We start from the raw sequence: 43,990 nt of genomic DNA, 5'->3' as shown, positions 1-43,990 counted from the left end.
CCCTCAAAGCAATTCTCAGGAAGTCGCAAAGCGTTTAGGCATCACTACAGCCACACTTTATTCCTATGTGAATGGTGATGGTTCTGTGAAGGCTTTAGGGCAACGTTTGCTTGACCAAGGCTCATCTAAGAGAGCCCCCTAGAACCCCTATTCTTTCGTTAAAATGTCCGAAAAAGGTTGCTCCTCAAAACAGCTTCTATACAAGACTTTCAGACGATATTTTTTCTATAACCGTAGGTTTTTGTCGAGATGCGCCCTCTAGTCCAAGTTAGCAAAAACAACCGTAAAGAACAGGATGATGGCAATTAAACCATTAAACAAAACTGAGTTGTCCGGCACAGGGCCAAAGAGATTTGGGTTGAAAGTCAGCAAAATCGTGATGATCGTGCCCACCCACACCACAAACATGACGGGGTTTTTGATCATCACCCGTGGATCAAGTTTGTAAAACGCTTCTTTAAATGCCCGCTGGTAAAGACCTGACATATCGACTTTTGGGGTGTGTCGTCGCCCCTCGCGGGGTCCACCGGGTTGATGGCGGGGTTGTATGGAACTGGTCATGGCTAGTAATGGGTTAAGAAACTAAAGATTAACGGTGTTCAGCGAAGCAATTACTCATCAAGGGTTAGAGCCCAGCCGTAACTTCAGCGGCGGCTTTGGCGATCGCAAACCCTTCCGCAATCGGTCCCAATGCCAGCACCGGCAAGAAAGTTAATGCTCCAAGAATGAGGATGGTGCCTGCGGTCACGCCCGTGAATAAAAAGCTGTCAGTGTAAAGAGTGCCGGCTGTTTCTGGGACTGATTGTTTCTGGGCCATGCTGTCGGCCAGATAAATCAGGGCAATGATGGGCACATAACGACCAACGATTAACGAAAAGCTCGTGCTCAGATTCCACCAGAGAGTGTTATCTCCCAAGCCTTCAAAGCCGGAACCATTATTCGCAGCAGCAGAAGCATACTCATAAATCACTTGGGAAACGCCATGAAAGCCAGGGTTACTGATGCCTGCCAAAGCTTCAGGAAGAGCCAGGGTAACCGCGCCGGGAATCAAAATGGTGATCGGGTGAGCCAGTAAGATGATGCTAGAAAGGACAATTTCCCGTTTCTCGATTTTGCGGCTGAGAAATTCTGGGGTGCGTCCAACCATTAACCCGGTCAGGAAAACAGTCAAAATCAAGAACACGAATAGGTAGGCGGTGCCTGTACCCTGTCCCCCCCAAATAATTTGCAGAAACATATCCGAGAGGGTGGCAAACCCACCAGGGGGCATCAAAGAGTCATGCATCCCGTTGACCGCCCCACACATAGTTCCGGTCGTAGACACTGCCCAGAGTGCAGTAAGTGCCCAGCCAAAGCGTACTTCTTTACCTTCTAAGTTGGGAACTTGTTCACCCAGAATGTTGTTCACCAGCGGATTACCGACATACTCACCGTAAACAGTGATGCCCACCATAAGAACATAAAAGATAAAGACCATGCCAAAAATCAGCCAGCCCTGACGGGGTTTACGCGCCATAATGCCGTAGGTCAAAATCAGTCCTGCTGGAATGATCAGCATGATAATGTTAGTAAATAGATTTACGAAGTTATTGGGATTTTCGTAGGGGTGGGCCGAGTTGATCCCAAAAAAGCCGCCGCCATTTTCACCTAATTCTTTAATGATTTCAAAGTGGGCGACGGGGCCCCGGGCAATGTATTGAGTTGCACCTTCTAAGGTTTGGGCAACGGCTGGCCCGGCGAATGTCTCCGGTACACCAGCAATTACTAGGACGATCGCTCCCACAATCGAAATCGGCAGTAAAATCCGTGTGATTGATAAAGTCAAATCAACATAAAAATTACCGAGGGCATTTCCCGTCAAACCCCGAATAAAGGCGATCGCCACTGCAATCCCCGTTGCTGCTGAGGTAAACATTAAAAAACCCAGTGCCCCTACCTGGGAAAAGTAGCTGTAGGTGGTTTCACCGGAGTAATGTTGCTGATTTGTATTGGTGACAAACGAAATAGCGGTGTGCAGGGCCAAATGCCAACTGGGGGCTGTCAAATTAGTCGGATTTAGTGGCAATGCTCCTTGCAATAGGAGGATGAAGAAAACCAGAATCCCCATCACCAAGTTGCTTACCAGTACCGCACTGATATATTTTCTACCCGTCATCGAAGACTGATTAGCAAAGCCTCCAATGGTAAATAGCAATCGCTCTAACGGGATAGCAATAGGGTCGAGCAGGGTTTTCTGTCCCATAAAAACCCGTGCCATATACCTGCCTAAAAAAGGCGCAACTGACAGTAAAATTGCCAAGGCGATCGCGAGTTGAAAAAATCCCTGTGTCATGGGAAGAAACTCCTAACTAATAAGGGAAATAAAACGTTTGAATTTTGGAGTGTTTAAATCCCGTATTCATCAGTCTTAAGAATGGTTGATAACAACAACACTATTTCGCTTTTTTAATGGCTTTGACAAGGTATAGAGTCGAGTTTATGTGGGATTTATATCGCCAGGATTAAGCAGAAAAATTGGATTTGTTTAGAAGCGTTTAGACAAAGCCTATAAGTATTTATATCAAATGATATAAATTCAGCCTGTTTATCCAGTTCAACTCTTAAAATAAATAGATTGATAAATAATTTAAGTTGCCCAGTATCTTTTAATTCTTAAAGTAAGCCCAATTTCTCCTATGACCCGGTCTAAATCTGCCTCCTATTTTGATCAGTTAATTCAGGCCCGTCATCGCATTCATTGGCTGATTGGGGTCATCTTTATTTTGGTTATCCTGCTGGAGTACAGCACACCCCCGCCCTACATTTTTGGATATTTGTACGTCGGGGCAGTGCTTATCGCCAGCACCCGGCTCAGCCGTCGAGACACCATTTGGGTAACTGCTGTGGCGATCGCCTTTACGCTGTTAAATTTATTGATTCCGGGAATCGGCATGGTGACGCCTGCAACTGTCGCAAATCGTATGATTACGGTACTCGCGTTAGGGATTACGGGTTATTTAGGTGATCGCCTGCAAACCTATGAACAGGCCATTACGCGGCAACGATTACAGATCCAAGCCCAGGAGCAACTCGCCCGCATGCGGGAGGATTTTGTTTCGACCCTTACCCATGATCTGAAAACACCACTATTGGGGGCTCTGGAGACATTAAAGGCGTTGCGTAGCGAAAACTTTGGCCCGGTTTCCCTGGCTCAACACCACGTCTTTGACGTTATGACCCACAGCCATCAAAAGACGTTGCAACTGGTGGAAACGTTGATGGATGTTTACCGCAACGATGCTGAAGGATTACGGCTACATTGCCAACAAGTTGATTTACTCACTCTGGTTGAAGAAGCCGTGACGGATGTTGTTCCCCTCGCCACCTCGCGCCAAATTCATCTACGGGTGAGGGATGAAAATTCTGATTTTCGGCGGTCTTACTGCGTCAATGGGGATGCCTTACAGCTCTCACGGGTATTAGTCAATTTACTGTCAAATGCTGTCAACCATTCCCGACGCGGCAGTTCAGTACAGGTGGTCATGGGATCTACCAATGGTCACTGCCAAGTACAAATCATAGATGAGGGACAGGGTATTCTCGCTAATGAGTTGCCACATTTGTTTGATCGCTTCTACCAGGGTCAAGGCGATCGCCAAGCCAAAGGTACAGGATTAGGACTTTATCTTAGTCGCCAAATTATAGAAGCTCATGGCGGTACAATTTGGGCAGAATCTGATACTCAAGGCGCAATCTTTGCTTTTCGTTTACCTGCTTACATCAACCAGTTACCTATTTCTGTCACCAGCAAAACGACAGTATGACCTCACCTCTTAAAGTCTTATTAATTGAAGACGATGAGCTATTCCGGCTAGGACTAGCCACACGCCTCCAGCAAGAAGCACTGTTAGAAATCACCGCAGAAGCTGAAGATGGTGAAACAGCCCTTGATTTAATAACTAAGCAAGAATTTGACATTATCATTTTAGACGTAGGGTTACCAGGCATCGGTGGCGTTGAAACCTGTCGTCAAATCAAGCAGCAGCAGCCTCAATTACCCATCCTCGTGTTGACCTCCCATTCTCAACCCACCTTGATTAATCGCCTTATCGAAGCCCAAGCCCAAGGCTATTGCCTCAAAGGGGTGGACGCCGAGTCATTAATTTTGGCCATTCAGTCCGTCGCAGCAGGAGCTTCTTGGTGGGATGCCCAGGCTACTCAACAAATTCACGCCCAGTTTCAGCAGCCCATGGCTGAAATGCCTCGATCCGTCCCGGCGCAAGATAATCCCCTAACCCAGCGAGAAGGGGAGATTTTAGCGCTGATTGTCAACGGTAAAAGTAATTCTGAAATTGCTGAAACCCTTTACATTGCCGCAGGTACCGTGCGCGTTCATGTCCATGCTATTTTGCAAAAGCTAGAGGCCCGCGATCGCACCCAGGCAGTTGTCATCGCACTGCGACATGGCTTAATTAAGACTGATAATCTGTCTAAAAATCCAGCGATCGATAGCTAAAACTTAATTTTTTTCTTTTCTGTTCCTTAAAATCACATTCCGTTGGAGCCTCTGGAAGTTTGAGGGCATTTAGCGGGTTATCGCACCAGACGAGGATATAACCTACCGCAGAGGGTAACCAAAACGGTTGCACCACCAAGGAGCACCGCAAAATCTGTGAGTAAGCCATAGCTCTCTACAGAGCCAACTAACATTAGGTTGCGCAGGGCATCAACAAGATAGGTGAGTGGGTTCAGTCGCGAGAGGAGTTGTAGCCATGGCGGCATGATGGAAATCGGATAAATGGCATTACTGGCAAAGAACAGAGGCATCATCATCAACTGGCCAACCCCCATAACCCGCTCGTGGGTTTGTGCCCAACAAGCCACCGATAGGGACAGAGCCGAAAAAAGAATGGCCCCCAGCATCACGGCGATCGCCACCCCTAATATGGCTAGCGGGTGCCAATCCAGATTGACCCCCAAGAAAATGGCTACCAAATAGACAATGACAAGCTGTGATAGGCATCGTACCCCGGCACCAATGGCCTTTCCCAGCACCAGAGCTGAGCGGGGAGCCGGACTCACCATTAGCTTGTGCAAGATACCTAAATCTTTCTCCCAGATAACAAGCAACCCAGTAAAAATTGACATAAACAAGACACTCTGGGCCAAGATCCCTGGTGTCATAAAGTCAATATATGTAAGATTGCCCGTGGGAATGCCTCGCACCTGAGTAAACACCTGCCCAAAAATGGTCAGCCATAACACTGGCTGCACCGCTCGGGTAAAGAGTTGCACTGGGTCATGCCGTAGCTTGCGGATTTCTAATTCGGCGGTAACGAGGGTTTTGTGAAGAAATTCGGTCGTGGCAAACTGAAGGTGAGTGGGTTTAGCCCAGCCGTTTTGCAGTCCGTCGTGTGGTTGAAGTGTCATGATAACCTCCGTCTTCTTGGGTGGTGAAATAGTCACCGGTGTAGTGGATAAATACGTCGTCTAGCGTGGCATCTGTCTGGGGAATGCCTGTTTTTAGGGTGCTGGGTGTGCCGATCGCCACCTGTTGTCCCTGGTAGAGAATGGCAAGGCGATCGCACAACACATCCGCTTCATCCATAAAGTGAGTCGTCAGAAATATGGTGGTATTGTGATCCTGCCGCAGTTGCAAAATCAGATCCCACATCGCTTTACGAGCAACTGGATCTAGCCCGACTGTGGGTTCATCTAAAAACAGCACTGGCGGTCGATGTAAGGTTGCCTGGGCAATTTCGAGACGACGAATCATGCCACCCGAATAGGTATTGACCAAGCGGTGGGCCACGGTGTCTAGGCCCACATAGTGGAGCGCTGTTCGGATTCGTTCTAGGCGCTGGCGACGACGAACCCCATAGAGTTTGGCCAAAATCAGCATATTTTCATAGCCCGTTAGGGTGCTATCCACCGAAAGCGCCTGGGGCACATAGCCGATCCGTCGTTGGACTTCCATCGGCTGACGCTGAACATTGTATCCGGCGACCATCGCCTGTCCTGAACTAGAGGGCAGTAGCGTTGTCAGCATTTTAATCAGGGTGCTTTTGCCAGCCCCATTAGGCCCAAGGAGACCAAAGACTTCCCCTGGCTCAACGGACAAACTAAAAGTATCCACAGCAGCTCTGAGGCCGAAGCGTTTAGTTAAATTGTGGGTGGTGATGACGGACATGGAAGGAATGAGTAAATTAATAGGTGTAGGGTCTGGGAATTGGGAAGCTTGTGGTGTGAGATTTCTCTTCAGTCAATACCAGGTAGAAAAAGCGAGTCTTGTCGCTGTCTATTGAACAGCTACTTTTCAGCAAAAATTCCCTCTAAGATGGTGAAGCCTTGCATCATTTGAGCCGTTTGCTCTGCTGATAACCCTTCTAGGCGCTGGGTGACACTGGCTAGGGTAGCCCCATATACGCGATCCAATTCAGCGGTGCCGTGGTCGGTCAGGCTCAGAGCAATGCGCCGCCGTTCGTGTGGATCTTGTTGGCGTTGGACTAAATTACGCTGGACTAACCGCTCAACCATGACCGACATCGTCGGACGGGTCACATCTAGATAGTCAGCAACCTCTGATAGGGAGGCTTGGGGTTGCCGATTGAGAAAATACAGCACTCGGAGTTGAGATAGGGAAAAATGAGGCTGCCCATGGGTGCGGAGTTCGGCTCGTAAAAAGCGGGTGACCACCGGAATAACGGTCATGAGACTAGCGGCACAAAGAGATGAAGAAGAGCCTTGAGTATTCATTGTGAGGATAGATTGCCACCCAAACAGTTAGGTTAACTAACAATTAGTTTAGCGCAATTATTTACGAATCGCCCTCTACGGTTACAAATCGCGCATGGCGCACGATATTTCAAGAACTAGGGTGAAAATGAAAAATCCTTGGGCTGTTGGATACCCAAGGAAGTCTGTCAGTGTTTTTGTTCTATATTTTGTGCGCCAAAGAAAATCAGGCCAAGGCCGATTAGGATCGAGATGGCCCCTCTGATGGGGTATTTGATGATGGTTTGGATTAAGGCGATCGCCTAAGTGAATGCCTTAGTTAAATCTCAATTTCCTCAGTGTCAGACTGCGGTTGTTTTTTGTGAGTCCACTGTACATAAAGCAAGAGAATCGTTAATAATAAGTAGCCTGCTGCCCAAGTCGCGCCTGCTCCCCAGCCAATGCGTAAAATCGTGTCGCCAGGTGTCCATTGGTAAGCATGGATTAGCCCTAACCAAGACAACACTGCCGCTCCCAACGTCCACAGCGCCGCTTTGCCAAATTCCTGTTCGATAATATGCACAGTCATCGCCGCGAGGATCATGGCCGATAAGATCAAACCTTGTTCCAGTGCAAAAGCGCCAGTAATAAAAGTATCGCTAGCCTCAAAGCCTGATATTAGCGCCTCGCTGAAAGGAGCATCCGGATTACCCAGACCTGCTACTCGTAGGGTATTTTTGGCAATGAGTGCTCCCCAAGCGGCAATCCCTGGCAAAAGACCCATTACCACCGCCGGGGCGTGATGTAAGGGAGTCGCCGTAAAGCTCTGGGTAACAATAACAATACCAATCCACAGGACAATTGCCATGCTGCTATCGACTGGAATGAAATAATTCAATAAACTGATGGTTCCGGTGAGACACAAAATTCCCATAACTAAACCATTTAGCCAAGAATAGCCAATGCGTGCTCCCATATCTTTCCAGCCAGGATGACCAATATAAATTGTGGTCGGAAAGCAGGAGCCAAAAAGCGCGGCCACCAGGGTGCCAATCCCATCAACTGCAAGGGCTGGGGTCGCTGGAAACTTATCTCCCGCTGCCTCTGCACTCTCAAGGTTTTGCAGACTACCAATCAAGCTAAAAAGTCCCATGGGTAAAATGATGCTGAAATAAGAAATTAGCTCAGTGCGAGCTTCCCAGAGATTACCGAGCCACAATTGAGGTAGATAAAATTGAATGGGGGTAATCACTGTAGAAAATTGACCGCCATCCCAACTCAGGAGGCCAGTTGCCCAAGCTAGGGCAGTGCCAAAGATGATCGCCAGTAATCCCCCTGGCAATGGAAAATTTACTTTGCCGTAGTAGGTAAGCAAGATGATACCCAACGGCAAAAAAGCAACCACAGGATGGGCATAAGTGCGTAGCATAAACCCAAGAGAAATAAAGGTGAGGGCAATGCCTGCCAAGGTCGAAAGGAGGGCTGCTCGGGGAGCAAAGCGCCTTAAATAGTCGGCAATCCAAGCGCCCCCTAGTTCAATAATGCCGGACCCAAGACAGGCAATAATACCTGCTTGCCAAGCTAATTCTGCTGCTTGTTCGGAACTAGCGCCATTGGCGATCGCCTGGAGACGGACAGGCAACATCACGAGAAAAATATAAGCAAATAAACTGATGGTATTGATGCCATAGGGAAGGGCAGTAATATCGTCCCGCTGTTCTGCACAACCCTGCTTATAGGCGAGCCAACTGTAATAAGCATTTCCGACGATTAAGCTAAGGGCACTACCTGGCAAAATGCGGCCATAAAGCAGTTCGGCCGGAAATTGCAGCACCCCTTGAGTCAGGCTAACAATAACTAGGATTTGGACAAAATTATTCAGTGCGAGGCCAAAAAAACCATCGAGATCACGACGGACAAACCAATGGGGTTTGATAGTTCCCCCAGGAACGGTAATCATAATCATAGAGTAATCTTTGAAAAGTTGGACACTCTCCACTGTAAAACCATTTCTGAGAAATACAGTCTATTTTGTTGATCGTCATGCTTCGGGAAAAATTTAGCTTTTGAAGGCGATCGCACAAGTTTAAATTGCTTCCATCGAGACTGAACAAACTTTTGTTTGGAGTCAACAGAATAGACTTTTGGCAATATTCCTGAATTAGCTATAAGTCATACAAACCCCAAATTGCACCCTAATCACCATAAAAATGCTGTGGGATTAAAAAATTAAAAGTAAAACTTTATTTAAGATAATACTAAAGGGGGGAGTGATAATGAATTATGGTAATGGATAAAATTCCACAATAATCTAATGTGATTGACTACACATTTGGAGAAAACTAAATTATTTCTCACAAACCAAAATATACTTTGCCATCCAGTAAAATTGTAACCTATTGTGTTCTCGTCATACTTTTGCTTGACCTTACTAAATATAGAAGCAAGACATCCTGTCTCTTTATCTTTACCTCATAAGCAGTCGCTGAGAAAACCTAAGTATTTTCCTGGGATTTCCACGTATTTTCTCCAAGATTTAAGGCAGGCTTTACTGTTTCTTTAGGAAACTAGGAGATTATTTTGTTGGATAAGTTTTTAAAGTGTATGACAACTAAACCTAACTCAGCTCAAAATCTGTAGCTTTCTTTAAGGCAAAATTTCAATTTAGGTGTCAATTTGAACAATGTTGATGGTACGAAAGATAGCGTCACTATTTCGAACCGCTTCTATTAGAGGCATTTTTTGAGAGCTCGATGTTATTAGTTTCATCAGCATAGATCATATTGACCCCAAATATAATCGTCGAATTTAGGATACCTAAAACTACCTCCTAACTTCGATGAACATTTTGATAGATGAGTGATTAGAAGAATCGGCATGCAACTTTGAAGTCCTTGTATTGTGAGGCGATTTCCTCAGACTTGCAAATTAACAAATGCAATGATGCATGAGGATTTTTCATTAATCATGGCTTTTCTCAAATTAACAAAACGTTTCCGATTTACCCAATTTAACTTAATTCAAATTCAAAGGGAGAATTTTACGTGACGGCTACAATTTTGTCCGCAGGTGATATTGCTATCATCGGTTTTAATTTTGATAACCCTGACGAATTTGCTTTTGTGCCTTTAATTGATCTGGGAGCTGGCACAGAGATTAACTTTACTGATAACGGCTGGCAAGCGGCTGGTACATTCAGATCCAATGAAGGTACGTTTACCTGGACTGCACTCACAGATGTTGATGCTGGGACAATTATTAATCCTGTTGTTAGTGGTATTTCATTCTCAGCTTCTGGTGACCAAATTATTGCTTACCAAGGAGATGCAAGCAGCCCTACGTTTATTTACGCTCTCAACAGCGAAGGTAATCCTGGTGTTTGGCAATCTGATTCTACTAACTCCAATACGTCTGCTCTACCTACAGGATTGGTCAATGGCGAAACTGCAGTTGCTTTAGACGAAATTGATAACGCCATTTACACAGGAATCACGACTGGAACCAAAGCAGAATTACTTGCAGCCATTAGCAATAAATCTAACTGGTCTGGAAATGACAGCACGAGACAAATACTGCCTGCAAATGCTTTTAGTGTAAGTAGTATTAGCGATGATGATCCTTCTCCCTTGACCCTGATCAGCACGATTCAAGGAAATGGTGACGTGAGTCCCCTGGAAGGCGAACTGGTCACCATTGAAGCGGTAGTGGTCGGCGATTTTCAAGATGGCGATGCGGGTACAAACGGTGATTTCAATGGCTTCTTTGTACAAGAAGAAGATGCTGACGCTGACGGGGATGCGGCTACTTCGGAAGGACTGTTTATCTTTGACGGCAATAGTCCGATTGTAGATGTGAACGTTGGTGATATTGTTCGCGTGACGGGTACAGTGAATGAGTTCTTCGGAGAAACTCAACTTTCAGGAGTGACAGTCGAAGTCATCAATGACAGTGACAATAGCAACCAGGTGACTCCAGCCACGTTGACATTTCCGGTCGCGGAGACAGTGACCAACAGTGACGGTGCCCTGATTGCGGATCTGGAAGCCTATGAAGGTATGTTGGTCACCATTCCTCAGGAATTGACCGTGTCCGACCTCTTTACACTGGGCCGTTTCGGCGATGTCGGCCTCTACGCCGATGGCCGATTGGAAACCTATACCCAGACTAATATGCCCAGCGTTGACGGTTTCCAAGCTTACCAAGACCTGGGTATACGCAACACGGTGATTTTGGATGATGGCAGTACTGCTCAAAATCCGGCAGTGATTCCGTTCGAGATTCCCTCTGAACCAGGAGATGCGGCAGGACAACTGGATGCGAATGACGATTTGAATGTGGGCGACACAGTGACTGGTCTCACTGGGGTAGTGCGGTTTAGTCGCGGTTCCGGAGGCTCTGGTGACGAAATCTATCGCATCAATCCCGTTGATACCGTGGAGTTTGTTAACACTAACCCTCGTCCGACCGAAGCTCCAGATGTTGGCGGTAGCCTTAAGGTCGCATCCTTTAATGTCTTGAACTTCTTTACCTCACTGGGCGATGAAAACTTGACGTCTGGACCCGACGGCCTCGATCCCCGGGGTGCTGATAACCAGGAAGAGTTTGATCGCCAGGTGGCCAAGTTAGTCTCAGCGCTAGCGGAGATTGAAGCAGATGTCTTTGGTCTAGTCGAACTCGAAAACGAGTTTGGCGATGTCAATGGTGACGGTGAGTTTGCGATTGGCTTTCTAGCTGATGCCCTGAATGCAGTGATTCCGGGGGCGAACTATCAGTATGTGGATCCCGGTACGGACTATGTAGGAACAGATGCGATCGCGGTGGGTTTCATTTACAACGCAAATACGGTCGGCATTGCTGAAGGTACGACAGTCGCAGTTCTTTCTGATAGTGATCTCGCAGGGCTCGGTGTTGACCCAGGTAACCCCATATTCGATGGCTCTGGCACTAGCCGGAATCCTATCGCTGTCACTTTTGAAGAGTTAGCGACCGGGGAAACCTTCACGGCAGTCAACAACCACTTTAAGTCCAAAGGCTCAGTAAGTCCCTTTGGGAATAATGCCGGGACGGGTGACGGCACTGGCAACAATAATGAGGCCCGTCTGCAAGCAGCGATCGCAGTAAATGCTTGGTTAGATACTGATCCCACCGGTTCCGGTGACAGCGACTTCCTGATTCTGGGTGACCTCAACGCCTATGGAATGGAAGATCCCATCCAATATTTGCTAGATGAAGGTTATGTGGATACGATTGAAAAATTCCTTCCTGACGGTGAAAGCATCTACTCCTTTGGTTTCCCACTAGATTTGGAAACGAGTCCCCAAGTTCAAGCGTTTGGTGCCTTGGATTATGCATTGGCGAATGAATCTCTTGCATCTCAGGTCGTGGATACCGCCGAATGGCACATCAACGCCGATGAAGCTTCTGCATTTGATTACAACACCAACTTCAAGCCTCAGGCGCAAATTGATGGGTTGTTTGGAGCAAATCCATTTCGCTCTTCTGACCACGATCCATTAATCATCGGCTTGGATCTGTCATCAGAGCCTGAAGTTTTCACCCTAGAGTTGCTCCATGCAGCTGATCAGGAAGCTGGCGCCGCTGCAGTTCAGGATATTCCCAACTTCTCCGCCGTCTTGAATGCGCTCCGTGCTCAAGACCTGGGTAATGACGGCATTGTCGATAACACCTTAACGTTGTCCTCCGGTGATGCATTCATTCCTGGCCTGTTCTTTGATGCTTCTGCAGCTGCTTTTGGTTCTGGGGGTATTGCTGATATCCAAATCCAAAATGAATTGGGTTTCCAGGCGATCGCCCTCGGTAACCATGAATTCGACTTCGGTACCGAAACCCTAGCTAGCTTAATTGACGGCTCTGCTCCGGGAAGCATCTTGGGTGAAGATTTCACTGGGGCTAACTTCCCCTATCTATCCGCTAACTTAGACTTCTCCACCGATGCAAATTTGGCTCCTTTAGCTGTTGTAGGTGGTCAGGCTCCTCAAGCCAACGTTGTTACTTCTTCCACAGTGATTGATGTCAATGGTGAGGATATTGGTGTCGTGGGTGCGACCACACCAACCCTGGACAGAATCTCGAACTCTGGTGATGTGGGCATTTTCCCATCTGATTTTGACTTAAATCCTACTCCAGCACAGTTGGATGCTTTGGCCGCAGAAATTCAGGCTGAGGTTGATGCTTTGTTGGCTGCAAATCCCGACATGAACAAGGTTGTACTGTTGTCTCATATGCAACAGCTCAACCTTGAGCGTGCTTTGGCAGAGCGGTTGGTTAACGTTGATATCATCGTTGGCGGCGGTTCCAATACTCGCCTGTTTGATGAGAACGATCGTCCTCGTGCAGGGGATAGTAATCAAGGTGACTATCCTGAGTTTATCGACAACGCAGGTGGAACCAAGACTGCACTGGTCAACACAGATGGCAGTTACAAATATGTAGGCCGCTTGGTGATTGACTTTGATGCTGACGGTAACATTATCCCTGAAAGCTACGACCCAACAGTATCTGGGGCTTATGCGACCGATGCTCAAGGTGTAGCCGACCTCAACGCTGAGAATCTGGTTGACCCTGAGATTCAAGAAATTGTGAACGCGATCGAAGCTCAAATTCTTGCCACTGAAAGCAATGTTTTCGGTATCTCTGATGTCTTCCTCAACGGCAATCGCTCTGGTCTTGACACGCCTGAAGAAACGGATGGGGTGCGGACACAGGAAACCAATCTGGGTAATTTGACTGCTGATGCAAACTTGGCGATCGCCAAAGAATTCGATTCCGAAGTAGTTGTATCCATCAAAAATGGTGGCGGTATCCGCGCTTCCATTGGGCAAGTTGTTGTCCCTGCTGGCGGTACTGAAGCCGTTCGTTTGCCTAACGAAGCAGTGTTTGACAGTGACGGTAACGTTGTTAAGCCTGAAGGTGGCATTAGCCAGAACGACATCCAAGCGGCTCTGGCCTTTAACAATGGCTTGACCTTGCTAACCCTGACAAAAGCTGAATTAGTGGCGGTGCTTGAGCATGGTGTAAGTCTCATTCCTGGTGTTGCTGGTCAATTCCCTCAAATCTCTGGCGTTAAGTTTTCCTATGACCCAGACCTGGCTGAAGGCGATCGCATCATTAGTGCTGGCATCTTTGATGAAAACGATGACCTTATCGCTGAACTGGTGCGCGATGGCGAAATTGTAGGCGATGCTAATCAGACCTTCCGTATTGTCACCCTCAACTTTTTAGCAAGTGGTGGTGATGGCTATCCATTTCCCACAGGTGACTCAGTCAACCGAGTTGATCTCACTGACCTTGATGGCGATGGTCAAGACGACAATCAGCTAACCGGGGATGCCACCTTCGCAGCAGATGGAACTGAGCAGGATGCTCTAGCTGAGTATTTACTAGATAACTTCAGTACTCCAGAAACAGCATTTGCTCAAGAGGATGTGGGCCGTACTCTGGATGAACGTATCCAAAACCTCAACTTCCGTGATGATGGTGTACTTGGTGAATCTACTAATGGCCAGGTTATCTTTAGAGCGATAAATTTAATTTCCTCTATTTTTCAAAGAGTTTTGGGGCCATTTGGCAACAATGTGAATCTGGGCAACATCCTCTTCAGTGATGAAGAAGGTTTTGAAGATAGCTTTGATATCTTCAACACAAATTTATGGCAGCGTATCCTGGGGAATCGGAACAACACCACTTCCTTAAATAACCTGGATAACCAGATGTGGGGCCGCAATAACTCGGATGATGTGATGAACGCCTTGGGCGGTGACGATTCCGAGTACGGCCAGAGTGATGATGACATCCTGCGCGGCGATCGCGGCAACGGCATCCTGAATGGTGGCATAGGTGATGACATTCTCACGGGTGGTAAGGGTCTAGGAACCTTTGTCCTCAACTCCGGGGCAGGCGTTAATATCATCACTGACTTTGAACTCGGCATTGACCGTATTGTCTTAGGCAACTTAAGCGTTAACGAGGTTCAGTTGGCTGACACATCTACTAACACTATGATGTCGGCCAGTCCCAGTGATCTACTAGGCATCTTTACCGATGTACAGCTCAGTGGTTTTGAAAGCGAAGTTTTTGCATAAGTTAACCCTGAATTAAAGTTCCAGGGATGAACAGTATCTGTCCTCCCTGGAATTTACTTATTAGTCAGGCACTGTTTACCCAAACGCAATAACGGAGTCAACGCATTTTTGATTCATTCTCGAACCTTCTTGAAAGTTTTGAAGCGTGATTGCTGACATAAATCCTGCCCAAGTCTTTTAAGTTTTGTACGAAATCTCTGGAGAGATTCTCTATCCTTAAATAGGCCTTATAAAAACTGATAAAACACCTAAAACTCTACTGTCTTTGGCCTTAATGGATAAAGTTACTTCATCTTTATTCACCCCCCTTACTTGTATCTAGAGGAGAAAATTCAAAGAAAAAATACACGCCCCACTATTCAGCATAAAAACTACATATTGCCACTTCAAAAGCTTCTGATTAAATAGACTGGGCTAACCCATAAATTTTCAATTTGGCATAAATCTTATTAGACTAAAAGTTTAGTGTTATTGGGAAAAAACTTTAAAAATAATAGACAAATTAAATTAATAAAATAATTCAATTATTTTGACTGATTTTCACTACAGATACTATCTCATCAAGGAAACTCGTTCATGAGAATTCGAATTAGAGAACAAAACCTGGAACAAGATGATTTAATTAGGTTACTTGTCCAATACCAATTATTGCCCCAATTAGCTAGAGAAATCATTCTTGATCAAGAAATTACTAGCTTAGAGGAAATAGAATATAACCCCGAAGATATCCAGATTGCAATCCAACAGTTTGTAAACAAATTACAACTAAAGTCAGAAAGTCAATTACAAATTTGGTTGCAGAATAATGGTCTACAGCCAGAACAGTTATCGGCGATCGCAACTCGCCCCCTAAAAATTGAAAAACTTAAACAAGTTAGGTGGGGAAATAATATAGAAACTTATTTTATGGAGCGAAAAGATCAGTTAGATCGAATGATTTATTCATTAATTCGCACCCAGGATGCTGGGATTGCCCAAGAACTGTACTTTCGAATTCTGGATGATGCGACAGCATTTGCTCCCCTTGCCGGACAATATTCCCAGGGAGCAGAGGCGCAAACAGGGGGATTGGTTGGTCCCGTGGAAATGAGTACGCCCCACCCCCAAATTACCGCAGTTTTGAAAAATGCCCAGCCTGGAGCGTTAAAAGCACCGATGAAGATTGGTGAGTGGTATGTGGTGCTGCGCCTAGAAGAGTTTCTGCCGGCTCAATTAGATGAATTGATGCGGCAACGACTCATAAATGAACAATTTGAAAAATGGTTAAAGGAATCCGTTAAAAATCAACTGACCATTCAATATTTAGAATAGCAATACATTAATTTAAATGTCTTTTTTCTTGTTCTAAAACTTAATTATTTTGCCCTATTTTGTCTCGCATGAAACTGCCTTATCTAGAATTTTTAAGTCAAACCTCACCTTTTAATCAGTTATCGTCGGAATTGCTGACACAGCTAAATGGAAAATTAACTCCGTTTCGCTATCGTATGGGACAACCGATTTTACAGCGGGGTAAATTGTTGCATCAGGTGTCGATTGTTTATCAGGGTCAAGTACGTTTACTGGGATATGATCCACGCAATCAAGCACCGATGACCCTGGGTTTGTTGCAGAAAGGGGGCGTAATTGGGTGGGTGAATGCGGCGCGGGGGGTTGCCTGTGAAACGGCGATCGCCTCCACGGAAGTGATTTGTTTGACTTTGACAAGCCAGGAATTTTTAGCGTTGCTTAATCAATCGCCGGAACTCCATCAAGCATTGAGCGAACACTGCTCGATGGTAGAAGCTTTTGATTTGCTCAGTGATTATTATGCGCGACAGGCCAAGGTCAATGGCAACCTCAAAGAGATTATCCATGGGGCATCGGCCCAAGCGGAAGTGTATCAGTTAGCAGCGGGCTCCTATGATCCGACCAGTCCGGAGGTGAGCTCTCTAGAATTAGGCAAGATATGGTTCTTTAGTGGTGGTGGGACTTTGCTCGGTTATGGGCCCGGCGATCGCCTCCAGTTAGAAAAGCTGCAAACCATTGAAGTGAAAGGGATTCAGCCCGCCCGTTTGGTGGGATTTCCCGAATCGGCATGGACACATTTACTCGAAGATTTACAGCCAGAGCCGGAACCGCCGCCGCCAGTGGAATTGTTGCCCGATCCCTTTGACAATGGACAAGAGCCAGAGGAAGAGATCCCCTACGCCCCCGTGGAGATTGTGGGCTTGGCACCGGAGACTCCGGACGAAACAAACCCCAAAACCTATCCATTCATCAAAGCAAAAACAGAACAAGAAGGGGCGATCGCCTGCTTTCAAATGTTGGCGCAATACTACAAAATGCGCTTTAAGGGCGACATTATCCGCCGCGTTGTGGACGAACAATTCAAACGCTATGATGTTTTGTCGTTGCCCAACTGTGGGGCGATCGCCGAGCTGATGGGACTCAATGCCCAACTGGTGAAAATCCCCACCAAAACCGTTACCCGTCTCACTGTGCCCCTGATGGTGAAATGGCGCGACAGTTTAGCCGTGGTCTATGAAGTGGGCGATCGCCAAATTACCGTGGCAATGCCCAATATGGGCTTAGTCAAACGCAACCCCCAAGACTTTATAGAAGGATGGGGCGATGAAAATGGTTTAGTCGAAGTTGTATTACTGCAAAAAGGCAAATATACCCCCGAAGAACGATTTGGTCTTAGTTGGTTTATTCCCGCCATTAAAAAATATAAATGGATTTTAATTGAAGTTTTAGTGGCTTCTTTTTTAGTACAACTTTTTGCCCTAGCGAACCCCCTGATTATTCAGCAAATTATTGATAAAGTCATCGTTCAACAAAGTGGTGATACCCTGCAAGTATATGGCGCATTGTTATTGATTTTAGCTGTCTTTGAAGCAGTTTTAAGTAGTTTAAGAACTTATCTTTTTGTCGATACCACCAACCGTATTGATATGAGTTTAGGTTCCGAAATTATCGATCATCTGTTCCGTTTACCGCTGCAATACTTTGAAAAACGACCTGTCGGGGAAATTTCCACTAGAGTTGGGGAATTAGAGCAAATTAGACAATTTTTAACAGGCACAGCCTTAACAGTTGTTCTCGATGCCATTTTTTCCGTGGTCTATATTGTCGTGATGTTTTACTACCACGGCAAATTAGCGGCGGTTGCCCTCAGCGTGATCCCTATTTTTATTGTGGCGACCTTGATTTTCTCCCCGATCATTCGGCGGCAACTGCGGGAAAAAGCCGAGAAAAATGCCCGGAGTCAATCCTATTTAGTGGAGGTAATGACTGGGGTGCAGACGGTAAAAGCTCAAAACATCGAACTGCGATCGCGCTGGAAATGGCAAGAAAAATACGCCCGTTATGTGTCAGCAGGTTTTAACACGGTGATTACTTCAACGGCATCCAGTTCCGTGAGTAATTTTTTGAATAAATTGTCGGGGTTGTTGGTGCTGTGGTATGGGACATCGCTGGTATTAGAAGGGCCGGATGTGTTGACCCTCGGACAATTGATCGCCTTTCGGATCATTGCCGGATATGTGACTTCGCCGATTTTACGACTCACCCAACTTTGGCAGAATTTCCAAGAAACCTCCATCTCCCTCGAACGGTTAGCCGATATTGTCGATCATCCCCAAGAGGGCGAGGAAGACCGCGAGAATATTCCGATGCCGCTGATTAAAGGGGCAGTGACCTATGAAAATGTCAGTTTCCGCTTTAAAAAGCATGGGGCGTTAAACCTGAATAATGTGAATTTGTATTTTCCGGCGGGAACCTTTGTGGCGGTGGTGGGGCAGAGTGGTGCGGGAAAAAGTACCTTAACAAAATTGCTTTCGCGACTGTATGAACCGGAAGCGGGGCGAATTTTAATCGATGGCTACGATGTGAATAAGGTGGAGTTGTATTCGTTGCGGCGGCAGGTGGGGGTTGTGCCCCAAGAAACGCTGTTGTTTGAGGGAACCATTCAGGAAAATATTGCCCTGACAAATCCGGAGGCGGAACCAGCGGAAATTGAATACGCGGCACAGGTGGCAGCCGCCCACAATTTCATTATGGAAGCTCTGCCCAATGGCTATAACACGCAGGTGGGGGAACGGGGGGCGGCACTCTCTGGGGGACAAAAACAACGGATTGCGATCGCCCGCTCGGTGTTACAGCGTCCCCAAATTTTGGTGTTAGACGAAGCCACCAGCGCCCTCGATTATTTAACGGAGCGGGAGGTGTGCAATAACCTCAAGGCAGCATTTCACGATACGACGGTATTTTTTATCACTCACCGCCTCGACACGATTAAGGATGCCGATGTGATTGTGTTGATGCACGAGGGCTGTGTGGCGGAACAGGGAACCCATGACGAGTTAATGGCAATGCGGGGGCGATATTACAGTCTTTATCAGCAACAGTCCCGCAGTGAGGCTTAATTTGACTAATTTCTCTGATTTATTTCGATTCTCTACTATTGACCTTTTGCAAAGGCGATCGCTAAACCCATGACCCAAACTACTTCTAACTCCAATTTTTCTGAAGATGCTATCCGCAAAGCAACCGAGCAACCTGACTTCGATCAGCCTGTGGTGTTGCGCCAATCTCCAACCCTCTCCCGCACTATTATCTGGGTGATCCTTGGGGTCACTGTTTCCACTGTCGCTTGGGCGGCGATCGCTAAAATTGAGCAGGTTGTCACTGCAACCGGTCAGCTGCAGCCCCAAAAAACCGTTCAGGAGATTCAAGCGCCCATCAATGGTGTTGTTAAAGAAGTTTTTGTAGAAGATGGTGATCAGGTCGAAGCAGGCGAATTGTTATTAACCTTTGATTCTGACGCCGCCGCCGCTAGTCAAAAATCTCTCTCAGCGATCAAGCAATCTTTACTCCAAGAAAATCAACTTTACCGTGCCATCCTCAGTAATACTGCCAATATCCAGGCTTTACAACAGCAGCTCATCCGTATAGATCTACCACCAGAGGTGAGGGCTTTGGCACTCAATCGTCTTAGTTTAATCAGTGAAACCCAAGTACTCCGGGCCCAGATTGGTGAAAATAACAGTCCTCTCAGTGCTAGCCAAGCGGCCCGGGTATCGGCGGCCCAACGGGAGACCCAATCACGTGTGATGGCATCCCAACTCGAATTAGAGCAATTACAGCAACGGTTAGCCCAAACGAGATCACAACTGGCTAATGCTCGAACACAACTCACCATCGATCAACAGATGCTTGCGGATATTCGTGATCGCAACCAGCAGACCTTAACCCAAGCAAAAGAAAGCCTAGACATTGAAACTAAAATTTTAAATCGCGTGCAGAACCCTGAACTGGCCGGAGCTATCCCAGCTCTACAAATTGAGCGCCAAAGACAGCAGGTCGGCGATCGGCAAGCCCAACTGATTGAACAGCGTTCTAGTGGTGAAATTGAGCGTAAACAACAACAGCAGCAAATCGATAATCGCCGTGCCGAAATCGATCAACTCCTCAGGGAAGAACAACGGCTACAACTCGATATTCGTCAAGCCAATGCAGAGCTCACTAATGCCGAATCGTCTGTTGAGCGCTCCCAACGGGAGCAAGTGGATGGGGCTCAACAACGCCTAGCCGCCATTGACAGTGAACTCAACAAAATGATTGTTGAAAACAGCAAGCGTCTATCAGAAGTTGAGAGTCAACTGGCCCAAGTCAACGAAACCCTCAAATATCAAGGGGTGACAGCTCCCATTGCAGGAACTGTCTTTGATCTCCAAGCTAGTCCTCGTTTTGTTCCCCGTGCTGGTCAGGCTGAGCCACTGCTCAAAATTGTCCCCGATGATGCTCTGGTGGCTGAAGTATTTGTCACAAACCGTGATATCGGCTTTGTCCTGGAGCGTTTCCAAGCAAAACAAAAAACTACCCGGCCAGTTAGTGCTGATATTCGAATTGATTCATTTCCGTTCAGCAAATTTGGTGACATTGAAGGGGAGGTCATCAGTGTTGGTTCCGATGCCTTACCGCCTGATGAGATTTATCCTTACTACCGTTTCCCCGTGGGTATCTCTTTAGAGGAGCAAAGCCTGGATGGGCTGCCCTTACAATCCGGCATGTCTGTGAGCGTCAATATCAAAATTCAAGAAAAGCGCTCGGTATTGAGTTTGTTGACAAATCTATTTAACAAGCGCGTTGATGATTTCAAACGGCTACGGTAACTGAGCTAAAAAAACTTTAGTTACAATTGTCTTTATTTTTAAGTCTACCTAGGGTCGCACCATGGAACGGAAAAAATCAATCATACGCTAAGGATTATGTAAATATCTGAAAGCTTTGTTACATAGGAAATCCAGTGATTGACTATAAGCTCATGAAAAGAAAAAAATCGTATGTTAAGAGTTAAGAACTCGCAACCCATTATCTCTGAGTACACTTTTAGGTGAAACATAGCGATAGAGAGTTGTTCGAGCGATACTCAACTCCTGACATAAAGCCGCAACGATCGTATCTCGCTGTGCCATAGCCGCTTGAGCCAAACGTACCTGAGCCTTGGAGAATTCAAACTTGCGTCCGCCTTTGCGCCCTCGAGCGCGAGCTGCCGCCAAATCCGCAATGGTACCTTCTCGAATCAAATCCCGCTCAAACTCAGCCAACGATGCAAAGATGCCAAAGACCAATTTTCCCGCAGGAGTTGTCGTACTAATAGTCGCCATAAACCCGCCTTCATGGCCCAAACAAAGCCAATGGCCGAAACGCACCTTATCGGTAAAATGAGTCGATTCCAAGCAAAAGCCACGGGCCTTAAGAGCCCCAAACAGGGTTTCAATTCCCCAGCGACGACGGTAATCTGTTAAAGCATTTTGAGGGTCATGGGTGGTGATGATAATCAGAAACTCATCCTCATTTTTGCGAGCTCTTCGTTTCGAGTCGAGACGAGTGCCCATGACATAGACTTGACGACTCCACCCCCACCGTTTTCCTGGCAGCATTCTTGTCTCACCTGTTTCACTCCTTATCTTTTCTATCTGACGTATGCGCAGACGAAAGGGGAATTGGTTTATCCAGCATCAGATACGACAGCCAGGGTTTGCCAATAAACTCCCGGTCTCTCGTGAGATAGGCAATCTCAATATCGAGAAATAGGGTTTCAAAGCGTTCAAGCAAATCCATACTGTTACTGTTTCCCTTCCTTTTCTCCAACATTTTTCACATCAGCGGATAGCCAATACCTTCATGGATAAAACAAAATATCAAGATATTGAAATCCGTTGCCCCAAAGGATTAGTTAGTGCGGTCGATGCTTAAAACTCAAGATTGCGGGATAGCTGCACTGTTCATCACCATCCTGGCGATCTGGTTCATGTTGACGTCAAAGGACCGAAAGAATCCCTGCATGCGTTTGTAGTTAAATTCTTCTGCTGCATTGCCTCCCAAAACGGTGGCAAGTTCAGCGAGATTGACGGTTTTGGCCCGGAACAGTGCCACCAGGAAGAGAGCGATAAATGACAGTCTGGCTCCATGGCATCCGAGATGAGGTCGCAATTGGCGGCGAATTTCGCTAATCTGATTCATGAGGGGTTGATTGATTTGTGCTTATTTCGATCAAACCCTCTCTCTTTCTATTCTTTTCAAGCTTTTTGTCCCGTACTGAGATATCGATATTTATAATCGGTAGTTTATCTAATAATCAACAGGGTGACAATTGTGGGAAAAAAGGCAAATAAAATCACATCTTGGATCTTTAGTCTAGGTTTGGGATTAATTCCCATGATGACTTTGGGCACGTCATCACAGGACGCTGAAAAGATTTATTTTATCTACAGCCCACTGATGGAATCTTTAAAGATTGACTCCCTGAAAAGTTTTGCTGCAACGGGGAATGTTCCCCTCGACCTAAAATTTTACTTGGATATTGTGGGGGCAGATGCAGAAGAACGTCAATTACTGCAAACGGCTCTCACCCGAAAAATTGAAATTGATCCGGTGCTATTGGCTCGCAGTTTAAAAACCGACGAAGGGGAAAGGTTATTAGAATCTTTTGGTCAAGTGGTCAATATTCGTGGAGGACGTAATGGCAAGTACGCACTGCGGGGGGCAATTATTAAATCTGCCTTTGAGGAAAATGGCCTGACGTTATTAAATGTTCTGGATAATTTGGGGGTTGATGTTCAGGTTGATTTAGAACAATTATTTGGTTTTGCGGAAAATGTCTCCACGATTTTAGCGGGAACAGAACGATTTATTGAGGAAGTTGAACAATTGGCTAAGCAGGAGGCAAAATTCGCGGCTGTGGCTGATTATGGGCAACGCCCTGATTTGAGAAAGATAGGAATGTTCGCTGTGGAGATGAAGACGTGGCAGTTGGCTGATCAAAAACGCGATCGCCAATTTTATGCCCAGATCTATCGTCCTCAAAAACCTTTGGGGGAGAAAGTGCCTGTTATTTTGATTTCCCATGGGTTAGCCTCTGCCCCCGAAAAGCATCGTAATTTGGCGCAACACTTGGCCAGTTATGGGTTTGTGGTGGTGGTACCGCAACATCCGGGGAGCGATTTGGCCTATCTGGAGGAATTTGCGGTGGGTTACCAGCGCCAGGTGTCTGATTTGCAGGAATTTGTGAATCGCCCCCTCGATATTAGTTTTACGTTGGACGAGTTGGAACGGCGCAATGACACTGAGTTTGGGGGACGGTTGGATTTAGAAAATGTGGGTATCTATGGTCACTCCTACGGCGGTTATACAGCTTTAGCGGTAGCTGGAGCCTTTCCGACGCCAAATTTTGAGCAGTTAAATGAGGATTGTGCGGCGGAGTGGGGCATTTTTAATAATGCGTTGTTGTTGCAATGTCGGGCGTTGCAGCTTTCTCCGGAGAATTATAATTTTCGGGATCAACGGATCCAGGCGGTGATTGCGGCAAATCCGGTTAATGCCAGTATTTTTGGGGAAGCGGCGTTAAGTCAAATCGAGATTCCCATTGCGGTGGTGGCAGGGAGTTATGATCCGGCGACGCCCTTTATTTTTGAGCAGGTGCGTTCGTTTCCGTGGATTCGCAGTGAGCAAAAATATTTGATCCTGGAGGAGGGTCAGGCCCATGTGGATATTTCTCGGCTTGATCTGGGGATTACGGGTTTGCTGGATCGCATTCCCCGTTTGAATTTACCGAGCCCCCAACTGTTGAATGATTATAGTGAGGCGATCGCCCTCGCTTTTTTTCAGGTTTACACGGCAGAGGATGACCAGTACCGTGCTTATTTAGATCCGGCCTATGGGCAGTACCTCAGCCAAAATGAAGAATTTAAAACGTTCATGATTACCCAAGATTCGTTGCCGGAGTTAGAAGCGGCGATCGCCGAATTCAAACAAGAAAATCAGATCGATATTAATTAGGCTTCAATAATCACCACAGGTAAAGGGCTTTTTTCTAAAATGGCCTGGGATACCGAACCGATCAGCAAGTTATTGGGCGGGTGATGGTTGCGTTTACCCATAATAATTTCGCTCACTTGATGGGTATGGGCAATATCCATAATCGTTGCGGGGACTGGCCCAGGGGTTGCGATAAACTGATAGCGGATGTCTGCAAGGTTACGGCGGGTCTGTTGTCGCAGCCGTTGCAATTCAGCCGGGTTATCGGTGCGAATCACGTGGAGAACAATCACCTCCGCATCGCTACGACGGGCCAATTCAGCGGTTTTGATTAAAATTTGCTGGGCCAGGGGCGATGTGTCTACGGCAGCCAGGAGGATAGTGCGGCGATTTACAGAAACTTTAGTCGGGTCAATGTCGCCCCGTTCGAGGAGTTTGGGGGCAAAGGTGGGAATTGCCCAGGCACCGAGGGGAGCCGTCACCAAAATAGAGAGGGCCGATAAAGCGAGGATAATTTCACCACCAGCAACACCTTGGCTCAGGGGAATCGCCCCAATGGCCGCTTGCACCGTCGCTTTGGCAGAGTTACCAGGCAGCAAAAAAAGTCGCTCTCGCCCAGTCCAGTTACTCCCCAGGGTTGAGAGATACCAGCCGAGCGATCGCCCCCCCAAAGTACCGACTCCCAACACCAAGAGACCCAGCCAGAACGTATTACCGAGGACATCTAATTGGATACTGGCCCCTAGCAAAACAAAGAGAATAATCTGGGCGATCGCCCACAGACTATCAAAACTTCCCCGCAGGCGACGGGCCAAAGGTGCATCCAACTCAATTAAGAAAAAACCCGTCCCCATCACCGCCAGATAACCAGAGAAAATCGGTAAATATTCCGCCCCAATGACCAACAGTAGCGCCACACCAGCGGCGATCAACCCATCTTGCACCGCATTATCTGTCCAATTTTGTCGCGCTAACAGGGAAACCAACAGGCGCGCCGTCACCCAACCGAGGACAACACCAAGGCTAATTTGAGTCACGATTTGCAGTGGCAGCAATTGCCAGGGACTCAAACTTAAACCCCCGATTAATGTCACCCCTGTCGCCGTGGTTTGGGTGAGAAAGGCCAGCAGCAGACTAAACACTAATAGCAACAGCACATCAGACAGGGCACTTCCCGTTAAAATTGCGTCGGGAATCCCTTTTTTGACGCCCCAACCGAGACTCTTTAGCCGCAGCATTCCTGGGACGATCACCGCCGGTGATTCGGCCCCCAGCACACATCCCAACAACAGCCCCGTCGCCCAATCAAATTGGAAAAGTTGCACCGCAATCAACATAATGGCGATCGCCTCACAGGTCGCAGGTAAAAAACCGAGGCGGAGGGCAACACTACCCTGTTGGGCTAATTTCTCCCGGTCGAGGCCCAGACCCGCTTTCATCAAGATCACCATCACCGCCATTGTCCGCAGATCAGCGGCGATCGCTAAAACTTCTGGGGCGATCGCATTCCCCACCTGGGGGCCGAGAATAATGCCAACAAGCACCATTCCTACCAGGGCCGGAATCCTGAGCCGTTGGGCGATTTGCCCCCCAAAAAAACCGAGCAAAAGAATCCAAATAATACTCTCTAACATGGGATCACGTTGTCGTTAGGGTGGTTAATCAACGTGACTTGTAGCGAAAAAAATTAGTGCAGCCTAGATCAAAACAGCCCTACTGCTTCACCACAAGTCGGAAGCGTAGGAGCCATTAGCCGAGGTGCAATTAAAAAAAATCCTAGGCGGTTTCGGTGAGCTCCATCACCATCGCTAAATTTATATCACAAAAACTGACTGATTGACCCTAAGGAAGTCTACTGCACCAAAATCCTCGAAAAACTTAGAGATTAATCTTATTGCAGTGGGTTACGGCACTGGTGAGATTAATTTTTAGGCGAACAAAATCCGCACCGTCCGTCCAGTCGTTTTTGTCTGTCCATTACTGTTTAACAAACTTAGAATTCCATTAACCAGACAGCGAGAGAGCCTACAATGTAAGTGGTAAGTAGCCCATTCTATACATACTGAACTCATTGGCTTGGCCCTGGGTATTGCCCCCCGCAAATTAAGCTTGGACAAACACCTAGTTTCTACCTGATTTGTCCTCGCCAAACTCACTGCATCCTCCTAAATTGCATGGCTCATATTGTTGTAATCGGTGCTGGTATTGGTGGTCTGCCAACGGCCTATGAACTGAGGCACCTGTTGACTACCGACCACACTGTTACCCTCATTGCTGATACACCCCACTTTACGTTTATTCCCTCTTTACCTTGGGTGGCCCTTGGTCTAAAAAGATTAGATCAGGTGCAATTACCCTTGCCAGCGTTGGCCCGTCGCCATGGTCTGCATTGGGTACAGGGGGCTGTGCAGCAGATTAATCCCCAGGAAAGGTATGTTTCGGTTGGGCCAGACGCAAAACGAATTGACTATGACTATGTGGTGATTGCGCCGGGCGCAGCTTTAAACCTCGATGCTTTACCGGGTCTCGGCCCAGAGACAGGCTTTACCCAGTCGGTTTGTAATCCCCACCATGCGCTGCTTGCCCACCAAGCTTGGGAAAAATTTATCCAGAATCCAGGCCCATTGGTCGTGGGGGCAGCACCGGGGGCGAGTTGTTTTGGCCCGGCCTATGAGTTTGCGTTGTTGGCAGATTGGCAACTGCGACGGTTGGGTTTGCGGGAGCAGGTACCGATCACATTGGTCACCCCAGAACCCTATTTGGGTCATTTGGGGATTGGGGGCATGGCCCACTCGCAGGAATTGGTCGAGCAGGTTCTCCAGCAACAGGATATTGCAACCCGTGCCAATGCTGAGATTACCGCCATTAAACCGGATATGATTTGTTTGGCGGATGGAGAACAGCTACCCTTTGCCTACAGTATGGTTTTGCCGTCGTTCCAGGGGCCTGCTTTTTTGCGTGACTGTCCGGCGATCGCCAATCCCCAGGGGTTTATTCCCGTCTTGCCCACCTATCAACATCCAGCGTTCGATTCCGTGTATGCGGCGGGGGTGATTGTTGAGCTAACGCCCCATGAAGCCACGCCGATTCCCACGGGTCTACCGAAAACGGGACAAATGACGGAGGCGATGGGGATGGCCGCCGCCCACAATATTGCCCGACAGCTTAACTCCAATCTGGGTGCTCCGGTCACGGCGACTCTCGCCGCAATTTGCATGAGTGATTTTGGCGATCGCGGCATTATCTTCATCGCCGATCCGGTACAGCGAGAGCCAGGCATGGTCAAACGTCGCCGCTGTGTCGCCCTTGAAGGACGGTGGGTGAGTTGGAGCAAAACCCTTTTTGAACTGTTTTTCCTGACGAAAATGCATTGGGGTCTAACGATACCTTGGTTTGAGAAACTGGGCTTAAAGGCATTGGGATTGCAGCTTGTGCGTCCCCTTCCTCCAGACTAAGTGCAGTGAAAATTTTGTCTTTTCAATGCTGAGAAAATCGAGATCTAGGATAATATTCCCAGGGGCTAAAATTTCCATTAATAGAGTCTTTAAAAAAGAAAAAGTTAGTGTTTTAAATTTAGTTTCAATAATGCAGTTAGTGGATTACATTTATTTAATAAATGTGTGTTTAAATTCGTACTTGATTGATTCAGTAGAATTATTTTGAGAAATAAAAAGAGCACAGTTTTAGTTGAGATGCAAAATTTAACTTTTTGAGCATCTTTTAACTGTGCTGAATTGCACGCAGGAAAGTTTTTAAAAACCGAAAGTCATTAGACCCACCAGGGTTTTTTGCCAGTACGTGGATCAAGTTCTACCCAAGGGGCAATGCGGACATAATCTTCCTCTAAATAGATGTGGGCAAGCCGTAGGGGAAGGGGTGCTGGGCCGCGAACCACACGACCTTCGGCATCATAGCGGGAACCATGGCAGGGACATTGAAACTGGTCGTCATTTTCATTCCACGGAAAGGTACAACCCAGGTGAGTGCAGTTATCGACAATACCCCAGGGATGAAGGGTACCGTCCTCTTGGATTGTGAGATAAGTGGGTTCCCCGGCTAACCCGGCGACTAGGGCTCTTGTGCCTGGTGCTTCGGCCAATAACTGGCTTGCTGGAATTAAATTGCCATTAATATCTTTGGCAAGAATTGATCCATCTGCTCCCACTTCTTTAGGGGGACTAAAAAATTTTGCGACGGGATAAAGGGCGGGGCCAATGGTACTGGCAACCACTGCACCTGTGAGAAAGTTTAATAATTGCCGCCGGGAAAGGGAAGGGCTATCGATGGGCAAACTATTTTCCATGAATAATGCTCCTTTCTTCAATAAAATTTGCTGAATTGCTAAACAAAATAGAGACTACTGACGGGTATTGATCTTGAATAAACCGTAGAGCATACAAGAACCCAACACTGCACTTATCGTCAGCACAGCGGCAACGGCCACCAAAGCAGTGCCGAGGACAGAGCCACTGTAGATAAACAAGCCCAAGTAAGCCAGGACGCTTGCGAATAAAAGGCGAATGAGGCGATCGCCAGTGCCAACATTGTTAAACATTTTGTTGATCTCCGACCGAAAGGTTGAGCAATAGAGCCGATGGAGCCAAATCTCTTGCGAACATATTGAGATTGTTTTTGGCTGACATCTGACTTATCTATCAATATAAAGCTAATTAGTTATGTAGTCAACATCTTTGGCTTGTTTTGGTTTGTCCACTTGCTCAAGCAGAATTCAGCGCAAAACGCCTTAAATCTTGTTCTGACCTGACTTGGGCAGCTAGCGATGTCGATCCAGCTTTAATTGAAAAAGATTTCTAGTAATTTGCTTGACAGGACAAGAATGATCCACTAAAGTCTCTAAGTTAATGCTAATTAATTGCAACTTCAGGGAGATGTCATCAACCCCATGACATTAGTCAATCGCGGTTAATGGGCCATGGGGTTTTTATTTCAGTTAAGTCATCGACGGTTATTTTTCTAAGGTTTTAAAACGTCCTAGGCCCAGTCAATATTTCTGGGCTGTTTATCAGTGGACTTTAATTTTTGCTATTAAATTTCAACTATTTAGATCGATGCTTAGGTGTTTTCAGTTTTCAATTCAGGATTATTCTCAACAGCGGATTGCGTGGACATCTGTGCTACTTGCTGTCTTAGTGGTGCTCACCAGTATTGTCGCCTTGTGTCAGGGGGCCGTCTCCATGGGGCCAGATCAAGTTTGGCAAGCGTTGCGACATCAGGGAGACCCGATGTTTCAAACGATTATTTGGGACTTGCGGTTACCTCGTATTGTGGTGGCCTTGGTAGTGGGGGCTGCTTTGGGGTTATCCGGTGCGCTCCTCCAAGGGTTACTCCGCAATAGTCTCGCCGATCCGTTTATCCTCGGTATTTCGGCGGGGGCTGGTTTAGTGGCGATCGCCTTTATTACCCTCAATGTCCTGGCGATTTGGATTCCCCTGGGGGCTTGGCTGGGGGCTTTGGTCACCGCAGCGGTAGTCTATGGCCTCGGCTATGTGGGCGGCGGTCTGTCGGTGGAACGTCTGGTACTGGCGGGGGTGGCGGTAAGTTCTCTGTTTGGAGCAGTGCAAACCACCCTCATTCTTTTGGCGGATGATAGTCGCATCCAGGCGGCCCTCAATTGGCTAATCGGTAGCCTCAATGGTCGTGGTTGGCAGGATTTGAGCCTAGTTGCGCCCTATCTGAGCGTGGCTTTGATTGTCGGCTGTCTATTGGGACGGTCTTTAAATTTGCTGAACCTCGGTGATGATGCGGCGGTGGGTCTGGGGGTTTCCCTAGGGCGATCGCGGTTACTGATTGGCGGCATTGCCAGCTTATTGGCGGCTAGTGCAGTGAGTATTTCTGGCCTTATTGGTTTTGTGGGTTTGGTGGTGCCCCATGGGGTACGGCTCTTAGTAGGAGCAGACTACCGCTGGATTTTGCCCCTCTCGGCCCTGGCTGGGGCATGGGTTCTCACCTTGGCGGATCTGCTGTCTCGCTCTGGGGCGGTGGAATTACCCGTGGGAGCCGTCACAGCCCTATTGGGATCACCCTTATTTATTGCGTTGCTTTATCGGCGGGGTCGGGAGGCTCAGGCATGACATTATCACAGGCATTACAGGTACAACCGCCAGAATCTTCATGGTCATCTTTGCTCGAAGGAGAGCATCTGTTTGGGGGCTATACCAAAAGGTCGGTTGTTCAGGATGTCAATTTAACAGTTCATCCAGGGGAATGGCTGACTATTGTGGGGGGCAATGGATCGGGAAAATCTACCCTACTCCGACTTCTCAGTCGCATTCTCAAACCCCAACGGGGGGTAGTGCGCTTAGATGGCAAAGCAATTCAGCGGCGATCGCCCCAGGAAATTGCCCGCAGTCTGGCGATTTTGCCCCAACAATCCCGAATTCCGATGGGCTTAACGGTGCGGCAATTGGTCGGTTTAGGGAGAGCCCCCCACCAGCGCTGGTGGCAGTGGGAATACAGCGAGGCGGATCAGGCCCAAATTCATCAAGCCTTGGCCCAAACTCAACTGTTACCTTTTGCGGATCGCCCTGTGGCGCAACTGTCTGGCGGGGAACGTCAACGGGCTTTTCTGGCTCTAGCCCTCGCCCAAAAGCCAAAGATTCTCATCTTGGATGAACCCACGACTTTTTTAGATATCCATTATCAACTGGAACTGTTGGAGCTGCTCAAGCAGTTAAACCGCCAGCAAAATTTGACCATTGTCACCGTTCTCCATGAGCTCAATTTGGCGACCCGTTACAGCGATCGCCTGGCCATGATTAAGGACGGCAAACTCTTTGCCCTAGGGACACCCGCTGCGGTGATTACCCCGGAAAATCTGCGGTTTGGCTTTGGGGTAGAAGCGGTGACAATGCCGACCCCCGTAGGGTTACAAGTCTGCGTTTTAGGGCCAGCCTCGGTTTAATTACAGACACCACTACTCTCTCTCAAGTTTGGTCTTTCCCTACATCAGATCGTGCTCTATTTGTTCTAATTACATCTATTTATACTCATTAATTTATTTATTCATGGAACGTTCTTCTCTGCGTTATAGCTTGGCGTTGTGTGGCTTGGTGCCGTTGATGTTTTGGATGTCCCCGGACAAGGCGATCGCCCAAACAAATCCGGAAACGAACCAGTTGGCCCAAGCCCAACCAGCTACCATCACTGGAATTCGCCTCGACACCCGGCCCAATCGTGTCAATATCATTCTCGAAACGGTGGCGGGGCAGCCCTTAACCTTGCCCGGTCAGCCCTTTATTCAGCGGGGGACAGATCTGGTCGCAACCATCGAACCCGCTATCCTCGCTTTACCCGATGGTCAAACTTGGCAATTTACCGCACCAACCGCCGATATTGCCGCCATTACAGTCGAACAACAGGGAGGTGATCGCCTAGAAATTATTGTCCAGGGTCAAGGGGAATTACCCACAACCGCTGTCTCCCTCGAAACCATGGCCACCGTTGCGACCAATGACGATATGGCAGATTTGACGGAAATGCCATTGGATCTAGATGCGATGCCCGTCGAAGAACTCGAAATTACGGTATTGGGTACGCGATCGCCACGCCTGGTGAGTCGTACCCCCGGCTCGATCAGTGTTATTGATGCCGAAGAAATTGACAATAATCTCGTCCAAGATTTGCGGGATCTTGTCCGCTACGAACCCAATGTTTCTGTGGGAAATGACCGACGCTATGGCCTGCAAGATATCAATATTCGCGGCCTTGGCGGCAATCGGGTGCTGATTCTCAATGACGGTATTCGCATCCCAACTCAATTTACCTTTGGCACTCCGGCCCTGGGACGAGATTATGTGGATCTCGATAGCTTGCAACGGGTCGAAATCATTCGCGGCCCGGCCTCTGCCCTCTATGGTAGTGATGCCCTCGGTGGGGTAGTTAGTTTCCAAACCATTGAACCTAATGATTTACTCTCTTTAACCGATAAAAATAACTTTACTCGCATCTCCACCGGCTTTGAAACCACCGACAAAAGCCTCAATTATGGCGCAGTGACCGCCTTCCGAGCCGATTCCCTCGAAGCATTAATTGGCTATACCGGACGCAGTGGATTTGAGGCCCGCCTCCCCGAAGGAAATGAATTTGTCGATGACCGCTATGGCGATCGCGATAATTTCCTTGGGAAATTAAATTTCAAGCTCAGTGAAAATTCTACCCTGGCCTTCACTACAGAAATTTTCCGCAGCACCAATGAATTCCAAGTTGCCCCGATTACTGCGGCCCTGCTCCAAGGCCCCCGGGGGTTCCAAGGTCAAAACGAAACTCTCGAAGCAGATTCCTACCGCGAACGATACAGCCTTGCCTATCTCTACGACAACCCCGACGGAGAGGGTTTTATTGATAATGCCAAGGCGCAAGTTTATTACCAAAATGCTGGTGTTGATGAATTGCGCACCCAGGACTTTTTAAATTTTGCCGGGACAGAACGACGTTTCCGTAATCTTAGCAATACCTTTACCGATGAACTGTTTGGCGGTGAAGTACAGCTCCAAAGTAATTTCCGTTGGGGCAAGATTGATAACCGTTTGACCTATGGCTTCGATTTATCCAAAACAAATAACGAGCGCACTAGAGACGGCCTAGAAACTCGCTTTGATAGCACTGGCAATGTCACCTCCACGACCAACCAAGTAGGTAGCGATAATTTCCCGGTAAAAGATTTCCCCGATTCGGAAACGACTCGCTTTGGCGTCTATCTGCAAAATGAAATGGCCCTTTCGGATACCTTTACTCTCTTGCCTGGTCTGCGCTATGACACCTATCGCCTCGATACTACTATTGACGAGCTTTACCAACGCAACAGTCCCGATGCCGAAGCTGCTGACTTTAGTGATTCTGCCCTTTCCCCTAACCTAGGGTTTGTTTGGCAAACTTCCCCAGAAATTGCCCTAGTTGGTCGTTACGCCCGGGGCTTCCGATCACCTTTGTACAGTGAAATCAATGCCGGTTTTACAAATTTAACCAGTCCTTTCTTCCGCTATAAAACCCTATCAAATCCGAATCTCAAACCGGAAACCAGCGACACCTTTGAATTAGGAATTCGTGGTGATTTTCCCCGGGGGAATTTTAGTGTGACGGGTTTCTATAGCTATTACGAAAATTTTATTGAAACCTTTGCCAATGCAGGTACAACACTCATCAACGGCAATTTGGTGAATTTGTTCCAATCCCAAAATGTCGGTGCTGCCCGCACCTACGGTGTCGAACTGGCCGGGGAATATCGCTTTAGCGAGCAACCCCATGGGTTTAGTCTGATCGGTAGTTTGGGCCTCACGGTGGGGGATGACCTAGAAGATGATGAACCCCTTGAAAGCGTAGAACCCCTCAAAGCGGTATTGGGACTACGTTATCGAGCGAAGGAAGATCGGTGGGGTACAGATCTCATTGCCACCTTGGTCGGTGAACCAAGACTCCGGGGCGATCGCCCGGCGGGTTCCTACAGTCCAGAGGGCTATGCCGTGGTGGATCTGTTGGGCTATTACAACATCAATCCCAATCTCAAGTTGAATGCGGGGATTTTTAACCTATTTAACAACCAATATTTCCTCTATTCCGACGTCCGGCCCCTCTTGAATTCGCCAGAACCCGTTGATATTGCCCGCTATGCCCAACCGGGAATTAGTCTGCGGGCTGGGTTGACGTGGCAATTCTAAGCTTGGTTTCACCCTAATTTTCCAGGGATCAATCGCTATGTTTTTGCTGTATCGTTCGCTCTTTGTTTCGTTGTTTTTACTCAATTTTGTTGTTTACCTATTGGAGACAATCCATGTCTGAAGTGATTACTGCTCAATTTCGTCACGTCATGTTGATGGTTGAAGATGTGGCCGCTGCTATTGACTTTTTCCATCGGGGGTTAGGGCTACCGATCAAGGCCCAAAGTCCCACCTGGGGAGAAGTAGAAGCCAATGGCACCACCATTGCTTTTCACAGTGTTGCGGAACCGCCAAACACAGGCAACACTCCCATTCTCAGTTTTTGTGTAGAGGATGTATATGGGGCGATCGCCCAACTCGAAGCCCTCGGTGGCAGCCTCGAAGGTCGTGTGCGGGAACCTTCCTTTGGCAAAGTGGCCGCAGTGCGGAGTCCCCAGGGGCAGTTAATTAGTCTCCTGCAACCGGTTGCTGTTTCTACCGTTTCAAAATAATTCCTTTCTTTCGCCGCCTCACACCCCACGGTTTTTTTAGTTCTCCTAATTGAATTACGATGCAAATGCCCTATTTTAAACGTTGCCTAAGCCTGTCCTTGTTGCTGTTAATGGTCGGTTGCAGCCAAAGTCCGTCGAATGTTGCGGATATCGCCCCAACTGCCCCGGAGATTAGCAATGCAGCAACCACCGAACCGGAAACGATCACCAAAATTGTCGCCCTCACTTCCCTGTCAGCGGATATTATTGCCCGTCTCGATGCAGAAAAATTAGTGGGAATTCCGGGAAGCCGTTTATTGGCAAACAACCCCACCTTTGCGGGACTGCCCACGGTCAGCGAAGGGCAAACGCCCCCCAGCCTTGAAAAAATTGTTGCCTTGAAACCGGATTTAGTCGTTGGTGCAACGGGATTCCATGATCAAGTATTGGCAAGATTGGAGGAGTTGGGCATTCAAACCCTCGCCACTGCTGTCCCCGATTGGCGATCGCTCGAAGCATTAACCCAAACCCTCGCCGAAAAAACCCAAACTGACCCAACGCCACTCCTCGAAAGCTACGCTCAATGCGTGCCCCAAGGTGCTTCTCCAGACGATCCGACTCTGGTTTTAGTCAGTAATCAGCCGATGCTTGCTCCTAATAAGGAGAGTTGGGCCGGAGATCTTTTGCAACGGTTTCAGTTAAATAATCTCGTCGCCGATCTCCAGGGTGATAGTCCCCAGCAGGGTTATGTCACCCTTTCCCCCGAAAAAGTCTTGGCCGCTAACCCTGAAATGTTAATCATGGTGGATGTCGGGGACGATTCGATCAATCAGCTCAAATCGGCTCCCTTTTGGCAGGACTTAGCAGCAGTGAAAAATGATCGCATCTATACTTTTGATTATTATGGCTTGGTGAATCCGGGGGGCCTTGAGGCAATTCAAAGCACCTGCGAAAAGCTCCAAAGTATCACCTAGGCACTGCCCCTACTCGGCCTTGTTCGTCTTGTAAAAATTCCACAATTTTGGACAAATTTATCCCATGACTGCTTTAAATGTCACAGATCTCAACGCCCTTTCTTTCCCGGAGGCGATCGCCTTTACCCAAACCTGGCTCGAACAGGTTGAATCCCAAAAATTAACGGATGCGGAAATTCTGGCGCAGATGCAGGCGTTGTTGAGTCACCGGGATGGGGTGCGGGGCTTTTTTGTGAGTTATTTAACGGGCAATAGCCCCCTCGCAGATCAACCCCCAGGGATTTTCTTGGACGGGTTTACCCAGACTGCTGAACACATCTACGAGATTTTGGTGAAAAATGTGGCGATGTCTACGGCCATGGCGATCGCCCACCGATGCAATGGTGATTTTAACCAACAGCAGGGTTCGGAACGGGTCAAAACACGCTCTTTGAATCTCCTCAAACAACTGGAACAGCGCGATTTAGTCGTTTTTAAAAATGAGCGATTACGTTTGCTGCAAACCCTCGAAGCTGGCTCAGGGGATTACCAAGATTTTTTACAACGTTGGCAGTATGACCCAGAGCAATATGATGCGATTCGTGTGTCGCTACAGTCAATTTAGAAGATTGTATAGTTAGCGATCGCCGCAAGCCCTTTAAATTAGTTTTTTTGATCTAAAATCTCTAGTAATTTTATGCAAAAAAATAAACAAATTGTCCAGTGCAAATTATTTTTTCTTTTTTGAAGATGAATGTATCAAATTAGTCGAATGTTAATTCAATGACGATTATTCTCACAACAACAGAATATGAACAACTCTGGGAAACGAGTTTTGCTCAAGGAAAAATTCAATTCACAGAAAACGATTGGAGCTATGCAATGACATGGCAACATCCTTTTGGCGAAAAAAAGTTCCAAAGTTGGCAGCTTCGTTCTGGATTAACCCTCGATATTGGTGAAAATAAAAGCGACTGCGATTGGGGTTTGGCGATAGAACATCCCGATAGCTATCCACTAACTCTTGCTTTTCAATTAGCAGGAAAAACCAGGGTGCTCACACAGCGAATCAAAAAAGATCATTATTACGAAGTGGCGGGGAAGAGTTATTTATTTGCGGTAGCTGGTTCAGATGAGGTTGAAGAAAAATTGGCAGGGGAAAAACTTCTAAGCGTAAGAATTCGTATCCAGCCAGATTTTTTTCGGACTTTATGCTCACATCAACCAGAGGAATTTCCCCAAAAAATTCGTTCTTTTATTGAAAAGCAAAATCAAGCTGTTTTCCATCATTGTATGGGAAATTTAACCCCTGGAATACAGTTAAATCTCAAGCAAATTCTCAATTGTCCTTACCAGGGAGTAATGAAACAGATTTTTTTGGAGAGTAAGGCCCTCGAACTGATCACGTTGCAGTTTAATCAGTTAAACGTATTAGAAACAGGCAGAAAACGCACTATACATTTACGGCCCCCAGAAATAGAGGCCATCCACCATGCTAAAGATATTTTGATTAGTCATTTAGATAATCCTCCGTCGCTATTAGATTTAGCTCGACAGGTAGGCCTAGGTGAGCGTAAGTTAAAGCAAGGATTTCGAACTTGTTTTGGCAAAACCACTTTTCAATATCTCCATAGTTATCGTATGGATCGAGCCCGCGAACTGTTAGCAGAAGGCCGGATGAGTGTTGCAGAGGTGGCTAGTTTAGTCGGTTACTCACACCTAAGTCACTTCGCGGCTGCCTTTAAACGCAAGTTTGGGATGAACCCGAGCATTTATGCTCGATCAAGGAGCTAGACATTGATCATTTTCGGATAAAAGTTGCCCCAAAATGGATAGACATGCCCTGAGAAAAAACGTAAACTCTGCTCACAAATAATTGAAAAAACTTAGCTATAAGAGTGTGATGTCACTGGGATAGCATTGTAGTTTTTAGTGACGATTAAGGTGTGAGATTTATGAAATATCAGTGGCAAAGTCTTGAAGGTCAAGCATTAAGCTTCGCTCTTGTGTCTTTACTTGGGGCAACCCCGGGTCTTGCGGCAGATCTTTCAATAGAAACTCTTTCGCAAAATATAACTGAGCAAGAGAACACGTTGGTGTCAATTACGGAGATTCAAGTAGTCCCGACAGCGACGCAATTAGAAATTTTTCTGGAGACGACGGCAGAGGGGATTCAGCCTACTTTTTTGGTTGAGGGCGATCGCCTGATTGTGGAAATTCCTAATGCAAGGTTACAGCTAGAAACAGGGGATAAATTTACGGCGATCGCCCCTTTTACTGGCATTATCGATGTGGTCATGACCCAACAGGGAGAAAATACAGTTCAGTTGGTGATTAGAGGCGATCAAAATACGCCGAATGTGGAGTTACTCTCTAGTCCTACAGGTTTAACACTAGGGGTACTCCCTGGACTTACGGTTGCGGAGTCAATATCAGATTTAGATGATTTTGAAACCCTTGAACTGGTCGTAACCGCGACCCGTACCGCAGAAACAACCGACGATGTACCGCGTTCTGTGACCGTAATTGACCGCGAGACCATCGAAACCCAGGCGAATTTGACCCGGAATTTACCTGAAATTCTCGGCAAATTAGTGCCTGGTTTAGGAGCTCCCCCCAGTGAAAGTGGCCCCCGTGCTTTACTACAAACCCTACGAGGACGGCGGGCGGTTATCTTAGTCGATGGCGTTCCTTTAACGTCTAACTATGGGTTAGATCGAGAACTGCGCACCATTGATCCAGATACCGTCGAACGAGTTGAAATTGTACGAGGCCCAACGGCGATTTACGGCGCTCAAGCAACAGGTGGCGTGATTAATATCATTACGCGTCGTCCTGATGATCGTCCGGTGACAGTGACGGCAGAAGTGGGCACGGAGCTATCCCTTTCTCATCTAAATGACAGTTTTGGTAATACTTTGGGCCTGGGCGTTTCTGGTAAAGATGATGTATTCGATTATGTTTTATCCTTGCGACGCGAAGATAATGGTGCCTTCTTTGATGCCGAAGGCGATCGCATTCCCGAAACTAGTGGTGGCGGTCTGATCGATGCAAAAGCTTACAGTGTCTTAGCTAAAGCAGGGGTTGATCTTGACGAAAATCAACGTTTGCAATTGACCTTTGATTTTTATGATGCCGATCAAGAGAGAAACTTTATTTCTGACCCAATTGTTAATAGCATCCCTGGCCTTCAAAAAGCGCGTGCTTTAGCCGTTAACTACAATGTCGAAGGCACGGACTTAGCAGGGGATCAAAATTTACTCTTAAATCTCGACTACAACCACGAAAACGTATTCGGAAGTCAAGTGCAAGCACAAGCTTACTACCGTGACTACACCTCAATCGTTGGTGCTGGTGATTTTCGTGGCGGCTTTTTTGATGCCATTGTGCGCCAGAGAGCCAAAGGAGATAAATGGGGCGGCAGATTGCAAGTAAATACCCCCATTGCCCTCGGTGGTTCAGACGTAAACCTTCTGTGGGGCTTAGATTATGTCCGAGAAAACAACGAAGCCCCCCTTGAGGTATTCGACGGCACCGCTTTTGATGCCGATCAAACCCTCCGCAAAATTGATGAACGCACTTTTGTTCCTTTATATGGCCTGAATCAACTTGGTTTATTCGCTCAACTCCAGTGGGATGTGAGTAAACAATTTTTGGTCAGTGGTGGGATTCGTCACGAACGTATTGGTCTAGAAGTAGACGATTACACTACGTTTTTTGGTGTTCCTATCCAAGGAGGAGAACTTGATTTTGATGCTACAGTTTTTAACATTGGTAGTGTCTATAACGTCACAGATTCAGTAAATATTTTCGCTAGCTTTGCCCAAGGTTTTTCGGTTCCAACTTTTGGCGGTGTTTTACGTCAGCCACCATCGAGATTTACTAATGTTGAACAAAACTTAGACTTAACTGAGCCGATAAAGGTCAATAACTATGAAATTGGAATTCGCGGTGATTGGCGTAACATCCAAGCTTCTTTATCTGCCTTTTATAACACTTCTGATTTGGGAGAAGACTATACATTTGTTAATGGTATTTCTCAATTAGTACGTGCCCCAGAGCGTTACTATGGCATAGAAGCAACCGTAGATGCAGACCTCGGTGAAGCTTGGCAAATTGGCGGTACATTTAGCTGGGCAGAAGGGGATAATGATCCCAGTGGTGAGGGTGATTTTCTCCCCATTAGTACTTTTAATGTGCAGCCAGCAAAACTGACAGCATATTTAGAACATCAGACTACCAACGACTGGCGTAATCGACTGCAATTCTTATATGTTGGTAATCGAGATCGAGCCTTTGAGCAAGGGGTTGATGCCGCGGCAATTAAAGATTACTTTGTGGTGGATTACATCAGTAACATGAAACTAGGTAAAGGAAATCTTCAGATTGGGATTCAAAACCTTTTGAATAATCAGTATATCCCTGTGCAATCTCAATTTGTAGGCGGTTTTAATGAAACCTTTAATGCCGCAGCTCGTGGTATTACCTTCAGATTGGGTTATTCAGTAGAATTCTAGTTTGGTTATGGAGGATGGATTTTATCTGTCCTCTTATTCATAACAATATTTATACTTAAAATATCCATAATTTTCAATAATTTAAGTGGTATTTACTCTGGTAAAAATAAGAGATTATTATGATAAATTCGCATTATTCAAAAATAAAATTTTTGAATTTATTCCGTTTTTTTAAATTACATAATTTTATGATGAAATTTACTGGTATTTTCCTCATCGTTATAAATTTACTTTTAGTTGCAGGATGTCAAACGGTCTCTAGAGATATCAATTCATCGACAGATAGTGAAATTACGACTGACCGAGAAAAGATTGTGTTACAAGATGCTTCGGGCACAGAAGTCACCTTAGATAAATCACCAGAAAAAATAATCTGCTTACATCTCAGTTGTGTAGATATTCTTGCTGAGTTGGATTTACGACCTGCCGGAATTACTGAAGGATTATATGATTTATCCAGCAGTCCTGTTTATTTTGGTGAAGAAGCAAAGGATATCGCCCCAATTTCTGGGCGAGGTGAACCTAACATTGAACAATTACTGTTAATAAAACCAGATTTAATTATTGGTCATGCGGCACAATATACTTCGCAACAGGAAACTCTAGAAAAAATTGCACCTCTTTATGTTACAGAAGTCTATACTATCACTGATGCTATTGATAATTTAAAGGCGGTCGCCAAATTAATGGGCAAAACAGAACAGGCTGAAGTTAGTATTCAAAATTTTCAGAATAAATTGGCTGATTATCAAAATCGATCTCCAAAAAATCTCACAGTATTGCTAACAAATGGAACTGAAGGAAATTTTTATGTTGCAACGGATCAATCTTTAGTGGGATCAATACTGGCTCAGGTTGCTAACTATCCTTGGCGGTTATCAGGCCAGATTCCTAGTGCTCTCAACTGGGTTATGCTTTCTCAGGAGGAAATTTTAACCCTCGATCCGGATGTGATTTTTATTTTGACTCCTTCAGCAAACCCGAACCGCTTAGAACAGTTGCAACAGGATGCTTTTTGGAAAGAATTAAAGGCTGTTAAGAATGAACAAGTTTATGAATTAGAAGATGTTAATGTTGGCGGACTTACCACTGGTACACGGGCATTGACTGCATTTTTAGATGAAATAATGCCGAAATTATACCCAGATGTTTTTGGTGAATTATCCCAACAGTCTAATTGATACTTCGCTAGATGGCGATCGCCCACCGACACAATGGTGATTTTAACCAACAGCAGGGTTCGGAACGGGTCAAAACACGCTCTCTAAATCTCCTCAAACAACTGAAACAGCGCAGTTTAGTCATTCTTTAAAATACTACCTACACTTATTCACTAAAATGTTCATGAACCGGAGGCGGAAATTGAACATATTCTTTTAATATCTTATAGTAATCATCATGAATAAATGGAGTTGGATTAGTAAAAGATTCTCGCCAAAAAGAGTTGCGAATAGTCTTTTTATGATATTGACCAAAATAAAAGTTTTTCCAAATCAAAGCTTTTCGAGAAGGAAGCTTATTTTTAATGGATTTTTCAAGAAAACCGTCATTAATGATAAGTTTGTTAGGCCGATCTTTAAAGTACTTGCTTTCAACTCTATTTAACTCTAAATTGAGTTGATTGACTTCAATCTCATTAGATATTCCACGCATGTAATAGCAATATCGACGAACATACCATATGGTCTTATCCAGCATCAAAAGTGATTCTAAGGGAATGTAACTAGGATAATCAAGATAACGATTAGGGCCATAATTATTTATATAATCGATAAATTCTAGACTATCTTCTGGAAGTGAAATCTTAAAATCTTCCATTTTATTAATACGATTAAGCGCCTTATTTAAGTCATGACCAGTCTTGGCACTCTGACCATTGAAGAGAAGAATCGCCTTAAAATATTTTTCAATACTTTGGAGACCAAGCCAGAGAAATTGCTGATCTAGTTGCATTCGGTATGCTGCGCGAGAAGCTATGTAGTCTTTGTCCGCTGTGTCGCGCAGTGACCGTGACGCAAAGTGATTGAGAACAGCCTGAGATTTAGAAATCATGCTTTTGTATGTTAGTCAACTAATAACTATATTAAGCGTTCTTGATTCAGCTTGTGATATTATTAGATGGTTTAAATATCAATATTTTTTTCCTTTAATTAAGATTTAAAAAAGCGATCTTTGAAAAAACGGTCATTTACCAAAGACCTTTATTTAGCTTAGCTGTGGCGATCGCCAATTCCTCAAAACCAATCGTCGCATTCACGAGATCTCGCAAGATTAATCTTGAAGTTTCTGGCTCGCCGCTGAGAAAAAGAGCAATTGCTTCATCCAAAAGAGTCGCTGCAAATTCTGGGTCTCGTTGCACTCGTGCATTAAGCGTTTCTTCAAAGTCCCTTGTCAAGATCATTATCCTTTCCCTTTTATTATGATTATCGCTGAGAAAGTTGGCGATCGCCTTGGGAAATCGGAATACACATCGGCGTGTGGGTGATCGGGTCGGGGATAATTTCCGCCTGCAACCGAAACACATCCGCCACCATGGTTTGGGTCATCACCTCGCTGGGGTGGCCCTGGCTGTAGAGTTTGCCGTTTTTAATCGTGACGAGGTGATCCGCATAACGGCAGGCCAGATTTAACTCATGGAGCACCATCACAATGGTTTTACCCTCCGTGCGGTTGAGATGAAACAGCAGATCTAAAACTTCAATTTGGTGGGCCAAATCTAAGAAAGTTGTCGGTTCATCCAGTAATAAAATGTCAGTGTTTTGCGCCAAGGCGATCGCAATCCAAGCCCGCTGCCGTTGACCACCCGACAGAGTATCCAAATCCCGATCTGCAAATTCCTGCATCCCTGTAATTTGCAACGCTTTTTCGACGTAATATTCATCTTCCTTTGACCACTGCTGCCACCAAGTTTGGTGAGGGTAGCGGCCCTGGGCAACGAGATCGCGCACCGTTAGCCCTTCCGGGGCCGTGGGATTTTGGGGGAGAATGCCCAGCCGTTTGGCGATCGCCTGATTAGAATACTTTTGAATCGCCTTGCCATCGAGATAAATATTGCCCTGTTTTGGGGGGAGCAGTCGCGCCAGCCCCCGCAACAGCGTTGATTTTCCTGAGCCATTCGCCCCTACTAAAATCGTAATTTTTTCAGCAGGAATCGCCAGATTAAACTGCTCGACAATTGTCTTCTTGCCGTAATTTAAGGTGAGTTGCTTCGCGCTCAGTTGGCTCATGGTTTAACGTTGTTTGATCAATAAATAGAGAAAATAGGGGGCACCAAGGATCGCGGTAATAATGCCACAGGGCAATTCCAAGGGCGCAAATAAAACGCGACCAATCAAGTCCGCCACCACCACCAAGCAGCCGCCCATCAAAGCCGCAGTCGGCAACAATCCTTGGTGAACATTGCCGACCCACTGGCGCGCAATGTGGGGTGCAACTAAGCCGACAAACCCAATGGCCCCCGCCGTTGCCACCGATGCCCCGGCCAAGGCCGTACTGACCAAGATTAATAATCCCCGTCGCACCTCGATGGAAACCCCTAAACCTTGGGCGAGGTCATCACCGAGATGAAAGCTGTTTAATTCTTTACTCATGAACCAAGCCACACTACTGCCGATCACGATCCACGGCACGAGGGCGATCGCCTGCTCCCAACTGCGCCCATAGACACTGCCCGCCAGCCACACCAACGCCTGAGAAACTTGATTGATGTTGCCGAAGGTGACGAGTAAATTGGTCAGGGCCGCCGCAATCAAATTAAAACCAATGCCCACCAAAATGAGGCGCAAGGGTGAACTGCCCCCCTGCCAAGCGATCAGATAAATCAACACCGTCACCGCCAAAGCCCCCCCAAAGGCCGCTAAGGGTAATACCGCCACAGACACACCCGGAAAGATCACAATTAAACTCACCGCTGCCAAGGCTGCACCGCTATTGATGCCGATAATGCCCGGTTCCGCTAAGGGATTGCGGGTTAAGCTCTGGATAATTGTCCCGGCGATCGCCAATCCCACCCCCACCAACCAAGCCACCAAAATTCGGGGCAAACGCAGGGTCAGCAGCACAAAGCTGGCGTCACTATCGCCGTTGAAACTCAGTAATGTTTGGAGAATTTCAAGGGGCGGAATAAAAAATTCCCCCACCCCCAAGCTGATGATCATCGCCGCGAGGGTACTTATGAATAAAAAGGCGATCGCCAAGGGCACCCGTCGATCCAACTGCAACGAAAAGGGTAAGAAATTAGGCCGAAAAGTTAGGGGGGTTTTGCTCATCGTTTCA

General features: G+C 46.7%; 30 protein-coding genes, 2 pseudogenes and 1 riboswitch. Of the genes and pseudogenes, 17 read left to right on the top strand and 15 right to left on the bottom strand.

Going from position 1 to position 43,990, the window contains the following annotated elements; genetic code table 11:
• Positions 1-267 precede the first annotated feature (267 nt).
• Together AACT35_RS05750 and kdpA are read right to left on the bottom strand one after the other, a co-directional pair.
• Positions 268-561 (bottom strand): annotated as a pseudogene (locus AACT35_RS05750) (potassium-transporting ATPase subunit KdpB); the annotation flags it as partial.
• A 64-nt stretch (positions 562-625) separates the two neighbouring features.
• Positions 626-2,332 carry a potassium-transporting ATPase subunit KdpA gene (kdpA, locus tag AACT35_RS05745; RefSeq protein WP_099239039.1) on the bottom strand — a complete coding sequence of 569 codons (1,707 nt, stop codon included), beginning with the start codon at positions 2,330-2,332 and terminating at the stop codon, positions 626-628.
• A gap of 343 nt (positions 2,333-2,675) precedes the next feature.
• On the opposite strand from kdpA, the gene AACT35_RS05740 reads away from it, so the two are divergent.
• Both AACT35_RS05740 and AACT35_RS05735 read left to right on the top strand, forming a co-directional pair.
• Positions 2,676-3,803, top strand: a complete 1,128-nt coding sequence (locus tag AACT35_RS05740) for a sensor histidine kinase (RefSeq protein WP_012305538.1) — start codon at positions 2,676-2,678, stop codon at positions 3,801-3,803.
• Positions 3,800-4,495 carry a response regulator transcription factor gene (locus AACT35_RS05735; RefSeq protein WP_099239037.1) on the top strand — a complete coding sequence of 232 codons (696 nt, stop codon included), beginning with the start codon at positions 3,800-3,802 and terminating at the stop codon, positions 4,493-4,495. The genes AACT35_RS05740 and AACT35_RS05735 overlap by 4 nt, the downstream gene beginning before the upstream one ends.
• 77 nt (positions 4,496-4,572) lie before the next feature.
• Here the strand turns inward: AACT35_RS05735 and AACT35_RS05730 are convergent, their stop codons facing one another.
• The 4 genes from AACT35_RS05730 to AACT35_RS05715 form a co-directional block, all read right to left on the bottom strand.
• A complete protein-coding gene (locus AACT35_RS05730; protein WP_099239035.1) occupies positions 4,573-5,409 on the bottom strand; it encodes an ABC transporter permease in 837 nt (278 codons plus the stop codon).
• Positions 5,366-6,169, bottom strand: a complete 804-nt coding sequence (locus tag AACT35_RS05725; protein WP_099239033.1) for an ABC transporter ATP-binding protein — start codon at positions 6,167-6,169, stop codon at positions 5,366-5,368. Before AACT35_RS05725 ends, AACT35_RS05730 begins: the two co-directional genes overlap by 44 nt.
• Positions 6,170-6,288: 119 nt before the next feature.
• On the bottom strand, positions 6,289-6,735 hold the full coding sequence (locus AACT35_RS05720) for a MarR family winged helix-turn-helix transcriptional regulator (RefSeq protein ID WP_099239031.1): 447 nt from the start codon (positions 6,733-6,735) through the stop codon (positions 6,289-6,291).
• 298 nt (positions 6,736-7,033) lie between these two features.
• Positions 7,034-8,659 (bottom strand): NCS2 family permease, encoded by a 1,626-nt coding sequence (locus AACT35_RS05715; RefSeq protein ID WP_445267905.1) that lies wholly within the window; start codon positions 8,657-8,659, stop codon positions 7,034-7,036.
• A gap of 1,078 nt (positions 8,660-9,737) precedes the next feature.
• Between AACT35_RS05715 and AACT35_RS05710 the strand changes: the two genes are divergently transcribed.
• The 4 genes from AACT35_RS05710 (at position 9,738) to AACT35_RS05695 (ending at position 20,953) form a co-directional block, all read left to right on the top strand.
• Entirely contained in the window at positions 9,738-14,795 is a 5,058-nt protein-coding gene (locus AACT35_RS05710) for an ExeM/NucH family extracellular endonuclease (protein WP_099239029.1), read from the top strand.
• A 576-nt stretch (positions 14,796-15,371) separates the two neighbouring features.
• On the top strand, positions 15,372-16,106 hold the full coding sequence (locus AACT35_RS05705) for a peptidylprolyl isomerase (protein ID WP_099239027.1): 735 nt from the start codon (positions 15,372-15,374) through the stop codon (positions 16,104-16,106).
• Positions 16,107-16,165: 59 nt separating this feature from the next.
• The gene (locus AACT35_RS05700; protein WP_445267904.1) at positions 16,166-19,204 is read left to right on the top strand and encodes a peptidase domain-containing ABC transporter; all 3,039 of its coding nucleotides are present in this window, start codon (positions 16,166-16,168) and stop codon (positions 19,202-19,204) included.
• Between the two features lie 69 nt (positions 19,205-19,273).
• A complete protein-coding gene (locus AACT35_RS05695; protein ID WP_254047998.1) occupies positions 19,274-20,953 on the top strand; it encodes an HlyD family efflux transporter periplasmic adaptor subunit in 1,680 nt (559 codons plus the stop codon).
• Between the two features lie 174 nt (positions 20,954-21,127).
• On the opposite strand, the gene AACT35_RS05690 is transcribed toward AACT35_RS05695, so the two are convergent.
• Together AACT35_RS05690 and AACT35_RS05685 are read right to left on the bottom strand one after the other, a co-directional pair.
• Entirely contained in the window at positions 21,128-21,448 is a 321-nt protein-coding gene (locus AACT35_RS05690) for a recombinase family protein (RefSeq protein ID WP_099239023.1), read from the bottom strand.
• Positions 21,442-22,307: pseudogene (locus AACT35_RS05685) on the bottom strand (IS4 family transposase); the annotation flags it as partial. The pseudogene AACT35_RS05685 and the gene AACT35_RS05690, both read right to left, overlap by 7 nt.
• A 195-nt stretch (positions 22,308-22,502) precedes the next feature.
• On the opposite strand from AACT35_RS05685, the gene AACT35_RS05680 reads away from it, so the two are divergent.
• A complete protein-coding gene (locus tag AACT35_RS05680; RefSeq protein ID WP_099239021.1) occupies positions 22,503-24,122 on the top strand; it encodes an alpha/beta hydrolase in 1,620 nt (539 codons plus the stop codon).
• Here AACT35_RS05680 and AACT35_RS05675 read toward each other — a convergent pair.
• Entirely contained in the window at positions 24,119-25,735 is a 1,617-nt protein-coding gene (locus AACT35_RS05675; protein WP_099239019.1) for a cation:proton antiporter, read from the bottom strand. The two genes, AACT35_RS05680 and AACT35_RS05675, sit on opposite strands and share 4 nt — an antisense overlap.
• A gap of 99 nt (positions 25,736-25,834) precedes the next feature.
• Positions 25,835-25,914, bottom strand: a riboswitch (Fluoride riboswitch).
• 361 nt (positions 25,915-26,275) lie between these two features.
• On the opposite strand from AACT35_RS05675, the gene AACT35_RS05670 reads away from it, so the two are divergent.
• Positions 26,276-27,556 carry an NAD(P)/FAD-dependent oxidoreductase gene (locus AACT35_RS05670; RefSeq protein WP_099239017.1) on the top strand — a complete coding sequence of 427 codons (1,281 nt, stop codon included), beginning with the start codon at positions 26,276-26,278 and terminating at the stop codon, positions 27,554-27,556.
• A 314-nt stretch (positions 27,557-27,870) separates the two neighbouring features.
• Here AACT35_RS05670 and petC read toward each other — a convergent pair whose 3' ends face one another.
• Both petC and AACT35_RS05660 read right to left on the bottom strand, forming a co-directional pair.
• Positions 27,871-28,404 (bottom strand): cytochrome b6-f complex iron-sulfur subunit, encoded by a 534-nt coding sequence (gene petC, locus AACT35_RS05665; RefSeq protein ID WP_099239015.1) that lies wholly within the window; start codon positions 28,402-28,404, stop codon positions 27,871-27,873.
• 54 nt (positions 28,405-28,458) lie between these two features.
• The gene (locus AACT35_RS05660) at positions 28,459-28,656 is read right to left on the bottom strand and encodes a YgaP family membrane protein (RefSeq protein WP_030008107.1); all 198 of its coding nucleotides are present in this window, start codon (positions 28,654-28,656) and stop codon (positions 28,459-28,461) included.
• Between the two features lie 577 nt (positions 28,657-29,233).
• Here AACT35_RS05660 and AACT35_RS05655 point away from each other — a divergent pair.
• From AACT35_RS05655 to AACT35_RS05615, 9 genes are all read left to right on the top strand, one after another.
• Positions 29,234-30,193: an iron chelate uptake ABC transporter family permease subunit gene (locus AACT35_RS05655; protein WP_173867234.1), complete on the top strand. Its 960-nt coding sequence runs from the start codon at positions 29,234-29,236 to the stop codon at positions 30,191-30,193.
• On the top strand, positions 30,190-31,023 hold the full coding sequence (locus tag AACT35_RS05650) for an ABC transporter ATP-binding protein (protein ID WP_099239011.1): 834 nt from the start codon (positions 30,190-30,192) through the stop codon (positions 31,021-31,023). The genes AACT35_RS05655 and AACT35_RS05650 overlap by 4 nt, the downstream gene beginning before the upstream one ends.
• Positions 31,024-31,126: 103 nt before the next feature.
• On the top strand, positions 31,127-33,775 hold the full coding sequence (locus tag AACT35_RS05645) for a TonB-dependent hemoglobin/transferrin/lactoferrin family receptor (protein WP_254047996.1): 2,649 nt from the start codon (positions 31,127-31,129) through the stop codon (positions 33,773-33,775).
• A 113-nt stretch (positions 33,776-33,888) separates the two neighbouring features.
• Positions 33,889-34,266: a VOC family protein gene (locus AACT35_RS05640; RefSeq protein ID WP_099239009.1), complete on the top strand. Its 378-nt coding sequence runs from the start codon at positions 33,889-33,891 to the stop codon at positions 34,264-34,266.
• A gap of 59 nt (positions 34,267-34,325) precedes the next feature.
• Positions 34,326-35,219, top strand: a complete 894-nt coding sequence (locus AACT35_RS05635; protein WP_099239007.1) for an ABC transporter substrate-binding protein — start codon at positions 34,326-34,328, stop codon at positions 35,217-35,219.
• 64 nt (positions 35,220-35,283) lie between these two features.
• Positions 35,284-35,823 (top strand): hypothetical protein, encoded by a 540-nt coding sequence (locus AACT35_RS05630; RefSeq protein ID WP_099239005.1) that lies wholly within the window; start codon positions 35,284-35,286, stop codon positions 35,821-35,823.
• Between the two features lie 158 nt (positions 35,824-35,981).
• The gene (locus tag AACT35_RS05625; RefSeq protein WP_099239003.1) at positions 35,982-36,992 is read left to right on the top strand and encodes an AraC family transcriptional regulator; all 1,011 of its coding nucleotides are present in this window, start codon (positions 35,982-35,984) and stop codon (positions 36,990-36,992) included.
• A gap of 302 nt (positions 36,993-37,294) precedes the next feature.
• Positions 37,295-39,715 (top strand): TonB-dependent receptor domain-containing protein, encoded by a 2,421-nt coding sequence (locus tag AACT35_RS05620; protein WP_216820533.1) that lies wholly within the window; start codon positions 37,295-37,297, stop codon positions 39,713-39,715.
• 188 nt (positions 39,716-39,903) lie between these two features.
• Complete coding sequence (locus tag AACT35_RS05615; RefSeq protein WP_216820532.1) at positions 39,904-40,896, top strand: ABC transporter substrate-binding protein; 993 nt, start codon at positions 39,904-39,906, stop codon at positions 40,894-40,896.
• 145 nt (positions 40,897-41,041) lie between these two features.
• Here AACT35_RS05615 and AACT35_RS05610 read toward each other — a convergent pair whose 3' ends face one another.
• From AACT35_RS05610 to AACT35_RS05595, 4 genes are all read right to left on the bottom strand, one after another.
• Entirely contained in the window at positions 41,042-41,767 is a 726-nt protein-coding gene (locus AACT35_RS05610) for a HEPN domain-containing protein (protein WP_099238997.1), read from the bottom strand.
• A gap of 136 nt (positions 41,768-41,903) precedes the next feature.
• Positions 41,904-42,116 (bottom strand): hypothetical protein, encoded by a 213-nt coding sequence (locus AACT35_RS05605; protein ID WP_254047995.1) that lies wholly within the window; start codon positions 42,114-42,116, stop codon positions 41,904-41,906.
• A 22-nt stretch (positions 42,117-42,138) separates the two neighbouring features.
• Positions 42,139-42,942, bottom strand: a complete 804-nt coding sequence (locus tag AACT35_RS05600) for an ABC transporter ATP-binding protein (protein ID WP_099238995.1) — start codon at positions 42,940-42,942, stop codon at positions 42,139-42,141.
• A gap of 3 nt (positions 42,943-42,945) precedes the next feature.
• Positions 42,946-43,983, bottom strand: a complete 1,038-nt coding sequence (locus AACT35_RS05595; RefSeq protein WP_099239041.1) for a FecCD family ABC transporter permease — start codon at positions 43,981-43,983, stop codon at positions 42,946-42,948.
• Between the last annotated feature and the right edge of the window lie 7 nt (positions 43,984-43,990).

The organism is Synechococcus sp. BDU 130192, from assembly GCF_963876085.1.
Classification (GTDB): domain Bacteria; phylum Cyanobacteriota; class Cyanobacteriia; order Cyanobacteriales; family MRBY01; genus MRBY01.
This window is presented reverse-complemented; position numbering and strand designations above follow the sequence as displayed.

Bases quoted from the DNA above. Each gene is read 5' to 3' on its own strand.
- kdpA (WP_099239039.1), bottom strand. From the start codon at position 2,332: ATGACACAGGGATTTTTTCAACTCGCGATCGCCTTGGCAATTTTACTG.
- AACT35_RS05740 (WP_012305538.1), top strand. From the start codon at position 2,676: ATGACCCGGTCTAAATCTGCCTCCTATTTTGATCAGTTAATTCAGGCC.
- AACT35_RS05735 (WP_099239037.1), top strand. From the start codon at position 3,800: ATGACCTCACCTCTTAAAGTCTTATTAATTGAAGACGATGAGCTATTC.
- AACT35_RS05730 (WP_099239035.1), bottom strand. From the start codon at position 5,409: ATGACACTTCAACCACACGACGGACTGCAAAACGGCTGGGCTAAACCC.
- AACT35_RS05725 (WP_099239033.1), bottom strand. From the start codon at position 6,169: ATGTCCGTCATCACCACCCACAATTTAACTAAACGCTTCGGCCTCAGA.
- AACT35_RS05720 (WP_099239031.1), bottom strand. From the start codon at position 6,735: ATGAATACTCAAGGCTCTTCTTCATCTCTTTGTGCCGCTAGTCTCATG.
- AACT35_RS05715 (WP_445267905.1), bottom strand. From the start codon at position 8,659: ATGATTATGATTACCGTTCCTGGGGGAACTATCAAACCCCATTGGTTT.
- AACT35_RS05705 (WP_099239027.1), top strand. From the start codon at position 15,372: ATGAGAATTCGAATTAGAGAACAAAACCTGGAACAAGATGATTTAATT.
- AACT35_RS05695 (WP_254047998.1), top strand. From the start codon at position 19,274: ATGACCCAAACTACTTCTAACTCCAATTTTTCTGAAGATGCTATCCGC.
- AACT35_RS05690 (WP_099239023.1), bottom strand. From the start codon at position 21,448: ATGGCGACTATTAGTACGACAACTCCTGCGGGAAAATTGGTCTTTGGC.
- AACT35_RS05680 (WP_099239021.1), top strand. From the start codon at position 22,503: ATGATGACTTTGGGCACGTCATCACAGGACGCTGAAAAGATTTATTTT.
- AACT35_RS05675 (WP_099239019.1), bottom strand. From the start codon at position 25,735: ATGTTAGAGAGTATTATTTGGATTCTTTTGCTCGGTTTTTTTGGGGGG.
- AACT35_RS05670 (WP_099239017.1), top strand. From the start codon at position 26,276: ATGGCTCATATTGTTGTAATCGGTGCTGGTATTGGTGGTCTGCCAACG.
- petC (WP_099239015.1), bottom strand. From the start codon at position 28,404: ATGGAAAATAGTTTGCCCATCGATAGCCCTTCCCTTTCCCGGCGGCAA.
- AACT35_RS05660 (WP_030008107.1), bottom strand. From the start codon at position 28,656: ATGTTTAACAATGTTGGCACTGGCGATCGCCTCATTCGCCTTTTATTC.
- AACT35_RS05650 (WP_099239011.1), top strand. From the start codon at position 30,190: ATGACATTATCACAGGCATTACAGGTACAACCGCCAGAATCTTCATGG.
- AACT35_RS05645 (WP_254047996.1), top strand. From the start codon at position 31,127: ATGGAACGTTCTTCTCTGCGTTATAGCTTGGCGTTGTGTGGCTTGGTG.
- AACT35_RS05640 (WP_099239009.1), top strand. From the start codon at position 33,889: ATGTCTGAAGTGATTACTGCTCAATTTCGTCACGTCATGTTGATGGTT.
- AACT35_RS05635 (WP_099239007.1), top strand. From the start codon at position 34,326: ATGCAAATGCCCTATTTTAAACGTTGCCTAAGCCTGTCCTTGTTGCTG.
- AACT35_RS05630 (WP_099239005.1), top strand. From the start codon at position 35,284: ATGACTGCTTTAAATGTCACAGATCTCAACGCCCTTTCTTTCCCGGAG.
- AACT35_RS05625 (WP_099239003.1), top strand. From the start codon at position 35,982: ATGACGATTATTCTCACAACAACAGAATATGAACAACTCTGGGAAACG.
- AACT35_RS05615 (WP_216820532.1), top strand. From the start codon at position 39,904: ATGATGAAATTTACTGGTATTTTCCTCATCGTTATAAATTTACTTTTA.
- AACT35_RS05610 (WP_099238997.1), bottom strand. From the start codon at position 41,767: ATGATTTCTAAATCTCAGGCTGTTCTCAATCACTTTGCGTCACGGTCA.
- AACT35_RS05605 (WP_254047995.1), bottom strand. From the start codon at position 42,116: ATGATCTTGACAAGGGACTTTGAAGAAACGCTTAATGCACGAGTGCAA.
- AACT35_RS05600 (WP_099238995.1), bottom strand. From the start codon at position 42,942: ATGAGCCAACTGAGCGCGAAGCAACTCACCTTAAATTACGGCAAGAAG.
- AACT35_RS05595 (WP_099239041.1), bottom strand. From the start codon at position 43,983: ATGAGCAAAACCCCCCTAACTTTTCGGCCTAATTTCTTACCCTTTTCG.